Genomic DNA, 57671 nt, shown 5'->3' with positions numbered 1-57671 from the left:
GAAGAACACGCAAATCCATTATAATTAGCATAAAACGGTTCTGGAATGATAACCTCTTCACCTGGATTTATACAAGCCTGCATGGCAATGGTAATAGCTTCTGATCCACCATTTGTCACTAAAATATCGGATGCTTCAATTTGGTAATTTAGTTTATTGTAATATTCCACTAATTTATTTCGATAAGAAGCAGTACCCTCCGAAGGCGTATATGCCCATACTTTAAAATCGATGTTTTTAAGGGCGTTTAACATCACTTCCGGCGTTTCAATATCTGGCTGCCCAATATTAAGATGATAGATTTTCTTACCTTCTTTTTTAGCAGCATCAGCAAATGGCGTTAATTTTCTGATCGGTGAAGCAGGCATCGCAGTGCCCTTATTTGAAATCGTTGGCATTATAAATAATTTACATTTTTAGTACAGCAAAATTACGGATAATATATAGCAAAGCAAAAAACGATCAGCATAAGAAAAGGCTATTCTTCATCAGAATAGCCTTTTTTATACTTCATATCATCTATTTAAAATATAGATGAGCATCTTTTCGTAGTAATTACTCCACTATACCTTTGATTGTTAAGGTTTTAACCGGAGTTTTTGTGTTAGATTTTACGATAAATGATTTCGTAAAAGGACCAGCGGTAGCTGCATTAAAAGTCACTTTAATAGAACCTGTATCGCCTGGTTTTACTGGCGTTTTAGTGAACTCAGCCACTGAACATCCGCAAGTAGGTTGAACCTCTGAAATGATAATAGGCTCATCACCAGCGTTGGTAAATTTATACTCATAGGTAGCTGGTTTATTCAAAGGAATTTTACCAAAATCATGTGTTTCCTTTTCAAACTTAAACTCAGCAGTCAATACAGTCATTGCTGTCAAACTAATAAAAGCAATAAGTACCGCACATATACTTGTAATTTTTTTCATTGTTTCGTTGTTTATGTAAAACATCTAATCAAATCTAAGACCATTTTTCCAACTTCTTATCAAATTAGCCTTAGAAAAATCTTAATCACACAAGATTTTTACAATAAATTTTAAATGATGCCTTCCTTGAGGATATCCTGAATATGAATAATTCCAGCATAATTTCCTTCATTAATCACCACCAATTGAGAAATACTATTTTGCCTCATCACATGTAATGCATTGACAGCTAGTTCCGAACGCTCAATTAATTTAGGATGAGCAGACATGATATCCTTCGCCTGAAGTTTACTTACATCCTCATACTTCTCCAACATCCGCCGAATATCTCCATCGGTAATAATTCCTAAAATATGTTGCTCATCAATGACCACCGTGGCGCCTAATCTAAACGTAGTAATACTAATTAGGACATCCCGAATACCTGTATGCGGCGTAACCAATGGTAAACCATGGTTATCGGATAAATCCCCAACACGCAGGTAAAGCTGTTTACCCAAAGCACCGCCGGGATGATATTTCGCAAAATCTTGATCCGAAAATTGTCGTACCGATTGAAGACATACAGCCAAGGCATCGCCCATCGCCAATTGTACGGTAGTACTTGTGGTAGGAGCCAAATTATTCGGACATGCTTCCCGCGTAATGGTTGTATCCAAAATATAATCGGCCTGTTCCGCTAAGTAAGAATTTGTATTTCCAACAATAGCCACCAAGGTGTTATTGGTCTGTTTTAAAAAGGGTACAAGAACTTTTATTTCAGGTGTATTTCCGCTTTTTGAGATCGCAATAATGAGATCATTTTTCTGAATTACCCCTAAATCACCATGAATTGCATCAGCAGCATGCATAAAAATAGCCGGTGTTCCTGTAGAATTTAAAGTTGCAACAATTTTTTGAGCGATGATTGCGCTCTTCCCAATTCCCGTAATAATAACTCTACCATTCAGATTTACAATGGCTTGCACCACCATAACAAAATCATCACTTAATCTTTCGGATAGGGCAAGTACATTTTCAGCTTCTAATTCGAATGTTTCCTTTGCGAGCTTTTTAATATCGATGTTGTTTTTCACGTTATCTTTGTGTAATTTTATTTATAATTATTTAAAAACATACAGTACAAAAATACATTTTTTAACACGTAATCTTTCTACGGTTAACATATCTATTTATTTGCATAGTCAATGGAAATAGAAAAATCACTATTCGATAATCTACAAGATTTCTTTGGATTTGATAATTTTAAGGGAGACCAAGAAGCTATCATCACCAACATTTTAAACAAAAAAGACACTTTCGTGATCATGCCGACAGGCGGAGGTAAGTCGATATGTTACCAACTTCCAGCAATGATGAGTGAAGGTACAGCTATCGTCATATCTCCATTAATCGCTTTGATGAAAAATCAGGTCGATCAATTACGAGCATTCGGTGGAAGAGATAGCATTGCACATTTCTTAAATTCATCCCTCACTAAAAGCGATATTATTCGCGTTAAAGAGGATGTATCCAAAGGAAAAACAAAACTGCTCTATGTCGCTCCCGAGTCCTTAGCAAAGGAAGAAAATGTCAATTTCTTACGCAGTATCACAGTCTCCTTTGTGGCTGTAGATGAGGCACATTGTATCTCTGAATGGGGCCATGATTTTCGTCCTGAATACAGGAAAATCAGGCAAGTCATCAACGATATTGGCGATAATATTCCAATCATAGCACTTACAGCTACCGCTACACCAAAAGTACAATCAGATATCCGCAAGAATTTGCAGATGACAAATGCGACCTTATTTAAATCTTCGTTTAACAGAACGAATTTATATTATGAGGTTCGTCCAAAGCAAGATGTCATTAAAGAAATTGTTCGCTTCATCAAAAGTAATTCGGGTAAAGCAGGTATAGTATACTGCTTAAGCCGTAAAAAGGTAGAAGAAATCGCGGAAGTATTGAGCATCAATGGCATCAAATCGTTGCCCTATCATGCAGGCTTAGATGCAAAAACTCGTGCCGATACTCAAGACAAGTTCTTGATGGAGGAAATTGAGGTCATTGTCGCTACCATTGCCTTTGGTATGGGTATCGATAAACCCGATGTACGCTATGTGATTCACCATGATATCCCGAAATCTATGGAAGGATATTATCAAGAAACTGGACGTGCTGGTCGAGACGGAGGGGAAGGCTATTGCCTAGCATTCTATTCGGAAAAAGATGTTGAAAAACTAACCAAATTCATGAAGGATAAACCTGTTTCTGAAAAAGAAATAGGAACCCAAATATTAAAGGAGGTTATAGACTATTCTGAATCCGCTGTTTGTAGAAGAAAACAAATCCTTCATTATTTCGGTGAAAAATTTGACGATACAGGCTGTAACAGTATGTGCGACAATTGTCGTTCCAGCAAAACATTTTTCGAAGCAGAAGCTCATTTACTGAAAGTGCTTAATTTCATCAAGGAGGAAGGAAATAATTTTGATGACCAACACATCATCAATGTTATGATCGGTCAGAATAACCAACCTATTTCATCTTATAAGCATGATGTTCATCCATTGTTTGGCTCCGGAAAAGATTTAGGAATTAATTATTGGAATTCCCTAATTAGGCAAGCAGAATTAGCCGATTTCATTAAAAAAGATATCGATCACTATGGTTTGTTGCAACTCACCGAATCGGGTAAAAAATACATCAACAATCCTTACGGCTTACGATTTATCTTAAATAAACCCATGGAAATGGGTAAAGGAGATCAATCCGATGGAGCAGGAGCAATTGCCGGTGCATTGGATACCGAATTGTTGAAGATGCTTAAGGAACTTCGAAAAAAGATTGCTAAGCAAAAATCATTGCCACCATTTGTCATCTTTCAAGACCCTTCTTTAGATGAGATGTGTACCCATTACCCAATAACGGTAGAAGAACTCAAACAGATACAAGGAGTTGGTACAGGAAAAGCCATGAAATTTGGCTCTCCGTTTATCGAATTGATTAAAAAGTATGTAGAAGATAATGAAATAGACAGGCCTCAAGATTTAGTGGTGAAGAGTACCGCCAATAAATCTGCTTTGAAAGTTTCTATCATTCAAAATATTGATCGAAAAATAAGTCTTGAAGATATAGCTTCATCCAAAGGGATTAGCTATGAAGATATGCTTAAAGAAGTGGAATCCATTGTCAATTCAGGTACAAAATTAAACATTGGATATTTTGTGGATGAAATGATTGATCCTGATCGTCAAGATGAGGTCTATGATTATTTTAAAAGTGCCGAAAATGACAGCATTGATAATGCCTTAGCAGAATTGGGTGAAGAAGATTATTCTTTTGAAGACATTCAGTTAATGCGTATAAAATTTATGTCAGAGCTCGGAAATTAATAAGAATTTTATGATTAATACATTTTTGCCGGACATCAAAAACGGCAACTCTAAGGCCTTCTTTTTGATGGCAGGGCCATGTGCAATTGAAGGAGAAGAAATCGCATTACGTATTGCAGAACGAATTGTCCAAATTACGGATAAATATCAAATTCCCTATATATTTAAAGGTTCATACCGCAAGGCAAACCGTTCTCGTGTAGACTCCTTTACAGGCATAGGAGATGAAAAGGCATTAAAAATATTAGAAAAAGTAGGAAAGACTTTCGGTATACCTACTGTTACAGACATCCACGAAAGTCATGAAGCCGCATTAGCTGCTGCCTATGTCGATGTATTGCAAATTCCGGCCTTCTTATGCAGACAAACCGAATTATTAGTTGCAGCTGCGCATACGGGCAAAGTCGTAAACATTAAAAAAGGTCAATTTCTATCTGCAGAATCCATGAAGTTTGCCGTAGATAAAGTAAAAGACTCTGGTAATGAAAAAGTTTTTCTAACCGATAGAGGCAATACCTTTGGTTATCAAGACTTAATTGTTGACTTCCGAGGATTACCGGTAATGAAGTCCTTTCAAGTTCCAACGATCATGGATTGTACCCATTCATTACAACAGCCCAATCAAGTTTCAGGAGTAACAGGAGGGAAGCCTGAACTTATTGAGACTATTGCCAAAGCGGCAATCGCTGTTGGTGCTGACGGCTTGTTTATTGAGACACATCCAGATCCAGCAAATGCGAAATCCGATGGCGCAAATATGCTTCAGCTCGATTTATTAGAAGGCTTACTGGAAAAATTAGTTCGTATTCGGGAAGCTGTTTTATAAGAGCTTTAGGCGATTTAAAAACAAAATATAACAGAAAAAGCGAGTAAATTACTCGCTTTTCTGCTTTATACCGAAGTATAAATGATAAAATAAACAAAATGTTATTCGAAATATTCTTTGATACGTTCAAAGAATGATTTTTCGCTTTTTCCTGGTTGAGGTTTAAAATTTGCAGAAGTTTTTAATTTTTCTAACAATTCTTTTTCCTCTTTAGAAACTGTTTTTGGAGTCCAAACATTGACATAGACCAATTGATCTCCTTTATGATATGAATTTACCTCAGGTAAACCTTTTCCTTTTAATCGTAATATTTTACCACCTTGTGTTCCAGGATCTATTTTTATTTTTGCTTTACCATCTATGGTAGGAATTTCTACACTCGTTCCCAATGCAGCATCAGCAAAATTAACATAGAGGTCATAGATCACATTTACACCATCACGTTTTAATGTTTCGTGAGCAACTTCTTCAACGAGAATGATTAAGTCTCCAGGAATACCACCACGTGGGGCCGCATTTCCTTTTCCACTCATAGACAATTGCATACCTTCACTTACGCCTGCAGGAATATTGATGGAAATAGTTTCTTCACCGCGTTCTAAACCTTCTCCTTTACAGGTGGTACATTTCGCCGTAATTTCTACACCTTCACCATTACAAGTAGGGCAGGTGCTCGTCGTTTGCATTTGACCTAATATGGTATTCGTTACTCTTCTTACAGAACCCGAACCGCCACAGGTATTACAAGTATGTGTAGAACCTTTATCTTTAGCACCAGAACCAGAACACGTATTACAAACGATTTGCTTATTAACTTTAACCTTCTTCTCGACACCATTTGCGATCTCCTCTAAGGTAAGTTTTACTTTAATTCTTAAATTCGTACCCCGTGTAACTCTTCTTCCCGAACGACCACCTCCAGAACCTCCGAAGAAACTTTCAAACGGATTTCCTCCGCCAAAAATATCTCCAAATTGACTGAAAATGTCATCCATATTCATTCCACCACCACCACCATATCCAGAAGCCGAATTGCCAGCATGACCAAACTGATCATACTTTCTACGCTTATCAGGATTACTTAAGATTTCATAAGCCTCAGCAGCTTCTTTAAAGTTATCTTCAGCGGCTTTATCTCCAGGGTTCTTATCAGGATGGTATTTTATAGCAAGCTTACGGTATGCTGATTTTATTTCAGCAGCATCAGCAGATTTCGATACCCCAAGGACATCATAATAATCTCTCTTTGACATGATTTATATTTTATTGTCCTACGACTACTTTAGCAAATCGAATGACGGTATCGTTTAATAGATAACCTTTTTCGATAACATCAATCACTTTATTTTTCAAATCGTCGGATGGCGCAGGAATAGAAGTAATCGCTTCTTGATATTCCGCATCAAATGGTTGACCCAAAATCTGCATTTCTTTAATTCCTAACTGTTCCATCGTTTTCTTGAATTTGTTATTCACCAATTCGATCCCTTGCTTGATCGGATTTTCTTCTTCAAGATCTTTCATATGCGCCAAAGCACGATCAAAATCATCTAATACAGGAAGTAATTTCACAATTACGTCTTTCCCAGCATTTTGAATAAGATCTAATTTCTCTTTGGATGTTCTCTTTTTATAATTGTCGAATTCTGCAAATAAACGCGCATACTTATCGGTTGCTTCCGTTAATTTTTGATTCAGGATATCCACTTCACTTGCTGAATTTTCTACATTTTCCTCAGCTTGATTAAATTCTTGGTCTTGAATATTTTCGTTTTCGTTCATCATCAGCAATAAAAATTTTTACTATTAGTCGTTGAAACAATATTTTTGCCAACATAAAAAAATCCGACATGCTGTCAGTTTATAAATAAAACATAGGCAAAACTGTCGGATTCTAATTTCTTGTCAGGTATTAGATGCTTACATTGTCATGCAGACCTCCATCAGCAGTACGCAAGATACGGGCTGGCATATTTTTAATGATTTGGTAATCGTGGGTAGCCATTAATACGGCAGTACCTGAAGAAGCAATATCACGTAATAATAGTACGATTTCTTCTGAAGTAGCAGGGTCTAAGTTACCTGTAGGCTCATCAGCTAAGATGATTTCAGGATTATTCAATAAGGCCCTCGCGATCACGACACGTTGCTGCTCTCCACCAGATAATTCATGAGGCATTTTTTTAAGTTTGGAACGCAATCCTACCTTTTCCAATACATCCAGAATACGGTTTTCGATTAAGCCTTTCTCTTTCCAGCCTGTGGCACGTAAAGCAAATTCTAAATTCTTTTCTACGGTACGATCATTCAGTAAATGAAAATCCTGAAATACAATTCCCAATTTACGGCGTAAATAAGGAACATCGTTTTCATGAAGTTTCTTCAAATCAAATCCAGCAACCATACCTTCCCCATTGGCAATATATAAGTCGCCGTAAATTATTTTCAACAAACTACTTTTCCCAGAACCCGATTGTCCAATCAAATAGAGAAATTCACCTTGTGCGATATCTAAATTTACGTTTGAAAGTACCAGGTGTTTTTGTTGGTAGATCTCTACGTTTTTTAACTTAATTACAGTACTTGCTTCTTTAATACTCATTATACATCAATTTTCTTTATTTGCCCAAAAGGCAGTTCTCGAACAATTTCCATGATATATGCAGCTTTGTCAGCCAATCCGATTTTATCTAAAGATTTCTCCGGTCTATCTACTCGAAAATATGCCAAAAGCGTAAATGCATCATCTCTCAATTGTACATAATCTGGAATTTTGGCAACACCTTTAACTTTTATCACATACATAGTGGAACAAAATTATCATTTTTTATGAATTCATAGTCATACAACGCTTTTATTTCCAAATTATTGGTTCTTCCGTAAAAATGCTAATGTATCTACTTGATCCGCATAATCCGCTAACTTGGGGTATTGACTAGCCCCAAATGGAAAAACTGCAGCCTCGCAATTCAAATCCATCGAACTGGTCACACATTGAATTTCCTGTTGCTGTTGATCAATTTGCTGCAGTAATACCGCTAAATCTTCATAGTATTCATAGTGTAAGACTGCCAGGGGAGACGTTAAGGTGACATCTTCCTTCAAGAGCAAGAAACCATTATCAAAATGTTTATCCTTATTGATCAAATAAATAGATTTATTAAAATCATAATTGTTATGGTATTTAAAATGGTCTTTAACCCCAGCAAATTGTTCCATGGCCTCATAAAAACGGGATATTTCATATCCTTGCGGAAAGTATATTTTTGAAACGGAACGACAGCCTAATCCAAAGAAATCAAAAATATCATGTCCCAATTGGCGTAATTCTTCCGCGGATTCTTCACCAGAAAGAATCGCAATTGAGTTTCTGTTTTTGCGAATGATATGTGGCTTTTTACTAAAATAATGCGCAAAGTAACGGGATGAATTATTACTTCCAGTGGCAATGATCAAATCATAATCCTGCAAGCGGTCCACCAAATGAAAGTAATTTGAAAATTGAGGTTCAATCGATACTAAAATCCCCAAAACAGCCTGAGTTAATCCAGCATCATCTGAGGAAACTTTAATTTCTGCATGAAACCCACAGATCAATACGGATAAGATATCATGAAAACCAACCAAAGGAATATTTCCAGCCAAAACTAATCCCACACGTTTATTCGATTGCATGTCGGGAAAATTCAACAACCACTGAGTTAACGCCTCCTGATTTAAATTATAAGCGATGGCGTTTGCTTGCTGCAAAACGTTTTCTTTGCTATACCATGCATTTCTATTTGCTACAGAATTTAAAAATGGCGATTGAGCAAAGTCTTCACTCTTAAGGTAATCCCCTAATTTTACGAAAGCTGAAATACGATCTTGTAATGTCAAAATGTTTCTATTTAGAATTAATCTGTATGAATTTTACTGTATATTTGCCATATCAAAGTAAATAACTACTAAACTTATATACTTTTATTTTATTGTATGTATGTTATGTACTAACTTTGGAAGCACAAAATTAGTTTAATATTTTATTGTAAGGACATAAATGGCAATTAAAATTACGGATGAATGTATAAATTGTGGGGCATGTGAACCGGAATGCCCAAACAATGCAATTTATGATGCAGGTGTTACTTGGAAATTTTCTGAAGGTACTTCTTTAGATGGAATTATAGATTTCGGAGATGGTGTAACCTTGGATGCAAATGAATCGCAAGATGCAGTATCAAATGAAGTTTATTACATTGTTTCTGATAAATGTACAGAATGTGTAGGATTTCATGATGAACCTCAATGTGCAGCGGTATGTCCGGTAGATTGTTGTGTAGATGATGAAGATGTTCGTGAAAGTCAAGAAGAATTATTAGCTAAAAAAGCATGGTTACATGCTGAATAATTAATTTTAGCTTAATTATAGTATACTAAATGGCTGATGCGTATAGAACGTATCAGCCATTTATTTTTAGCAATAAGCGATGCCTGTAGGCAAAGTAACCTATTGCAGCACCTTCTGTAGCAACTTATTTTTAAATCCAAATAAGCGAATGTTCATCCTGTCATAGGAATCCTCTTATTCCGTATAATCCCCATATCCTTTTCCTCCGCTCTATAAAAATAGGTTCAACCATCCTTTAAGGATAGGCAATAGCAAAAACTTAGACTTTATTCCAGACGAAACCGCAAAAACCTAAGGATAACAAGCGAGTAAACCGTCTGACATTCGGTATTGATTTGCTTTACTAAGGGAGCACATTCGGATCTCCGTCGAAAATACCCAAACCATATCCTTCTTAGTTCCAAAGAAGATTCGAAGAAGATCCGAAGGAGAACAAAATCTTGGTATAGAAATAGGCCTTCTAAACAATGCAATAGGATCATTGATTAGCTCAGGTTTTTACACCGATAATTGTTAAAACCCGATAAAAAAGAAAGCTAATATTCTATTAACAATAATTTAACAACAACACAGGCTTATAAATAGTGGTATTTCGATACAGACAAGCGTTATTTTCAACAGATAAACAACATAATACCTAAAAATATAAAATAAAAAAGCGCTATTCTGTTCATTTTTATCGTTATTCAATGAAAAACAATTTAAAATAGTCCAAAATCATATAATTTTTATTAAAAAAACGATAGGTTAATAGAAAATATAGAATAAAAAATCGAAATGAATAAAAATATTACAAAACTTCCGCTATAACATTTAAAAAATCATAACCTTTTGATTTTAGGCAAGTAATCTAGAAATATTGTATTAAATTTAAGTGATTAGACGTTTGCAAAACTTTCCATAAATAAGGATTAAATAGTATAATATTTGCTAAACTACTTTTAATTTCTATTTTTGTTCATCAAAAAAAGTTTAATCAGAATTAAATAACCCATATTAAACCGCATGTCAAAAAAAACAACGGGATACCTTATGCTATTCACAATAACAATAGCATTACTCATTACACTCCTTTACGAATTTAATATTGTTGCAGTTCCTCCATCAGTGATGATCGTCGTGCGTTGGGCTACAGCTGCAGTACTTATATTAAATGCACTCGTACGGAAAGGCCTTACCACCTGGATTTTAACCTGTATGATTTTAGGCATCTTTGTAGGATTGGACTTTCCAAACGTTGCCAAAGCCTTACAACCCCTGAGCCAAGGCTTTATTAAACTCGTGAAAACAATCGTTGGCCCGATATTATTTGCCACCTTAGTCGTTGGTATTGCTGGACATTCTGATTTAAAACAAGTAGGTCGTATGGCTTGGAAATCCATGCTGTATTTCTTCCTAGCTACCACCTGTGCTATATTTATAGGCTTAGCGGCAATCAATATCACCAAAGCGGGCGTAGGTATCGACATCGAGCATATGCCTCATGAAGAACTACCAAAAACTTCGATGGTCAATGAAAGTGATCAAAACGCCTTAGCACACATTGATGAAAGTGCTCATGGTTTATATAAATTCACCACCTTTATCCGAGATACATTTCCTGAAAATATTGTGAAATCTGTGTATGAAAACAAGGTATTACAGATTGTCGTATTTGCCGTCATCTTCGGTATAGGACTAGCCATGGTGGAGGAGAAAAAACGGAAACCTTTTGTTGATTTTGCAGAAAGTTTATCAGAGGCCATGTTCAAATTCACCAATTTAGTGATGCTTTTTGCACCTATCGGCGTTGGAGCTGCTATGGCATACACCGTAGGGCATTTGGGGGTAGATATCCTTAAAAACTTATTTATGCTCTTAGCAACGCTGTATATGGCGCTGATTTGTTTCTTACTATTGATATTACTTCCTGTAGCCTTATACTTAAAAGTACCGATCAAACAATTCATTGCCGCGATTAAAGAACCTGTTTCTATCGCCTTTGCAACGACGAGCTCCGATGCTGCACTTCCGAAAGCGATGAGTGCCATGGAGAAATTTGGCGTTCCTCGTAAAATTGTTTCCTTCGTGATCCCAACAGGCTATAGTTTTAATTTGGATGGTACATCCTTATACCTTTCTTTGGCGTCCATTTTTGTTGCCCAAGCAGCTGGTATAGATTTATCCTTTGGTCAACAATTAATGATTGCTTTTACATTGATGATCACCTCAAAAGGCGTGGCCGCAGTACCAAGAGCATCCCTAATCATCTTAATAGCTACGGCAGATCAATTTGGCTTACCTGTATTCGTCATTGCTGCTATACTTGGAATCGATGAGCTAATGGATATGGCAAGAACCTCGGTCAATGTAATTGGTAACTGTCTAGCTACCGTTGTTGTTGCAAAATGGGAGGGTGAATTTGATGAAGCGGCACCGTTTCGTGTAGATCCGGATCCAGATTCCTTAGCTGAAATTAAAGAAACCATACAAGAAGGACCTGAAGGTGAGAATAGAACTTAATCTTCCGGGTATATAAAAAAGAAAGAGCGATGTGCACACATCGCTCTTTCTTTTTAGGTTAATAATTAAGATATAAATCCTTTTACATATTGCTTTGTTATATCGTGTTTAGGATTCAAAAGAATATCTTCTGATTTGCCAAATTCGACAATTTCCCCGTTGTATAGAAACAAGATATAATCAGATACCCTTCGCGCTTGTCTCAAAATATGAGTGACTAACACGATGGTATATTGTTGTTTTAAGTCGATAAGTAGATTTTCAATAATCTGTGTAGAAAGTGGATCGAGCGCAGAGGTAGACTCATCCCCAAGAATTATCTCAGGTTCTACCGCAAGACCACGCGCTAAACACAACCTTTGTTGCTGTCCGATCGAAAGCCGTGTAGCCGATGCTTCTAAGCGATCTTTTACTTCCTCCCACAATCCTACATTTTTCAATTGCTGCTCAACAATGGCATTCAGTTTTTTCTTATCCCGCTCCCCATGTATTTTCGGTCCATAAGCGATATTATCGTAGATGGACATAGGCAAAGGAAAAGGTTTCTGAGAAAGCAATCCCATTTTTTTCCGAATGTGCGTTACTTCAGCATGGTTAGCGTAAATATCTTCTCCATTGACCAATACAGACCCCTCTACGGTGACTTCTTTGGAATCGTCCAACAACCTATTCAACGTTTTTAATAAGGTGGTCTTACCACATCCTGAAGGCCCTATAATTGAAGTAATGCAATTATTAGGAATATCTAAATTGATATTTTTCAATACATGTCGACCTTCAATATGTACATTAAGGTCCTTAATTTGTATATGTGGGTATGAGTTGGACACTATATCTTGTGTTTCTTTTGTTTCGACGCTAGGAAATGTGTACATAAAACGATAATTAAAATAATCAATGTAAGAATTAATGCAGAAGCGTAGGCACGACCTTGAACTTCTGGAATAGGACTACTCAATTGGAAAAATATGGCCAAAGGTAAAGTAGCCGTAGGCTCGTCCAAGTATTTTGGAATGTTATCCGAAAATCCTGTGGTCAAAAGCACCCCAGCAACATCTCCAATAGCACGGCCAAAAGCTAATAAAATAGCGGTGAATAATCCGGGTTTAATATATTTAAGCATCACTAAAGATGACTCTAGTTTAGTCGCTCCAAGTGAGGAGGTTACATGCTTCAGATCTACAGGAACTGTACTGATCAATTCATCGATCGTACGAACCACGATAGGGATCGTCAGCAAGGTAATGGTGATAACGCCGCCCAACAAAGAAGCACGGATGCCGAACAACACCATAATACTGAACGCGATGGCACCATATACAATCGAAGGAATGCCATACAAAACATCAAAAATTAATTTTGAGGTTCTGGAAACAAAGGAACCACTCTTGATATAGACATTCAAGTAGATACTGATCGGGATTCCAATGACGGTCGCTAATAAGGTTGACAATCCCGCCAAATACAAGGAACCTAAAATAGCATTTAATATTCCACCTTCTTTACCAATATAAAAACCACCTTGTGGAGTTTGGGTTATCATTTCCCAAGATAAATAAGGTAAGCCCTTATATAAAATTGTTCCGACAATTAAGAATAGCGATCCCGTAATGGTAATACCAGCCATTTGCATCAGGATTTTTGCTATTTTCTCTTTCCGAAGTCTTGATCCAATACTTGCCATTTAATGTTTACCCTCCAATTTATTTAGTATTAATCTAGAAATTAAGTTAAAGCCGAAGATGAGTACAAACAATAATAAAGCTGCAAACATAAGCGCCGAATCGTATAAAGGTATGGACATCATCTCTCCAAAATTATTGGCTATTAAGGCTGGGATTGGATATCCTGCATCAAATATAGATTTAGGTATTTGTGGTATATTACCACACACCATCAATACAGCGACGGTTTCACCAAATGCACGAGATACCGCCAAGACAATCGCCGCAATGATCCCTGGTTTGGCTTTTCTAAGCACAACATGTTGAATGGTTTCCCATTTGGTCGCACCCAAGGATAAAGACACGGATCTTAATTCCAATGGAATGGTTTGGATTACCTCCACCATGATACTGACCATAATAGGAAATATCATCACCGCTAAGACTATTCCTCCAGCCAAGACCGAATATCCTGAAGAATTAATCCCAAAAACTAAGGAGGACAATTCTGAAATTAATGGCACTACAAAAAGCACCCCCCAAACACCATAAAGTACAGGTGGAATGGCGGCTAAAACATTCATCAAGGGAAGCACCATATTGCGCAATCGGTCAGTAGCGTATTCTACCAAATAAATAGATGCCCCAAGACATAAAGGAACAGCAATGATAAGCGATAAAATGGTTACCCAAAGCGTACCTAATATAAATGGTAAGAAACCAAACTTTCCTTTCATGGGCGACCAAACACTCTCGGTAAGTATTTCCCAAAGAGAGATCTTTTCTAATAATGGATAAGCTTTGGCACTTAATCCAAAGAATATGGATACAATGACAGCTAGAATGAGTAACAATAAGCCGGCAGATACATTCTTGCTTACTGAATCCTTAATTAACCTGTAATTCACTTGCATTTAATTTTTCTAATTCTTTAATGATTGTTTCTTTATCTAGTGGTACGTAGCCATTTTCAAGTAAATAACTTTGCTCGGTATCGTTGAGTATAAATCGAATAAAATCCTTGAGTAAATTTGATTGTTTATTGGATCTAATAACAAATGTTAAATCTCGAGCTGGAGGAGAGGGGTAGACATTCGTCGCAACCGCATGAGTTAATGAATCAAGATGTTGATAAAAATCTTCATTGGGATCGATTTGACCATTTTTATTTAAATCTATAGGGATAGCTACGATCTTGTCTGAGGTTTTCTTCGTTTTTAAGTCAAACACATAATTGAGGTTATTGAAACCGATAGCCTTCGGATTTTCTTTAATGGCTTGCGCAAGTCCAGGATCACCGAAAATACCTATTCCTTTCAAGTCCTCCTGGTTGGCACCAAAGAATTTTGCCCATGTTTCTGCTGCACCTGCAGCATCGGAACGAACATATACTTCAATGGCGGTATCTGAAAAACGGGAATCGATTTCGTTCCATTTTTTAAATTTACCTTCTAAAAAGATTTGTTTTAATTCTTCTTGGGTAAATCCTCTTGTTAATATGAGCTCGATATCTGGATGATCACTATTGATAGTCCCAATAACAGCATCTTTAGCTACATGAATAGGCAGTGCACCTTTTTCTAATTCTTGAGGGTGAAGATCTCGAGATACCAAGCCTATATCCACCATATCGGTGAGTACATCGGCTATTCCTTTGCCGGCACCACCAGCAGAAATATTAAATCGTAAATTAGGGTTAGTTTTTTTATAATCTTCTGCCCATAATACAGCCAATGGATACAAAGCAAATGCTCCTGAAATCGATATTGATCCTGTATATCCATTTTTCTCATCGTAAGACTCGGAGACCTTTGGAGCACAAGATTGCAGCAAAAAACTAGCTAAACAGCTGATATATAATATGTTATACTTCAAAATACAATACTAGGTGAAAAAATGATATTTGAATACGCTACAAATATATACTAAATCAGTAGATTTAATGTATTTAATAGAATTATAATTTATACATTTGTGGATATATTTTAGGAATTCCTAAAGTTTATTGGAGGGATATTGAAAAATTTATAATACTTAGAGTAGATATGCAAAGCTTTCGTACGGAATTAGAGAATCCAATCGTAGAAAAAGAGATTATAGAACTAGAAAAAAAGATTCGTAGTTTTCAATCTGGAGAAATTCCAGAGGAAAAGTTTCGATCTTTAAGATTAGCTAGGGGAGTATATGGCCAACGACAACCAGGTGTTCAGATGGTTCGTATAAAGTTACCTTTTGGAAAAGTAACATTCAAACAATTATTGAAAATAGCGGCAATATCGGATGAATATGCCAGTCACAACTTGCATTTAACGACGCGTCAAGATATCCAAATTCATTACGTGAGTTTAGATAAAACACCGGAATTATGGGCTAAACTTGCCGAGGATGATATTACTTTACGCGAGGCCTGTGGAAATACGGTTAGAAATGTTACGGCATCAGCAACATCAGGAATAGATCCTGAAGAACCATTTGATGTTTCCCCATATGCCCATGCTACGTTTACTTATTTTTTAAGAAATCCTGTTTGTGCAGAGATGGGAAGAAAAATAAAAATTTCTTTTTCATCGAATGATCGAGACAGCGCATTTTCTTACATTCATGATTTTGGGTTCATACCTAAAATTAAACAAGTGAATGGGCAGGAGCGGAGAGGATTTAAAGTCATGCTTGGTGGAGGATTAGGAGCTCAACCTATTTTGGCTAATGAAATTTTTGATTTCTTAGCAGAAGAAGAGATTATCCCTTATATGGAAGCCACATTACGGGTATTTGATCGCTATGGCGAACGAAATAACCGGAATAAAGCGCGATTTAAGTATTTGGTTCAAAAATTAGGTTTAGAGGAAGTTTTAAGCTTAATTGAGCAAGAAAAAACAGCTTTGAAGAACCACATTGTCAAAATAGATCGTTCCAAAATTGATCAACCAGCAGCACCTTCAGCCATTATCGAAGAGGTTAAAGCAGTGGATGAGGTAGGTTTTGAAATCTGGAAATTAACCAATACTTTCCAACAGAAGCAAGAAGGATATTTTGGCGTGTATGCCAATATACAAACTGGTGATATCTCTACCGATAAAGCACGTTTGTTAATTGATGGCATCAAAGATCATGTGGCTGATGATATTCGCATCACTCAGGACCAAAATTTGCTTTTTAAATATGTTCGTAATGAATCATTAGCACAAATATATAACACCCTACATAGCTTAGGTTTTGCAAAACCAGGCTATAACAGTACTGCTGATATCACGACTTGTCCTGGAACAGATACTTGTAATTTAGGTATTTCCAATTCAACAGAAATGGCAAGAGTGTTAGAAAATTATATCCATGAATTTCATGCTCCCTTTGTTACCGAAGAAGATCTGAAGATAAAAATTTCAGGATGTATGAATTCTTGTGGACAACACGGTCTTGCACATATCGGTTTTCATGGAAGCTCAGTTAAATCTGGAGGCCATGTTGTTCCTGCTGCGCAAGTCATGTTAGGCGGTGGTACCATAGGCGACGGAAAAGGTCGTGTGGCAGAACGCGTAATAAAAGTACCTACCAAAAGGGTATTGCAAGTGGTTGATTTAATTCTTCAAGACTTTAAAACGAACAATCCGAACGAATCTAATTTTCATGGATATTATGACGAAAAAGGAAAAGATTACTTTTATCGTCTTTTGAAACCATTAGCAGATTTATCCAACTTAAGCGCCGATGAATTGATCGATTGGGGACATGAAGAAAGTTTTTCTACAGCTATTGGTGTAGGCGAATGTGCAGGTGTAGTGATCGATTTAGTTGCAACACTCATTTACGAAGCTGAGGAAAAACTAGCTTGGTCTCAAGAAGCCTTAGACCAACAGTTGTATGCAGATGCCATCTACCATGCCTATAGCTCCTTTGTTTGGACTGCAAAAGCATTGCTTTTAGATAAAGGTGTAAATGCATCTACGCAATCGGCAGTAATTGCTGACTTTGATACACATTATGTAGCAGAAGGATTATTTCAATTTCCGAGCACATTTGCAGCGCGTGTATTGCAGATTAATAAATATGAACCAAGTAAAGAATTTGCTGAAACATTCTTATTACAGGCCAAAGCATTTTGCTTAGAAGCAAAAGCTCGACGCGAAGAATTAAAATCAATCAGCATATCATAAAGAGGGGGCGAGAAATGACAAGTATTAAACCATTAGTTACTTTAGTAGGCGCTGGACCTGGAGATCCAGATTTAATTACTTTAAAAGGAATAAAAGCCATTCAAATTGCGGATGTAATTTTATATGATGCTCTGGTAAATGATGAAATTTTAGATTTTGCTAAACCAGGCTGTACCAAAATTTATGTTGGTAAACGGGCAGAACGTTTATCCACATCTCAAGACCATATCAACCAATTATTGGTTGATTATGCCTTAACCCATGGGCATGTAGTACGATTGAAAGGAGGGGATCCTTTTGTTTTTGGCCGAGGCGGGGAAGAATTGGATTATGTTCGTCAGTTTGGTATTGAAACTGCGGTAGTTCCTGGTATATCTTCTTCAGTGGGATTAACTGGATTGCAACAAATACCATTAACCTATCGGGGGATTTCCGAATCTTTCTGGGTAATCACCGGATCAACTTCGGATGGTCGTATTTCTGACGACTTGAAACATGCCGTGCAGACTGACGCTACTGTGGTGGTTTTAATGGGTTTTTCAAAATTAAAGGAAATTGCGGCTTTATACCAAGCAAATGGCAAAGGAGATTTGCCTATAGCATTAATTCAAAATGGCTCATTACCTAATGAAAAAATTGTACTTGGACGAATCGATTCCATTATCCAAAAAGCGGAAGAAAGTTTAATTGGTGTTCCAGCTATCATTGTTCTGGGTGAGGTTGTCGCAAAACATCAAGCATTTGAATTATTAAAACCAGCATTACATTCATTAGCCGTTTAGTATGAATACCTTGTTCCCAATATATTTGAAACTGGATCAGCTTCATACTTTATTAGTTGGAGCCGGGGAAGTAGGCCTTGAAAAAATCCAAGCGCTATTAGGAAATTCTCCACAGGCAAGAATATCAGTTATTGCCTTGGAAGTATCCGATGCATTTCGTCAATTTATTTCCGATAAACCTTTGGTTGACTTAGAGCAACGTGCTTTTTTAGAAGCTGATATTGCTGGAAAACAATTGATCATCATGGCGACCAATAATCCGGAGTTTAACGAAGAAGTTCGTGGATTAGCCAATAAACATCATGTTTTATTGAATATTGCAGATAAACCTTCGCTCTGTGACTTTTATTTAGGTTCCGTTGTACAAAAAGGAAATCTTAAAATCGGTATTTCCACCAATGGTAAATCGCCAACCATGGCGAAGCGCATCAAAGAATTATTAAATGATTTGCTGCCGGAAGAAATCGATGAAACCTTAAATCTGATGTCTACTTATAGGGATCAACTTCAAGGAGATTTAAAAGCAAAGATTAAAGCATTGAATGCACATACCGAAAATTTATTACACTATGAATCAGATCGAGCACATTAAAAATAACCTTCAGGGTTTGGATGCGCTAGCTATTTTAGCGTATATAAATAACCATTTTGGTGATAAGGCTATATTTTCAACCTCTTTTGGTATTGAAGATCAGGTCATCACACAAATGTTAGGTGAACTTCAAGGAAATATTAAGCTATTTACCTTAGACACAGGTAGATTATTTCCGGAAACGTACTATGTTTGGAATAGAACCTTGGATAAATATAAATTGCCTATTCAAGCTTACTACCCACAAGCAGCTGCTGTGGAAGAAATGGTATCTTTGAAAGGTCCTTCTAGCTTCTACGAATCGGTAGAAAACCGCAAAGAATGTTGCTTTATCCGAAAAATAGAACCCTTAAAACGTGCTATAAAAGGATATCAAGTTTGGATTACGGGTATTCGATCGGAGCAGTCGGACAATAGGGATCAAATGGATTTTATCGAATGGGATGAGGTGAATCAAATTATTAAAATACACCCCATTTTTTATTGGACACTGGAAGAGGTAGAGAACTATTTAAAAACTAACTTTATACCGTATAATCCTTTACACGATAAAGGATTTCCAAGTATAGGATGCCAACCATGCACACGAGCCATACAACCCGGGGATGATTTTAGAGCCGGCCGATGGTGGTGGGAAGATAAAAGTAAAAAAGAATGTGGATTGCATGTAACAACAAATTAAGATTGAAATTATAATGGATTATTTAGATCATTTAGAAGCAGAAGCTATATATATATTAAGGGAAGTAGCAGGCCAATTTGAAAAGCCAGCCTTGTTATTTTCTGGAGGTAAAGATTCAATAACGCTAGTGCATTTAGCGATTAAAGCATTTAGACCTGGAAAATTCCCTTTTCCATTGGTCCATATTGATACGGGACATAACTTCCAAGAGACCATCGATTATCGCGATTGGTTGATCGAACAAACGGGCGAGAAATTAATCGTTGGTCATGTTCAAGACAGTATTGATGCGGGTAAAGTAGTCGAACAAAAGGGTAAAAATGCGAGTAGAAATGCATTGCAAACAGTTACCTTATTAGATACTATTGAAAAAAATGGTTTTGATGCTTGTATCGGTGGTGCGCGTAGAGATGAAGAAAAAGCGAGAGCTAAGGAACGTATTTTTTCCGTAAGGGATGAATTCGGACAGTGGGATCCGAAACGCCAAAGACCTGAACTTTGGAATATATTTAATGGTAAAATTCAAAAAGGCGAAAATGTTCGTGTTTTCCCAATCTCCAATTGGACTGAATTGGATGTGTGGAATTACATCAAACGTGAAAATATTGCTTTACCATCGATCTATTTCTCCCACGAACGCGATGTGGTTTTCAGAAATGGCCAATGGATGGCAGCACACCCCGTATTGCAAATTGATGATCAAGATATCGTGGAGCATAAATCTGTACGCTTTAGAACGGTAGGCGATATGACTTGTACTGCAGCGGTTGATTCGAAAGCTGTTGAATTGGATGATATTATTGAAGAAATTAAAGCATCTACTGTAAGTGAAAGAGGGGCTAGAATGGATGATAAAGTATCTGAAGCAGCCATGGAAGAACGGAAAAAACAAGGTTATTTCTAAGCTTAGAGAGGATTAGTTTAAAAATTTCTTAAAATTCAATTTAGCACACACACATGAATATCATAAAATTTATAACAGCAGGTTCCGTTGACGATGGTAAATCAACTTTAATTGGGCGCTTGCTTTACGATACAAATTCCATATTAGACGATCAATTAGAAGCCATTCAAAAAGCCAATCGTAAAAATGATGATGGTACGGTAGACTTAGCCATCTTAACTGATGGTCTAAAAGCTGAACGGGAACAAGGCATCACCATTGATGTGGCCTATAAATATTTTCAAACAGAAAAACGAAAGTTCATTATCGCTGATGCGCCTGGTCATATTCAATATACACGTAATATGGTGACAGGTGCTTCTAATTCTGATTTAATCATCATTCTAGTTGATGCTAGAAAAGGGGTTATTGAACAAACTAAAAGACACTCATTTCTTGCCCAATTATTGGGTTTAAAGAAAGTGCTGGTTTGTATCAATAAAATGGATATGATGGATTATGAATTAGCTGTGTATGAAAACATTAAGGAAGATTATTTAAAGCTGGCTAAAAATTTAAATCTATCTGAGGTCGACTTTATCCCTGTATCGGCGTTAAAAGGTGATAATATCGTGAATAAGTCTGAACGTATGGATTGGTATCAAGGACCATCTTTATTAGCTTATTTAGAAGAAGTTGAAATTCCTGAAACCAAGAATAATGGTTGGAGATTCCCTGTTCAGTGGGTTGTAAGACCTCAAAGCGCTGATTTACATGACTATAGAGGTTATGCGGGAAGAGTGTTAGGAGAGGGGCTTCATGTAGGAGCAGAGGTGATCGTATTGCCTGCTGGGTACCGTTCTTCAGTAAAAGCGATAGAATTTAATCAAGAACAATTGCAGGAAGCTGAGAATGGCAAATCGGTAATAGTTCATTTAAATGATGAAATTGATATTTCTAGAGGAGACTTTATTGTATCAGCGAATCATTCAGCACAAACAGCAAAAAATTTAGAAGCGAACTTAGCATGGTTTGAAAATAAAGAATTGGATACCAATCAAATTTATTTATTGCAAACACATAGTAAAGTATCTAAAATAAAAATTCCGGAAGTTTTGTATAAATACGATGTGCATAATCAAGAACACGTATACAATGAATCTGTTAAACTAAATGATATCGCTCGAGTAAGTTTAAAATCAGCTGATGAAATAGTATTTGATCCGCAGAATGAATTCCCTGAGAATTCTAGAGCAATTATCATTGATCCAAGAACAAATATAACAGTAGCCGCTGTTATATTCCAACCTGCATAATATATAAAGATTACCTGATAAGGGTAGTCTTTACTAAACTCTATTTAACATAATATAAATTATTAAACATATTTATTTTATCATTAGGTGAAGTAAATAATTAGTGTTTTCAATATTGTTCAATTATAAGTAACTTAATAGAATAATATTGCTAATCAATATTACTAAACCATTAATAATTATGCCTAATTATAAACCAATCCTTTGTATAATCTGTTGGATTTTTAATATTCAAATTGGTTTCAGTCAACAAATTGATTCGTCATCCTTAAAAATACTTAAGGATGCTATATCCAATCTGCATAATGCAAATTACTCCAATTACTTTATAAACTATAAAATATTAGCGGATACCGCTATTCATAAAGATGAAATATTATTCAATAACACCGTAAATATTAGATATTTAGCTAACGATACTATATTGTTATTAAATTCAAATTCTAATGCTAATTTAATTACGAAAGATACGGTATTTAAATATACGCATGTACCTAGCCCTCAGGTAGAAATCGTTAAAAATTGGAGTAAATTTGAATTATCTGATTATGAATTAAATTCAATTTTTGACTACAATTACCTTACGAGTAACCTTGATTCTACTCACATCCAGACCAGCAATAAAGAATATGTAATTACATTCAAATAAATTAGAAAAACTAGCTGATTTTAAAGGGAAAGTTGTCGTAATCGATTCTTGGTTTCTTAGTTGTATACCTTGCCGTACCATCATGCCTGTGTTGAACAGTTTGCATATGAAATATAAACATCAAGGTCTGGTTGTAATTGGTATCAATGATATAGATGATAAATTACCAGAAATAAGAAGTTATATAAAAGAAAAAGATTATCAATACCACCAACTCATCAATACTGGAGTGAATAAACGTTATGCTATAAATACTTTTCCTACCACCATATTAATCGATAAAAAAGGAATAATAAAAAATATAGATATAAGCTATATAGGTTTTGAAGATTCAATGACTAAATTGATCGAAGCAGAATTAAATAAATAGCGATAACTACTAATTTAGCCTAGACCTTATCCAGAGATATGCGATGATTTTCTTCGTTAGCTTTATATTGACTTGGAGTCATTCCTGTAATCTTTTTAAACTGTGCACTTAGGTGTGCAACACTCGAATAATGCAGGTTCTGCGCAATTTCATTTAAGGTTAATTCATTATACCTAAGCAGTTCTTTCGCCTTTTCAACACGTTGCTGAATAACATATTTTTCAATAGTCTGGCCTTCCTGTTCAGAAAATAATTGAGAAATATACCCATAATCTAATCCTATTATTTCCTGTAAAATTTGAGAAATATTTGTTTTCAATTCCTGTTGATCGTGATGAATTAAGTTTACGAGGATGTTTTTAATCTTTTCGACAATTTTCTCTTTCTTATCCTTCAACAGTTCAAATCCTAATTCCTCAAACTTTTGATTGATTTGATGCAGTTGAACCTCATCAAGCAGGCCTGCTATGTTCACCTCCCCTAGCTTCACTTCCAACACCTTTATTCCTAGACTATTTAATTCTTGCTGTACAACCCGAATACAACGATCACAGACCATATTTTTAACCAAGAGTTTTGAGGATAAAAGCATAAGTTAAATTTGATTATAAACTAAAACAAATTTAAGAAATATAAATATTCCTTATCAAACTATTAAAATAATCAATATATTCAGTACATATTACGATTCGATTATTTAATTTTTAAACCACAATATATTAAAATGAAATTACTAGGAAGATTATTTGGGATATTCGCGATAATTGGTATGCTACTGGGAATGATACCCTTATTGGGTTGGTTAAATTGGTTAAATATACCTTTTGCTATATTAGGATTAGTATTCTCCATATTGGGCAAGTCAAAAGGCGGCATTATTATATGTATAGTAGCCATCTTCTTAGGCTTATTAAGGCTTATTATCGGCGGTGGAATCATTTAATAGCAAGCTATAAATTAAATAATCCAACGGTGCTTCAAACCTAAAATCAATATTTCTAAAAGAAGCACCCTTGGATTAAATAGTTCCATTAATATTTTGGAGGAGTAAACGTTGATGGAACTTTAGTAGGCTTCGCTTTACCCGCATGAATAATCCTTAGATCTATCATATCCGCGATAGTTTCATCCTTAGGGATATACATTAGCCCATCGAGGTCACTCCCATTGTCTGATCCCCAGGGGTTACGCATCACAAACATAGGTTGATACCCATTAATCGAATTATTAGGCGCATAAATAAAAGTCCAGGCATGCGCTGTCACCGTTTTCGATTGACCAATTTTGATATCCGCTTTATTAAAACCACCGATAACAATTTTTCCCTCTGCCAATGACACTTCCACAGCCCTTTTCAATTCTGCGGCAGTTAAGCGTTCCGGCCAAAAAGCAAAGCTTTCCCCCTCTCCTGTAAACGCTGGACTAGTTGTCTCACTTCCTATACCTTCGATCGTTTCTACCACTTTATACACATCATTGTATTTCATAAAAGCTTTCTCCAATAAGGTTGCCCAAGTCGCTTGTCCCTTTTTCCCGCTCACTGCAGCTAAATCAGATCCATGGATAGGACTTAAAAACTGATTACTTACAGTCACAAAGACCTCTTTACCTGCCGGATCAAACATGCGTACTTGAAAACTTCCATCTGTATTTGCCTTGATAATTGACTTTACATAATCCGGATTAATATAAGCCAAAGCAGCAAACACAGAAATTGCAGAACAATCGCCAATATTACGTTGATTACAATCCGATGGACTTGGCGATCCAAAAGGATACAGTGTCACTGGAAATGGTTTTAAGTCCAAATGCCCTACTAAACCTTTGGGTATTGAAGGCTCATTATTTGGATTTAACAACCAACTTTTATCCTCTGCAGTGGTAATTTTTAAGTATTCATAATGAATACCCATGGAAGTATTAAAAGATTTAGAATTTCCACCTGCATGATGCATCAAATCGTTAATATTTCCATAATCAAGCTCCTCATTGGGCTTTTCAGTTTGATCTGGAACGACATCATCCTTACTACAGGAAGTCTGTATCAGTAAGATAAAAAATGCTAATGCAAGTCCTTTAATTGAACAATTGATTCTTTTCATTAATTTAGTTATAAGTTTTTTTTGGTAGATGATTAATAATTTTCGAAACTAATAAATTATTTAATCTATTTAACAGCTACAATTCACTTTTGTTAAATAATTAATTCAATTACACTATATTTATAAAAATTTAAATAGACTTCGGATTAATAATCCATAAAATTCGTTTTTCTCAAATTATAGTATTGATCCTATGCGAAATATCTTAGTTGCGCTGATTTTCCCCATTTTATTTTTTGTAAGTCCAAACCATAGTGCTGGGCAATCACTTGAAGCATTAAAGCATGCTATTAAAGAAATAACTAAAAAATACCAGGCTAAGGTGGGCGTTGCTATTCACAACGATCAATTTACAGATAGTTTAGTCAACTTTCCTGAAACCCCTTTCCCATTACAAAGCGTTTATAAATTTCATTTGGGAATAGTCGTGTTAAATCAAGTAGATTTAGGGAAGCTTAAATTGGATGAAGTAATAGTCATTCCGAAAGAAAAATTAAATAGCGATTTATATAGCCCCATAAAAGACCAATTTCCCAATGGAACCTCTTTAACGATTGCCCAACTCATCCAATACAGCATAGCCGAGAGTGACAATATTGCTTGCGATCTATTATTTGATTTAGTCGGTGGCCCATTGGTTGCACAGCAATATTTTGAACAATTGGGCTATCGTGATTTAAATATAAAATATACAGAGGAAGTTCAGCAAGCACAATGGGATTTACAGTTTGAAAATTGGACTACGGTAGGCTCTTGCAACCGCATTCTTCACGACTATTATCTTAATAAAAACCAATTATTAAGTCCCGCATCACATCAATTTTTGTGGGAGGTCATGAAATCTACGATCACTGGAAAGAATAGACTCAAAGGGATGCTTCCAAAAAATACCACAGTAGCACATAAAACGGGTTATTCTGGAAAAAATAAGGCTACAGGAATTATTGCAGCTGTTAATGATGTAGGAATCGTCATGTTACCCAACAATCGACATTTCTACATTTCAGTATTCGTCACAGATTCAAAGGAAGATGAGCCAACAAATGCGAAAATTATTGCCGAAATAGCTAAAACAGCTTATGCGTATTTCCAGAAGTTTCCAAAAAAATAAAGCTGTCTCTTTAAAAAGGACAGCTTATCATATGTATTTCATAGGTAGTTATCAGAAACTTTATTCAATAATTTAAGCCGCAGTATTAATATTTCCACCAGCTCTATTTATTCATTAAGTAGTTTAAAAACGGACAAAATTTTAAAATCAATTTATTACAAGATGATTTCTTACCTCCAAAGTTCATATAATTAATTTAATCAACATATAAATATTGTTTCAGTTTTTGTTATTATTGTTTCATACTTCTTATTTATCTTAAATTATAATGACTCACTTAATTGATTTATTGTCTATACAGACACCGGAGCATTTACAACACGGCTATGAAAATCGGCATCGTATCGATTGCGGTAGCTTTGAAATCTATATTTTTGAGACTTTCCAATCTTCCACGAAAGTGCAGATTAGGTATGATGGCTTAAGCATTTCCAGCATGATAAGAGGAAAAAAAATAATACATACCAAAGAAGGAACCCATTTTGAATTTCTGCCAGGTACCACTTTAATTTTACCAGAGGGTAAAACCATTTATGCAGATTTTCCCCAAGCTGATGCTAAAAACCCCGTGCAGTGTGCAACCTTACTGATTCCACAGCATACGATCAATAATATATTAGCCTATTTTAATCATCAATATGGCAATCCAAGCACGCTGTGGGAAATTGACTTTACAAATTTTCATTTTAATAATAACTCTGCTTTGGTACGAACAATTAATGAGCTACTATTATTAAATAGAGATCAGGCACCAAGCCAAATTTTAAATGATTTATTATTAAAATCCCTATTGGTTCGTTTAATGGAAGCCCAACAAGAACACCAAGAAGGTTTAAGAAAGCTAAACATTAGCAATCAATTATTGATTATTAAGAAATACATTCATGAAAATTTATCGAAGAACATTCAGATTAAAGATTTATTAGAATTAGCAAATTGTAGTAAAAGCACCTTATATCGACTTTTCGAAAGTTGTTATAATAAAAGTCCCGGAGAGTATATTTTAGAAGAACGCATGGCATTAGCCAAAAACTTGCTACTAAGTCCTAACTCCAATATATCGCAAGTAGCCTTTTTAAGTGGTTTCTCTTCCGTAAGTTATTTTAGCCGCATGTTTAAGCAAATCCATCAAACCACTCCAGGAGATTTTATTAAAAAATTTAGGTATACGGATTAAAAAAAATGTCTTGATAAAACCGCGTTTACCAAGACATTCCTATCTTATCAAATACAATTGATTGTTAATCTGTCAATTGGCTGATTTCAACCGTTGGTTTAGCCAAATTAAGGTTTTTAATATACGATTTACATTCATCGACCATTTCCTGAGTCATATCATACCGATAGCGACCATAGTCATCATAGGTTAAGGTTGCTACTTTGAAAAAACCATACTGATTAAAAAATTCAGTTAAATCTGTTTTAGAAACTTCGCAAGCCGTTTTAATAAAGTTCAATTGATGTACTGCAGGATTTCGATCATAATCCCCCTGGTAATTTGATAATCGTTGTATATTTTGCTTCCTAAATGCTTCAAACAAATCAGGATAAAAATCAGGATTTTTCCCTGCTCCTTCAAAATACAATTGCAATTGCCAAAACGGAACTAATCTATTGAATACATCGGGATCTTCCAGAAACGATATATGCTTGTCTATAATTTGTTCCCGCGATTTCGCATAATTACCTTGTTCTGATATTCGGATTTTATTTCCAAAAGATCGAGTGACATAGAGTGAAAATAAGTTATTGCTAACCTCTCCTAGCCCACCCCAATTAAACATAGGTCTAGTTTGATGCACATGGCCCACTTCATGACTAAATCCCCAACATGGATCTCCTTTGATCACTACTGCTGGATTTGTAACCATACCCATAGCATACCCTACCTTATCCCCCATATAGGCTACTCCATCTCCATCACGAAACATATAGTAATTATAATTTACACGCGCCAAAATCCGATTTTCAGGAACCTTATTATACTTTACTAAGCCCATGATGCGATGCTGGCGGTATACCAAAGAGTCGTAATTGTTAATTAATTCTAACCCCTTTCCAGAAGCATATTTTTTCAATGCTTCCACTGGATAAGCTATTTGGATATGTTTTCCTTTCGCATCCATTATTGGGTATACGGCATCGTTCAATAATTTATCCCAGTCTTGATCGCTTTGCTTACTATTATCAAAATAACCATTTTCCTTTCCCGTCAAAAAATGTACTGTAATGGGTTTTTCTTCCTTTGGAAGATTTGAAAAATAACTGATATACGCTAGACTACCAAAAGAAGTCAAGTCTATTATATTAACACCATTTTTCAAAATGAACTCCTCACTTTCTATACCCCAACCTTTTGGATCTTCCGTTGGTTTCTCCGGATTTGGTGCTTTTCTCAACCAATTTGGTATAATAAGCTTAATTTCTTTACCTCCTTCTATACCATCAACCATCACAATATGTTTCCCCAATGGTAAATAGACACCAGTCATATTTTCATATTTACTATATCCACTCCCAATGGCTAGCTCCATGCCCAATTGCCATGTAGATTGAATTGCTTTATAAGTTGCGTGGGCGTATTTAGGATGGTATTGTTTAGCCAATATCTTTAAGGCTAATGCACGAAGGGTAGTATCAGTCATCTTATTGATTTCCTTCTTCCCTATTCCTTTTTTCAAGCTCAGTGCAAGAGGATCATCAAATACACTTAATTCCTCATAAACTTGCTTATAATCTTTTGCTGTCTGACCGTACAACCAACTGGTTGTAAATAAACTGAAAATTAATGCGATATATCTTAAATTCATAGATTTTGGTTATGTATTTCTCTAAAATACAATTTAAATGGAAGAAATAAATTTTGAGCTAAATTCTAAACATTAAAAATTCAGTACAAATGCAAATGCAATCGGTTGAGTAAAATTTTTTACCCAACCGAATGTATTCATGTACTGGCAGAGCTTCTTCAGCTATGGTTTAGCTTTTTTTCCAAACTGCCTAGGCATATACGTTAAGGAAACCATGTAATATTGGGTCAATATATTACGATAACCATTTGTAAACTCAACATTTGAATTATAAAAGTAAAAACCCTTATTCTGTCTCAATAGATCATAAGCTGCAACTTTAACCTCCAAATTATTTCCTTTAGTTATTCGATAAGTAGCATTGGCATTCCAAATAAAGAAATGGTTGTCTACCCGATTTGAAAAGTTAGAGCGATTATTGAAATTCGAATTTAATGTTAATTTTTTAGTTATCGAATAAGCCCCACTGATACCGGTATTCCAGCTTGTCGAATTAAAATTATTTGTTAGGTTGTCAGAGTTCTTATCTTTTCTTTGATTTAAATGCAATTCATTTTTCAAACCCAGTTGAAACTTGTTCAATACCGTATAATATAAATTTAAATTGGCATGAAGGGATTTCACTCGCCATTCTTGCTTCGCATTATTGGTATATTGTATAGTGTTTCCAGCACTACCTTGGGCATTAATGTCAAAAGTTAAGGTTTGTTCTTTTGCGACTAAATACGGTTTTGATATGGTAAAATTAAAATTAAACCTTTGCAAAGGTTCATGTTGTTGAATAACATAAAATTGTTGTTGATTTTCAACATAAGCAATACTATCTACAAATCTATTTTGTACAATTGCATAACTCGCGGAAAAATTTGAACGTAATGCATATTGTTTCTCCTGACTGTAATTGCCATTAAAATTAAAGTTATGATTACCTGTTTTTTTCAATGGACCAACGGCGCCAAAATTTCTATAACCAGGGTTAATATCATCATATATAGGTGCAATAGAATTTAAATCTGGATAATTTTCAGTGTAACTATACGATAAGTTATAATATGAATAATATAATCCTATTTTACTGTAATTATAATCAAGGCTTACTTGAGGTTTAAACGTTTGGTAATTTTGAGTTAAATTTCTTTTTTCCAAGGAGGAGACGTTTCGATAATTATAAAATTGAACAGCAGTTTGTAATCTTAAGTTGAGACCGTAGTAATACCGACCATTTAAATAGATAAATTTTAATCGCTTATTGTACTCTAACCTAGGTTCATAGTTCAATACTTTACTATTCGATTTTTCAGATAAATTGATGTTTTCTATTATGTCATCGCCATTCAAATCTTTCACATAATTAATCTTATCTGAATTATCAAAAGATATATAATTGGCAAGTGCAAAATCTTTATTTCTAATATTAAGATGGGCAGAAAACATTTGATTATTTTCTAATTTATCATAATCACGATTATGTATTTTGTTTAATGATTCATCCAATACATTTATGAAATTTCCTGTTTTCTCAGATTCCTCATTCCTTTTAGACATATTTCCAGATAAATTCAAATCAAAAGAAGTACGATCCCAAAAGTTCATATTACTTTTTCCATCAATAGAATACTCACCACTTTTATTTGATAAATTTAAGTTTATGTTATAATGTAAATTTTGATTTTCTGAAAAATCATTGTTTAACACATTATTGGTAGATTGGTTATTTAAATAATCAAATTGAGTAAATTGGTTAGATTGTCTGTCATTTTCAGCCCTTTCCATAATTAGGTTCACATTACTAGATAATGCCCTTTTACCTTTGTCTTGATTATTTTGATTTTTACCATTTCGAAATACAAAATTACCATTCTGTATTTTCCATACCCCTTCCGTAAGAGACTTCACCATTCGATTATTATCATAATTATTATCCAAATTAACCAACTGCGTATACGATTCATCTGTTTCTAAATCATTATTCCATCTTGCGGTAATATTTCCCTGTATAATGTTACGATTGTAGGTGTTATTTGTACCCTCTAAATCATATTGATACCGAGCACCAATAACATGTTGTTGCAATAGTCCTTGTCTTAAAAAATCAGAATCAAAGGACGCATTAATACCAATTCCTTTAAAGGTTGTATTCGTCAATAATTGGTCAATATTATATAAATCTTTATTCACATTATTGACGGAATAGGCCGCGGTTATTTGCGATTTCTTATTACTGGCATTCATATTCATATGACCGGCATAACGATCCTTATTACCTATTCCAGCAGCTAAGCTTCCAAAATACATATACTCCTTCCCTTCCTTCAAGACCACATTCATCTCCATTTTTTTTGCTTCAGGATCTTTGTCCTTCTCCTCTTGAGATCTTCGGTCATACACTTGTAACTTATCAACGGCCTTCTTATCAATATTTTGAATTACAATCGCCTTATCACTTCCAAAAAATGGTTTTCCATTGACCAATATCGTAGGAATTGGTCTACCATTATACGTGACTTCCCCATCGCCCCAGACCACCATTCCAGGCAATTTATTGAGTAAATCCTCCACAACCGCATTCGAATCCAATTCAAAGGCGTCTGCATTAAATTCAATCGTATCTCCGTTCATTCGTACAGGTGGCTTTAGGTCAATTGCTTCAATTTCATTGGACACTTGTTTCATGTTTATATTTCCAAAATCCTTCTCTTCATTCGCTTTCAATTGAAACTCACGCCTCACTTTTTCGAATCCCTGCAAGGATAATTCTAGAATATAGGGTTTACCTACACCCAAATTTTCAATGATAAACTTTCCATAACGGTCTGTTAACGTAACTTTATCCACTGATGTTTTCCCTACTTCAAAAATGGATATTGTACCAGATTCTAACGTATTATTATAAGCAGAATCAATTAAAACACCCTGAATTTTGGTTTGAGAAAATCCATTATAGGCCCAGCCTAATAACATGATTAGGATAATAATTGGTTTGGTTGATTTCATTATTTCAGTTTGAAACGTACAAGAATGGGGTTATTAAATTTTTCTAAATCCGCATATTCTTTCCGCATGCTATGTCTTTCCACTTCACATTTACTTTTGGCTCGTCGTATCGCATCCGGCAAAATAAAGGAATACAGGAATTCATCCTTCACAAACATTTGGTTGTTATCGTAGAAATTTAAGTAATCATTGGACTTATCTGGCATAATCCGATGTAAGCCTAAAATTTCCTTGGTATTGAAATTATAAGCTAAACAAAACCTTGAAAATCCACCACTTAATCGTAAAATTAAATTATCCTTATAGGGAAAGGCATTTCCTATACCTAATATTTTATCCCTATTAGTATTCATATAATTCCTAAATCGATCATCCCATTTCCTAAAAGCAATATATTCTGAAGTATCAACTGTATTTTTAAAAGGGAATAAGAATTGATGAATTCTTGTAATCCCTGTCGAGTCCAATTCAAACACTTTATAAGGTAGAGAGTATGAAATAAACCCAAGATTATCGTTAATTTTAGTGATAGGACTTCCACTAGAAAACATCATGGAAATAGTATCCCTATTATCGTAGGTCACCAGGATACTATCATTCTTTTTTAAGGCAAAGTTTCGTGTCGAATCATTTCTATTGGTTGGATTAAGAAAGAAAAAGTCATTCTTTCCCAAAGTTAGAACTTGGTCAATATTTTTAAGTTCTCTTTTAGAGGTGGTATCAAGCAAATTCCCATCTTTATCCAATGTTGCTCGAAAATTATTCATGTTTAACACATATTGATTATTTTTTGTTTCGACCGAAAAAACCAAACGTTCTTTATTTGGAGGTTTATACCCTTCTATTTTATCAATTTTTTTGATTTGATTTCCTTTATTATCAAAGATGTAAAAGAATCCCCCGGTATTATTTAATATCCCGATCCGGTCTTCAATAATCACCGTTTGAATGATGTAGTCAATCACATCACCCTTTTGGGTTTTTAGTGGTATATATTCCAAATCGGTTAAATTTTCGGAAACAGTACCACCTCGGGTCTGTTCCAAAATAATTCTATTTTTTATAACAGGAATACTTGGATCGTGTATTAATCGTTGTCCATGACTATTGCTGTATAAGAAAAAAAGAAAAAAAATGCTTAAGTAAACTTTTCTCATAATTTCAGATTAGGTAAGTGTTGGCTCTTAATAAGTTATACTTATATTTTAAAAAAAGGTTTAATCAGTCTTAAAATATTTTAATAATATAAGAATTAATACAATAATAATATTTTAATCAGATTTAAATTATTAAAAAAAAGTTAAATGTTTTATTCGTACCGATTGATATTTTCAAGGAATCTAACTTGGAAATACACGATTCTATCCGCAAGAAAAAAACTCAAACAGGATTAAACCGTTTTACCTTATCATAAAAAGCAAGGAATTAAGTTTGGAATTTGTTCGGATTTTCATCGAACTTTTGCGTCTAATATCCATTGAAGATCCGAAGGAGATCCGATGGAGATCCGTTTCTATGCAAACAATAGTTTTATAAGGTTCCTAAAAAGTAGAAATTTAGGTATACTTCTCAAGTAAACTAAAATCATTATCATCTGAAAGCTTAACTTAGTTAGGTCTATACATAGCATCCATTAAATCACTTCACAGGTAAAGGAAAAGGAACAAAATTTTACTACTTATCAGAAATCTAAGACATAAATAAAGCTGAAAACAAGGACACTATAAAAACAAAAGAAGCTACCAAGGCAGCTTCTTTAAATTTATTTCAATAAAAAATATTTTTGCTAAGAAAAACTATTGAAGTCCTTAAGACAGCAATATCTTATCCAATTGGCCGGACAATTTTTGAAGCTCCGTTCGGTCCCCTCCTCCTACTTCTAGCGTCATCCATTCGCCTTTATAATTGATTTTACGAACCGTCTCCATCACTAATTTCCAGTCAATATCTCCTTCTGTCAGTTCTACATTAAAGCCTTTCCAAAGACCTTCGTCATTCATTTTTTTACGGCTAAATTCTTTAACGTGCAATTTTACAATTTTGCTATTCAGGGTTTCCAGCCAATGTTCGGGCCATCCATAACGTAGGATATTTCCTATATCAAAATACCAACCTACTAGTGGATGATTGATTTCCGCTAAGAATTTCTTAGCTTCTATGGGACTAAGGATAAAATTATTCCATACGTTTTCTAATCCTATCTTTACACCTGTTTTTTCTACTTGAGGAATAATTTGGCGAATAGATGCTATGGAGTTTTTCCATGCTGTTTCATAAGATACCTTTTCATTCACCACACCTGGAACCACAAGAACAGTATCACCACCTAATTCCTTTGTTTCTTGAACGGTTTTTACAATCGAATCAATGCAAAATTTTCTGATACTTGGATCAGGGTCCGATAAAGGTTTTCCCCAATGGTCTTTATTCACAAGACTAGGAATTTCAATTCCAGATTTTGCTTTAGCCTCTAGTATCTCTTTTACCGTAAATTCTACAGGACCATTCATTTCGACACCATCAAAACCTAAATCCTTTACCAATTTAAATTTATCAACCAATGAAAGCTCCTCTTTAATCATATAATAGCTTAATGCTTTTTTGATCTTAGGTGCAAATAAATTGGACGGTCTTATATGCGAAAAAGCTGGTGATGCGATACCTGCACCAGTTAAAACCGTGATCGCTTTTAAAAAATCTTTTCTTAACATGTATTAAAATGGTATATGTTTATGATAAAAGTTATCTGTTATTCAGTTATTGTTTTTAATTCGGTAAGGGAAAATACAATAAATTTTTAAAAATCCATGAGTATAACGATTTTGATACATGTATTTATTGACCAAGATCCAATTATACAGCTGCATTACTGTGCTTAAGCCAATCCTCGTAAGCAAAAAAGCCGCTGGTTCCGCCGGTATGGATAAATAAAGAAGGTCCCTTTTGATATTTGCCCATTTTTATATCTTCAATAAATCCAGTAAAAGCTTTTCCTGTATAAACAGGGTCTAATAAAATGCCTTCTGTTTTTGCTAAGAGTTGAAGCGTAGCAAATGTTTCTGCATTCGGAATGCCGTAAGCTTCTCCAGCATAGGCATTGGATAAATGAATATGCTCCTCCGCTAAATATGCAGAACAATCAATAAGTTTGGACACCTCATTCGCAATCAACCTTGTTTGCCCAAATAATGGTTCTTGTTCTATCTGCACATTATAGGCATGTATGTTCATCGGTTTATTCAAGTAATTATATCCAGCCAAGAGTCCAGCATGGGTACCTCCTGAACCACTAGCCAACCCAATATTGGAAATTGAAACGTCCATTCGAGTCAGTTGCTCTTCGATTTCTACTGCTGCTCGTGCATAACCTAAACTACCTAAGGCAGATGATCCCCCAACCGGAATAAAGTAAGGATTCTCGCCTTTTTTGCTATATTCAATCTGTAAATTTTGAATATAGTGAGAAACCTTTTCATCATTTGGAATACAATGTATTTGAGCATCTAGCAACCTATTCAATAACATATTTCCGTTGGATTGGTAAGCCGAAGTATCGTTGTTGACACTTTTCTTAAGAACCAGATCAATTTCTAAATTCGCCATGCTAGCTGCAAATGCGGTTAAACGAGCATGATTGGATTGTAAGGCTCCAAGAGTAATTACACGGTTTGCAGATTGAGCGATAGCATCTGCGATAAAAAATTCTAATTTTCGAACTTTATTACCACCCATACCTATACCGTTCAAGTCATCCCTTTTCATATAAATCGGATGATTCAATAATTTACTCAATTTTTTCAGGTGCTGTATGGGCGTTGGTTTTTCCAAAAAGCTGTATCGAACAAAGCCTTTAGAAGTGAGAAAAGAGTCAAAAATTTTCAATAATTCCATTTACTAAATTAAAAAAATGATTTATAAAGGTAAAAACACATATTATTGGCATTTTAAACATATTTTTGTTAATATTGCTTTAGATAATATAAACTATTGTTAATAAATGTCCATAAATTTTAAGAATTTCGTTAAGCAGGTTAGCGTTAATAACCCCAATGAACCAGAATTTCTACAAGCTGTCACTGAAGTTGTAGAAGATTTAATTCCTTTCATCAATGAACATAGACCAGATTTAATAGATCAAAAAATCTTGGAACGAATGGTGGAGCCAGAACGCGTAGTATCCTTTCGTGTAGCCTGGTTGGATGATAAAAACGAAATTCAAGTAAATAGAGGATTCCGAGTTCAAATGAATTCGGCCATCGGACCCTATAAAGGTGGATTGCGCTTTGCACCCGATGTAAATTTAAGTATTTTAAAGTTTTTGGCTTTTGAACAGGTGTTTAAAAATAGCCTAACCAGTTTACCTATTGGTGGCGGTAAAGGTGGTTCAAACTTTGATCCTAAAGGAAAATCCGATCAAGAAATCATGCGTTTCTGTCAAAGCTTCATGACCGAATTACAAAGACATATAGGTTCTGAAACAGATGTGCCTGCCGGAGATATTGGAGTTGGATCGCGAGAAATAGGCTATTTATTTGGACAATATAAACGATTACAAAATAATTTTTCTGGTGTATTAACTGGAAAAGGGGTTCAGTGGGGTGGCTCATACATTAGACCAGAAGCTACGGGCTACGGATTATTGTATTTTGTACAATGTGTCTTAGATTACCATAACGATACTATGGAGGGAAAGACGGTCAGCATTTCTGGTGCTGGTAATGTCGCTTATTATGCCGCAGAAAAAGCAATTCAGTTAGGTGCCAAAGTAATCACCTTATCCAATAGTCAAGGTACAATTTATGATAAAGAAGGATTTACTTTAGAAAAATTACATTTTATTGCGGGCTTAGGTAGAGATTTAGGAAAATATGCCAAGAAATACAGTTCTGCAACCTATCATGCTAAAGAAAACCCTTGGCAGTTCAAATGTGATATTGCCCTGCCTTGTGCTACCCAAAATGAAATTTCTGAAGCAGATGCAAAATTGTTAATTAAAAATGGTTGTAAAATCGTAGCTGAAGGAGCAAATATGCCATCTACAGCCGAAGCAATTAAAGTATATATACAACATAAAATACTTTTTGGCCCAGGAAAAGCGGCTAACGCAGGTGGAGTTGCGGTTTCAGGATTAGAAATGTCTCAAAATGCAATTGGTCAACAATGGTCATCTGAAAAGGTGGATCATCGATTGAAATTGATCATGGAAAATATTCATAAAACTTGTGTACGCTATGGTAAAGATAATAATGGCTTTGTCAATTATCTTCGCGGAGCAAACATCGGTGGTTTTATCAAAGTTGCTGAAGCAATGAAAGCCCAAGGTGTGGTTTAATCAAGAGATTATTGTTATTTTTGAAATTCCAAACCATACAGGTTTGGAATTTTTATTTATACAAAAATGCGGGTATTAGCAGAACTTCCTCACCCAGATTGCAAGATTACCTTGTTTGGGATGAACCAAAAATACATCATAAAAATCGAACAAGGGACGCTGGAGCAATCTTATAAATTAGCCGAAGCAGATGTGATAGGTGGTGTCAATGGCGTCTTTGAAATGTTGGATGAAGAATTCATAAATGAAGTATTACAGTTATTTGAAAGCATGCGTAAATCCATTATTAAAACTTATGATAAATATCAATAATTAATTGATATAACAATCGTAATCATCTAATATACAACTCTATATCAAACAAAAAAGCCTAAAACAAAATAATATTTTGTTTTAGGCTTTTTTGTTTGATTAATAGGCTACTCTTAAATAAAGTATATATTTAAATAAAATACGTAAATCATTGATATAAAATTTTTTATATAGGCGTACAAAATATTATTTGGCTAACAAATTTGCCAAATAATTAACACCTTGCGACGCATTTTCTGCAATTCTAATTACTCTTGTAGCAAGGGAATATTGATGCGCATTGGGATCAATCAAAATTATTTTGGCATCATGCCTGACATCATGAAGCAGATTTGCTGCAGGATAAACTTGCAAGGAAGTTCCGATCACCACAAGGGCGTCTGCCTGTTTTACCAGTGCAGATGCTTCGCGCATAGCCGGCACTGCTTCACCAAACCAAACGACATGAGGGCGTAACGGCGAGCCTAACTCACAAAGGTCGTTCATGCTTAAGGTATCCGCATCCATATCATAAATTAAATTAGGATTTATAGAAGATTGAGACTTTCTAATTTGACCATGTAAATGGAGCACTTGGCTACTACCAGCACGCTCATGTAAATCGTCTATATTTTGGGTTATGATCTGAATATCGTAATCGTCTTCCAGTTCCTTCAATTTATAATGTGCTTCATTTGGAACGGCAGCCATACAATCTTTTCTACGTTGGTTATAAAACTGCTGCACTAATTCAGGATTTTTTTTCCAAGCATCTGGCGTTGCCACATCTTCTATTGCATAACCTTCCCAAAGCCCATCGGAACCACGAAAAGTAGGCAAACCACTCTCAGCAGAGATGCCTGCCCCCGTAAATACCACTATTTTTTTCATTCTTCTAAATTACAAATAGCTCCTAAAAAGCAATATAAGCAACATAAAAAAACCGACTTCAAGAATGAAGTCGGCTTTTTTTATGCCCAAGCCATCGATTATTTGACAAAATAACGATGTTCTACAATGGTAGTTTCGGGCTTTTTACCTTCGATAGCATCTTTAACAGCGCAATGGCCGGTAACACCTCTATAAATTAGGGCTCCACCTAGTGTTAAGCCTGAAAATGCAGTTAATGGGTTTTTTACGACTGATTTAACGCCCATTGCGAAAATGAATCCACCAGCCACGACCGACAGAATTCTTTCAGACGAACCAACATTTCCATCTTGACAAGCTTCAGCCATTCGAGATTTCAATTTATCCAATGCAAAGTTTAATATTCCGCTCATAATACAAATTGTTTTCCTTTTTTATAAAACAATTGACCTCGTAAAAAGTTTTTAAGACCGATATTAATCTATCATTCGTGTTTAAATGTGTAAATTCACTAGATTTAATTTTATACTATGCTTGTAAAAAAATACTCAGGAGAACTTGTTCCTTTTGATGAGACTGCCTTACGACGGTCCTTACTGCGGTCTGGAGCTTCAGAAGAAACTGTAAACCAAGTCTATACAGCTATTCAAAATCGTTTGTATGATGGGATTAGCACCAAAGAACTTTATGAATTAGCGTTCGATTCCTTAAAAAGTAAACGCAGCTCTTATGCGGCAAGATATAGTCTAAAAAGAGCATTACGAGAATTAGGGCCTGAAGGTTTCTATTTTGAAAAATGGGTGGCGCGATTATTTCAAGAAGATGGGTATAATTCCATGACTGGCCAAACGATTCAAGGACATGCTGTAACGCATGAAATCGATGTTATTGCCCAAAAAAATGAAGAGTTGTTGGCGGTAGAATGTAAGTTCAGAAATGATGCGGATGCCAAAATATCCGTTACAACCCCCATGTATTTTAAATCTAGAGTGACCGACATTATGGACTTAACTTTTCGTTTTTTCAATAAAGAATTGAAATTTACCGATGGTTGGCTAGTCACAAATGCGTATTTCACGAGCGATTCTGTGAAATTTGGTACGCATTACCACATGAATTTATTAAGTTGGGACTATCCCGCAGGAAATAGCTTGAAAAATAAAGTAGACAATAATGGTGAATATCCGATAACCTGTTTAACAACTATTAGTGATCAGGACAAAGCTATGTTATTGAAAAATCAATGTATTTTAGTTAAAGATTTGCTTCGAGACGATGCATTATGTGAACGAATACAAATCACTAAGGAGAAGAAAGTAGCGGTCATTCAAGAAGCGAAGGAATTAATAAACAGCCCATTAGAACATGAGTAATAAATTTGTCAAAGAGGAAATAAGCTTCCTCAAAGGTGCGAGAAGTCGGATCATCGAGTTGAAATATATAATTGGTGTATTTTTCCAATTTCTCAAAGGCTTCAGAACCTTACATTTCGTAGGGCCTTGCGTGACTGTTTTTGGCTCAGCCCGGTTTAATGAGGATCATCCCTATTACATACAAACAAGAAGCTTGTCGGCAGGCCTAGCCGACTTTGGATACACAATTATGACAGGTGGTGGTCCGGGAATCATGGAAGCGGCCAATCGAGGTGCTAAAGATGTGGATGGGTTTTCTGTGGGATGCAATATCGTACTTCCACATGAACAACATCATAATCCGTATATGGATAAGTTTGTCAATATTGAGTATTTCTTTGTCAGAAAAGAGCTCCTAAGAAAGTATTCTTTTGCTTTTGTAATCATGCCTGGTGGATTTGGAACGTTAGATGAGTTTTACGAAACGCTGACTTTAATTCAAACTAAAAAGATTTCTCAATTCCCGATCGTAGTCATGGGATTGGATTATCATCAAAATTTGATTGAACATATTGAAATCATGATTCAAGAGAAAACTATAAGCCCTGAAGATCAGCATTTATTACTTTTCACTGATAATATTCAAGAAGCGATTGAACACATTAATAAATATGCGGATAGCAATAAGATTATTAAGCTTAAAAAGCAAAAACCTAACTGGATATTAGGTGAACGTAAAGCGATCTAGCTATAAGATGTTCAAGGTGAGTGATAAATTTTATGAAAATTATTGATCATCTACCCTGTCAAGTTTAAAATCTATGATCTAATGCTTAGGTAAATCTATTGGCAGGGAATAAATCTTATTTTATGAGCTCATAGCTCAACATCTATTGGCGGTGTTCTATTAGCTATTAGGCAATAAATACTTTACCATATTTATTTAGTTCTTCTAGGCCTTTTGTTTCATCAAAAATACCATATACTGCAGAACCTGAGCCACTCATGGAAGCATAATGAGCACCGAGCTCATAAAGCTTGTTTTTGATATCGGCAATGAGCGGATATTTTTCAAACAAGCTGAATTCAAAGTCATTACGTATATTTAGCTTCCACTCTTGTATAGGTAGTTTTATGGCTAATCGTAGGTCAATATCAGAGGCTGTGGGCATCACTTGACTATAAGCTTCGGCAGTTGAAATATGCACTGGAGGTTTTACGATGACCATCTGATAGCGGTTTAGTGAAAGTGCTATAGGTGATAAATCTGTGCCAGTTCCATGAGCATAACAAGGTTTATTATCGATAAAAAAAGGACAATCTGCCCCTAAACGAGATGCATACCTTAACATTTGTTCTTGCGGAATATTCAATTCAAAAAAATTATTCAACAAGTTTAACGTGGCACTTGCGTCGGAAGAACCTCCACCTAATCCAGCGCCAATAGGAATATTTTTTAGTAGGTGGATTGTTACCGCTGGAATATCATAATCCGCTTTAATCAATTGATACGCTTGAACACATAAATTAGTCATGGAAGGTTCTAAGTCTGTATTCCAGATATTAAATGCTAATTTATCAGAAGGTAAAACTTCGATTGCATCCGATATTTGAACAGGATAGAATATGGTTTCCAAATTATGATAGCCATCGGCACGTTTGGAGGTAATCTGTAGTCCTATATTGATTTTGGCGTTTGCGAATGTGAGCATGATCTGATAATTTCTAATTTCAGCAAGGTAAAAGCTCTACAAATGTTGGAATAACATCATAATATTCCAAATTATTTACACACAATACGCAAGGTTAATGTGCGTGAATTTTTCGTTGTTTTATTATATTTGAATGGAAAGACATCTATGCTGCAAAAATTTTTACTCGTATTTACGATACTACTCTTAAATCTACACAGTGGATATACCCAGGAAATACCACGTGTAGGTACGCCATATGTACAACAATACACGAAGTTTCAATACCAAGGGGGCAACCAAAATTGGAATATTGCAATCAGTCAAGAAGGTTTCATCTACGCCGCAAATACCGAAGGATTACTTTGTTTTGATGGGCATGAATGGAAGTTATATAGCGTAAAGAATGGCACCAGTCTACGGAGTGCCTATATTGACTCTAAGGGAAGAATTCTGGTTGGAGGTGAAGGAGAATTCGGTTATTGGACTCGTGGTTCTTTGGGTGAAATGAAGTACAGCAGCTTATCTGATCTAGTAAAAGACAAACAAAGTTTAAAACAAGATGAAATTTGGCGAATTATAGAACATGAAGACAAACTGTATTTTCATAGTTTCTCCAAAAATTACTGCTACGATGGAAAAAGCATTACAGAAATAAAAGCTGATGGTGAACCATTTTTATTTAGCTTCAAAGTAAGAAATAAACTCTATTTCGAACAGATACCTTCTGGATTACACGAGTTCCGGAACAATCAATTAATTCCTTTACATGAAGCTAATAAACTCAAGGATATGAACATCTTATCCATGTTAGCTTTCGATAAAGAAGAGACCCTTATCGCCACTGCGAATCATGGATTATTTATCCTGAATAAAGCTGGAGAAATTCGGGCCTGGGAAAATGAGGCACAAGATCTACTGAAAAAGCATCAAATCAACAATGGTATTTCTTTATTTTCCGATCAGTATGCTTTTGGAACAATACAAAACGGGGTTTATATCTTAAATAAAGCCGGTGAAATTGTTCAACACATCAACAAAAGTAATGGCCTACAAAACAATACGGTCCTTAGTTTAGCATTGGATAAACAATCGAACCTTTGGGTTGGCTTGGATAATGGGATTGATCGTATCGATATCAATAGTTCTTTGTTTTACTATACCGATTTGGGTGGTGGCCTAGGCACGGTATATACTTCTGTTTTGTTCAATAATCAAATTTATTTGGGTACCAATCAAGGCTTATTCGTGAGCGACTGGAAAGGAACCAATCAATACGAATCTCTTCAATTTCGCATTATTCCACAATCTCAAGGGCAGGTTTGGCAATTGACTGTGATGAACAAGCAATTGGTTTGTGGTCATAATAATGGCACATTTCTGGTTCAAAACAACCAATTAAAACGCATATCATCTTTTACTGGGGCTTGGAAATTTCAGCCCATCAATCAAAGTCCTTTTTGGCTACAAGGGAATTATACAGGTGTTGGTTTGATGCGAGAAAGCCCTGAAATCACCTTTGTGAAACAATTTAGCCAAAAACAAGCCACACCCATCCGCGATATTATTCAGCGCTCCCCACATGAATTTTGGCTGAGTAATAAACAGCATATCTATAATTTAAAATTAAGCAATGATTTTCAGGAGAGTAGCGAATTTTCGATTTATCAAAAAGGATTACCAGAACATATTCGAATCAATGGCTTGTTTAATTTAGCCAATAATATTGTGTTTGCCTCAGATTCTGGCTTTTATGTATATGATAATATTTTATGGGAATTTAAGCCTTATAAAGAACTCAATAAGCAATTAGGTAGCTTTTACAATGCTCATAAAGTTATTCCTATTCAGGACAATGAATATTGGTTCATCAAACCTTCTCACCTCGCTCATGTAAAATTCTCGCCTACTGGAACTATACAGATTGACTCCACTTCCTGGAATTCATTGAAGGGGCGCATGATGAATGAATATGAATATCTATTTCCTATCAATGATCAATTAACCTTAATAGGTCTTGATAATGGCTTCGCGTTATACTTTAAACAAAATGCAATAAAAGACAGTATACCTGCACCTTATGTTACTCAAGTATGGAATATTACGGATGGTATAAAGCCCATATATGAAAATTTGAATGTACCCTATTCCAAAAATAACATTCGTATATCCTTTGCCAGTCCATGGTACGAGTCTACAGCGATCAAGTACCAGTATAAACTGCTTGGTTATAAAGATACTTGGTCTGATTGGGATCAGGTTGGTTATCAAGATTTCACCAATTTGCCACATGGGGATTATGTATTTCAAGTTAAATCCATGAGTGCAAATGGCATTCAATCGGAAATTAGAGCGCTTAAAATTCATATTAATGCGCCTTGGTACTGGAGCTGGTGGTCTATATTGCTTTATATGCTGCTTATTGGAATTCTATTTTACCAATTCAACAAAAACTATCAAAGCCGATTATTACGTCATCAGAGTAAGCTAGAAGCTCAATTGCTTATCGATCAAGAAAAGAGATTAGCAAGGGAAGCTGAAGAGACTGAGCGTAAGCTGATGGCTATTAGAAACCAACAACTAGAACAAGAGTTGCAAAATAAAAATAGAGAGCTGTCAAATTCTGCGATGAATATTGTTTATAAAAACGAAATGTTAAACAATTTACACCAAGAACTATTGAATTTGAAAGACGCCCAAGGCAATCAACTTAACTTAGAACAATTAAGGAAAGTCAATAAATTAATTGATGAGGCTCATAATGATGATCGGGATTGGGATATCTTTGAAAAAAGCTTTAATGAATCGCATGAAAATTTCTTTAAGAAGCTTAAGCAGGCCTATCCAGAACTTGTACCAAACGATCTTAAACTTTGTGCCTATTTGAGATTGAATATGTCTAGCAAAGAAATAGCGAGTTTATTAAACATCAGTACACGCGGCGTCGAAATAAGAAGGTATAGACTTCGTAAAAAACTGAATCTTCCTACTCAAAAAAACCTAACAGAATTCCTGTTAGAACTGTAAGTGATTACTCATTATCGATAGTTTAGCGCCTATGCTTACGCTATTTTATGGGCAACTATTCACTTATATCGCCAACACAGCTCCCATATTTGTGTAAAATAACTACATCATTACCTATACAAAGACTATGTGTATTTTATACACAATCATAGGGAAATGATGAGGTAAATTTAATAGATAACATCCTATTTTTCAAGACAATAATCAAAACTAAATAGCTAAATGAGCAATTATTTACTGCTTGTAGTAGTAATGTGAACCTTTATTATTTTAAAACAATTTTAATACATCACATATTTGTTAATATAAACGTATTGAAGTAATTACTTACTAATAATCTAGCAATTAACCATAGTTACATGAGGAAATTATTTACACTGACCTTAGTTTTCCTAATAAGCCTAACCTGGCTATATGGACAAACCAAAACCGTTACAGGAGTTGTTATGGATCAGCAGGCCATGAAGCCTTTGTCTGGAGTAACCATTACAATCCAAGGTAAAACTGGAGGATCGCAAACGGATGAGGCAGGCCGTTTTAGCATTGATGCTACTCCTTCGGATCAATTAATATTTACCTATATAGGGTACAAAAGATTAAATCTGGTTGTTGGGCAACAAACTGATTTAACCGTAAACCTAGAGAGCGATGATATGTCTTTAGAAGAGGTTGTGGTGGTAGGTTATGGTACATCCAAAAAAGCCGATTTGACAGGGGCTATTGGAAGTGTTAAAGCCGCCGATATTGCGCAGCAACCTGCAATGTCTGCAATTCAATCTATACAAGGTAAATTATCGGGTGTTAATATTACAGCATCTGAAGCACCGGGTTCTACACCGCAAATTGTGATTCGTGGATTGGGTACTGCCTTAGGAGGCCGTGACCCTTTGTACATAGTGGATGGGTTCCCAGTTGATAATTTAAATAACATAAACCCTGCCGATATCGAATCTATGGACGTCTTAAAAGATGCTTCTTCTGCATCCATTTATGGTATTCGCGCGGCTAATGGGGTAATTATGGTGACCACGAAGAAAGGGCGTGCAGGAACTGTAAACATCAGCTACCAAGGATATGCAGGTATGAAAAACATCTTGAATAAGGTGAAAATGGCAGATGCCAGTCAATACATTACTTATTACAATGAAAATCAAGCAGGATTAGGATCAGCGTTTCGATTAAATGCTACGCAAGCAAACAACACCGATTGGTTTGATGAATTGCTTCAAAATGGAGCGGTATATAATAACAATATTCAAATATCTGGAGGATCTGAACACGTAGATTATTTGCTATCTGCGAATAACTTTACCGAAAACGGTATTTTAGATGGCTCTAAGTTTGTAAGAAATACCATTCGCAATAACAATACCTACAAATTTTTAGAAGGCCGTTTGAAATTCAGTCAAAATCTTAACCTGAATTTCAACAATTCAACCCCAAAGCCATTTGATGCTTTCAATTCGGCGTATAGGCAATCTCCTTTGGTTCCTACATTTTATGATAATGGAAGATATGGAGCACCTTTATATAACCAAAACACTGGAGAAGTCACGTATTTATTTGGTGCTGGCGAACGGTTAGGATCACTTAACAATACAGGAAACCCATTATTCCAAGTAAATAGACACAATGAATTATTAAGAAATATCGCCATTCAGGGAGGAATTGAAGGTGAATTTAAGATCACCGATTACTTAAAAATAAATTCTCGTATTGGTGGAAATAAACGCTATGGTAAAACACGTATTTATGCCGACGTATTGAATGAATACCTACAAGGTAATCCTAATCGCACTGAAGCAGAATTTGAAGGATTGAAAAGCACCAACCCTACTTCTTTAAATTACGTTTACAATCGTTTAAACTACCGTAATACAGAGTCATTTAGCTGGATATGGGAAAACTTCATCACTTTCCAAAAAACGTTTGATAAGCATAATCTAGAAGCATTGGCTGGTTTTTCTAGACAAAAGGATAATATTGGTAACTTCTTTGAAGCAACGGGTTATGATTTGCCAAATCAGGAACAATATTGGAATTTGAATTTTGCATCTTCTGACTATCAGAAAATTGTATTGCAATCTTTAACACAAGAGCGTGCGCTTGCCTCCTATTTTGGTCGTGTTCAGTACAATTACGATAGTAAATACTATGCTACCGCCACTTACCGCTACGATGGAACCTCTGTGTTCAGAAGTACTGGCAAGTATTACGCAGGTCTTCCTTCTTTTGGTTTAGGATGGACCATCAGCAATGAAGATTTCTTACAAGATCACAGCAGCATCAATTTCCTTAAGCTACGTGCAAATTGGGGAAAATTAGGAAACCAAGAGATTCCATTAAATGTTTCTCAAATATTAACCAGTGCGGGAAGTTCCAATTATAATTATGTTTTTGGACCTGGTCAGGATTTGGTATTTGGAGCAGCATTTGGATCTCGTGCAAGAAATGTTTTTTGGGAAATTACCCGTGAAGCAGGTGTAGGATTGGATTTCGAATTGTGGAAAAGCTTATCGGGATCGATAGATTACTATAATAAATTGAACACGAATGTCATTCTAAATGTTAGACCAACGTTGAGTTCTCCATTCTCTACTGATTTTTACGATCATGGAGGAAAGGTTAGCAATTCGGGGGTAGAACTAGCATTAAATTGGAGTAAAACTGTTTCAGAAGATCTAAATTATAAATTTGGCGTTACCTATGGTTATAATAAGAATGAAGTAATTGATGTAGTTCCATCATACGATCGCAGTCAAGGGGGAAGTTTATCCAACGGAGAAGTGACTAAGGAATTGCGCGAAGGTCAATCCATCTATTCTTGGTGGTTATTTGAAACCGATGGCGTATGGCAATCCGCAGATGAAATCGCTAATAATCCAAAGTATGGTAACCCTCGTGTAGGTCATTTACGTTATAAAGATCAAAATGGAGATGGATTAATTGATTCTAGAGATAAGAAACATTTTGGCAGCTACTTACCTACCTCTACCTATGGTATTAATTTAGCGATAAATTATAAAGCTTTAGACTTCTTATTGCAAGGATATGGAGTTGCTGGAAATAAAATCTACAATGGTTTAAAAGGAACACGTATTAACGGTGGTGAGAATATCTCTGAAGATATCTTCTTAGACCGATGGACTCCAGAAAATAAAAGTAATGTTCACCCAGGTGCAGACCGTGACGCGATAGCTTCCAGCTATTATTTAGAATCAGGAAACTATTTCAGGATCAATAACATCACACTGGGTTATACGTTCAAAAATCTATATTCCAGCAAATCTAACTTAAGACTTTATCTAATGGCACAGAATCCATTCATTTTCACAAAATACAGTGGATTTTCACCAGAGATTGCAAGTGATGGAAGACCAGATTTAACACCGGGTATTGAACTTTCTGCCTACCCTACAACTAGGAATTTCTTATTTGGTCTAAATGTTCAATTCTAACGGTAAAAGAAAATGATTATGAAATTAAAACACTTAAATATAGCCTTATTAGCAGCTGCAGGATTTATGTTCCAGGGCTGTTCAAATGATTTCTTAGATGTACCTTCTACGGAAATCATTGAAGCTGGAGATAGTGATGTGAAGGTAACACCGGAGGAATTTGTAAATGGGATATACGGTATGTTTACCGAATGGGACTATGCTTTTTCTTTCTTAGCAATTACCGATATGATCTCAGATAATTCCGACAAAGGTTCTGAAATCTCTGATCCTGGTGGTGATAAAATGCTGTTTGATGAGTTGACGTTTACAACCACTGCAGGATCTTTAGAATCCATGTGGCAACGTTGGTACAAATCCATTGGACGTGCTACGGAATCCATCAAATACACCGAAGAATTTGGATTAACCGATGCTGCATATAAAAATAGACTGATTGGTGAAGCTCAGTACCTAAGAGCATTAAATTACTTTTATTTAGTACGTGGTTGGGGCGATATACCTATTCAAGAAATTAGTGTATCAGAACGCAAACCTGCAAATGAAGTGTACGATTATATTGTAGCAGACCTGTTAGCAGCTATAGGAAACCTACCGGAAAAATCTGCTTATCCAGCAAAAGATTTAGGCCGTGCTACCAAAGGTGCTGCTCAAGCTCTATTGGCGAAGGTATACCTATATCGTCAAGATTGGCAAAATGCCTTTACGATGGCTAAGACAGTAATCGGTTCTGGACAATATAGCTTAGAAACGGATTATGCTAAAATATGGAGAGCTGAAACGGAAAATGGGAAAGAATCAATTTTTGAATTCCAAGGAAGAGGCCAATCCATTGCTCACGGTATTCAACAATATTCCGAAACTCAAGGACCTCGTGGTGGTACTACCCCAATTGGATGGGGTTTTAATACGCCTTCGCAAAATTTAGTAGATGCCTTTGACGCCGAAGGAGATGCTATCCGAAAAGATGCAACCATAATCTTTGATGGGGAAACATTATGGGATGGAACATTGATTTCATCTACAATCAACCCTCGGTATAATGAAAAAGCATTTTCATCTGCCAATAGAGGCTCTGGTGATGGTGATAAAAACATTCGTTACATGCGATTGGGCGAAGTATACTTAATCCTTGCTGAGGCAGCAAATGAATTAAATAATAATTCGGAAGCATTAGCCGCATTGAATATGGTTCGAGATCGCGTAGATCTAGAAATTGTAAACGACAACAATCAGGCAAGCTTACGTCAAAAGATTTGGAAGGAAAGACGATTAGAATTGGCGATGGAACATGATCGTTGGTTTGACTTGGTTCGTACCAAACAAGCAGAAACGGCCATGAAAGCCAATGGTAAAGCATTTTTACCAAAACACTATTTATTCCCAATCCCTGAGGCACAACGGGTACAAACCCCAGAAATGTCTCAAAATCAAGATTGGTAACCTACAGGGAAGGTGTACACCTTCCCTATTTTTAATTAACTATGAGACCTATACTAGCCTTATTTCTTTTTCTATTGATGAGTTGTTCCAAGTCTGAACAAGGTCCAATAGCATCAAACCCCAGCTTTCAAGTATTGGATGTGCAGCATGCCGACCAATCTTTAGGGGGCATTTCGAAAGGAATACCGCTAAACGCATCATTCAGGTTAACGTTTGAACAGGCCTTGGACGTAAGCCAGTTGGAAAAATACATTTATGTAGAAGAATCTGATAAAACCAGCCTTCCAGTTCAATTGCAGGTATCTGCGGATAAAAAAACTGTGCAGGTTCAACCAAAAACAAGCTATAAAGGCCTAACAAGCTATCAATTACATATAAGCAATTCGTTAAAAAGTATAGATGGGGCAGCTTTAAAGCAAGCCAGTAGTTATACCTTTCATACTGCAGTAGATGATCGAGATAAATTCCCGAGGATATCCGAAGAGGAATTACTCCAAAAAGTACAAAAGCAAACATTTGCTTTTTTCTGGGACTATGCGCATCCCCATTCGGGCATGATTAGGGAGCGTCATAGTTCAGGAGAAACCGTAACGATTGGCGGAACAGGATTCGGCGTTATGGCTATTTTAGTTGCTGTAGAGCGGCAGTTTATCACGAGGACGCAAGGACTTGAACGCCTTAATAAAATTGTACATTTCTTACAAAATGCAGACACCTACCATGGTGCATTTTCGCATTGGTATCATGGAGCAACGGGCAAAACGATTCCTTTCAGTCCCAAAGATGATGGTGCGGATTTAGTCGAAACAGCCTTATTATTTCAAGGATTATTAGCTGCACGTGAGTATTTTCAAGACGCCACGTTAACACAGGACATCAATACACTTTATCAAGCCGTGGAATGGAATTTCTTTCAGCAAGGGCAAGACGTATTGTATTGGCATTGGAGTCCAACACAAGCTTGGGCAATGAATCTCAAAATTTCAGGATGGAATGAATCACTCCTCGTATATGTGTTGGCGGCAGGTTCAACAAATTATAGCATTAGCAAAAATGTATATGATGCAGGTTGGGCAAGAAATGGCGCAATGAAGAACGGAAAAAGCTTTTACAATTATGATTTGCCCCTAGGAGCAGATTTGGGGGGACCACTATTTGTATCACAATACAGCTTTTTAGGAATTAATCCGACCGGTCTAAAAGATGCTTATGCGGACTATGAATTGCAGACTAAAAACCATACCCTGATTAATAGAGCGTATAGCATAGAAAATCCTAAACAATATTACGGCTATTCTTCCAGCTGTTGGGGATTGACCGCAGGTGATATTCCTACTGGTTATGGAGCTCAATCACCTAGCAATGATATAGGTGTTATTGCGCCTACTGCTGCTCTATCCTCCATGGCATTCACTCCTAATGAATCCAAAGAAGCATTAAGCTATTTTTATTATAAATTAGGAGATAAAATATGGGGGGAATATGGGTTTAAAGATGGATTTTCCTTAGATCAATTGTGGTTTGCAGACAGCTATATCGCGATAGACCAAGGACCAATCATTATAGGCATAGAAAATTACCGCAGTCAACTCATTTGGAAACAAGTAATGAAAGCTGCAGAAATAAAAAATGGACTCAAGAAACTTGGGTTTACATCACCTAACTTATAATTAACTATGAAAATTTTCAACCTCGTAGGTTGTGGCATTCTTGCTTGCGGATTTTTACTCAGTTGTAATACATCCACTAAAAAAGAACAGCAGCAATCTTCAACAGTAGCGTCAAAAGATTCAGATGAAGCATTATTAGATCAGATTCAAAAGCAAACCTTCCGTTATTTTTGGGAAGGAGCAGAACCTACTTCTGGCTTAGCAAGGGAACGAATACATATCGATGGTAACTATCCGGAGAATGATCAACAAGTCATTACCATTGGTGGAAGTGGCTTTGGAATCATGGGGATGGTGGTCGCGATGGAAAGAGGCTATATCAGCAAGGATCAAGGCGCTCAACGATTAGATTCCATTATGAATTACCTCGCGGAGATCCCAAGGTTCAAAGGCGCTTGGTCACATTGGTACCATGGGGATAGCAAAAAAGTAAAAGCATTCTCCGAAAAGGATAATGGAGGTGACATTGTGGAAACAGCCTTTCTTACACAAGCCTTAATCGTCGTACGAGAATATTTTAAAAATGGCGATGAATTACAAAAAACGGTAGCACAGAAGGCCGATGATTTATGGAAGGGAATCGATTGGAAGCATTATACCAATGGTAAAAACGTACTCTATTGGCATTGGAGCCCATCCCATCAATTTGGAATGAATCATGCAATTCAAGGATATGATGAATGTTTAATAACCTATGTTTTGGCAGCCTCTTCGCCTACGCATCCGATAGATACTGCTGTATATCGGGAAGGCTGGGCACGCTCAGGTAAGATCGTTTCAGACCTGCAAAAATTACATATTCCTATAGGCATAAAACACAATGCCAAAGAGGCTGAAGTTGGCCCCTTATTTTGGGCACATTATTCCTTCACAGGCTTGAATCCAATTGGCTTATCCGATTCCTACGTGAACTATGAAGAGGTGGTCAAGAATCATACACAAATCAATATTGCCTATGCGGAAGCTAATCCCAAACAGTTTAAAGGCTATGGTAAAGATAAAGGATGGGGATTGACCGCAAGTTATTCCATTGCAGGATACGACGCTCATCATCCCGATAATGACAAATCGGTGATTAGTCCTACAGCAGCTTTATCCTCTATGCCGTATGCTCCGAAAGAGAGTATTGCATTTGCACGATACCTATTAGATTCCTTGGACACAAAAGTTTGGGGCAAATATGGTTTTTATGATGCATATAGCGAAACAGAGAACTGGTATCCCCAACGCTATTTGGCAATAGACCAAGGTCCTATTGTTGTAATGATTGAAAATTATCGCAGTGGATTAATATGGGAGCTATTTATGAGTGCTCCAGAAATTCAAGCAGGATTAAAAAAATTAGGATTTAATCATCCTTAATTACGCAATGGTTGACATAAAAAAAGCAGTGAATTACAAAGACAATTCACTGCTTTTTTTATAGATTATGCTATACCTTAATTTTCAAAATAATAGGTTACTTCAATAAATCGTTCAATTTCACTTTCCTCATCTTGAGAGATTTGGAATTGTTTGATAAGCCCTGCTACACTGATTTCTTTCTCTGGAAGTGGTTCAGCTTCCTTATCATGTGCGATTAAAAAGCTTTCATTGTTTTCCTCATCAAACAATTGATAAACGGTGTAAGCATCCGTAATCGGAATCAAACTGAACACATCGATTACCGGTACCATGATAAAGCCGGTAACATATCCCACTTCTTCAATTTTTTTGGGAATTCCACGAACAAATACTGCACTCGCCAATTTAAGGTCATCAAAGCCGTCCATTCTTATCAGTTCCTTTCCCCTGAATTTATCATACTGTGCACTTAGATGATCATCAAATCTACCTTCTACTTCCAATCGCTCGCGAGCAGATAGTTTACTTAGCGCCAATTGAAGGAAAAGCACCGCTTTTTGCTTCTGAAAAGCAGCTCCTGCAACTTTTCCGATTTCAGAAGAGGAAATGATATCATCATCCGCTTGGGTAAAAAAATCATAGAATTGACCGCCATTATCCAAAGAATCTATTGCCTGGCTTACACTTGTATAGGGTTTAATTAGTTTCATAAGTTCGAGTTATATGAGCTTAAAATTAGTTTAATCAAATGATTATAGCAACAGTAAAGATTTAATTCACAGGATTTGAGGAGCCTTCTGCCTTATGTTTACCCCAATTATCATCAAAGAGTTTGATGTATTCTAAAAATATAACTCCGGGTTCTGCATATTGAATTAATAAACTCTTCCACTCCTCATACTTCACTTTGTCCATTTTATGAAAATAACCCTGAAGCATATTAACGGCCATTTCCGCTTGTTGATATTTATTTTTAGTTAGTGATATGCCTTTTTTATACATTTTTTCAGCTTCGTTGATATTATCCAAATACTTATACGCGTATCCAAGTTCACGGTAATACCAGAAATTAGAAGGATCGTGCTTAATTGCTTCATTTAATATCACCACTGCCTTATAAAAGCTATTTGTTGCATTATATGCAAAAGCTAATTCAAACTCTAAGCCATCAGCATGCGGATTTTTTTGATAGATTGCTTGAAGGATGGGAATTGCTTTATGACTTGCTCCAACCGCATTAAACCACCTCCCTCTACTAATTTCATAACCATCTGTCCCCTTTTTAGTTTGGTATAATGCCAACCATTCCGGTAAGGGTGCTAATCCTAAATTTTTAATTTGAGCATCCGATAAGACCGCCACATCTGAAGTATTGGTTTCCAATCGTTTTCTTATACTGGCTTCTTCCAGCAACTTTGTTAAAGGTAGTGTAGGTTTATCTAAGTCCATATATCCTTCAAAATAGAAGGTTGGGCCAGATTCTTCATCTAAATAAATAAACCCTACTGAAGCTTTATTTGTGTTTTCATCTACTGAAAATACCACCCAACGGTCGAACGCATCATAAAATTTGGTATTGAATTGAAGGTCCTGACTTTGACTGATTCCATACGGAATATTACATATGCTGAGCATTATGGATAAGAAGAGAATTCTATACTGTATCATCCAATTATTTCTTTTTCCCAAAATACAAGAATTCTCCCAAAGAAGTGGATGACCAAATGTTAAAAAATATAGGTTTAAATTCAATGTGAATAACAATAGGCTTAATCGGAATGATTTGTTGTATGCTTTTAATCGGTTCAATCCTAGTCACTCCAAAATAATGCTCCTTCGATTGCCCAATCACTCGACCTTGCTTATCATACAGGACTCCTTCTTCATACCAACCTAAAAAACGACCATTAAAACCGATCACTTGATTATCTTCCCCATCGGTTTTTAGAAATGCCATCGGCGTTCCATTCCAATTAAATAGAGTTCCATCCCGATCGAAGTCAATATAGGCCGTTGGTTCACCATTTTTATTATATAGTGAAAGTTGTTGAGCTTGGCAGATAAACAAGCTACTCATAACAAAAACAAATAAACAGATATTGGATTTAAATAGATTCATCACATTAGGCATTTAGTTTTGATTTGGACAAAAACCAACCCAATTGGTTTAAGATAAAGGAAAATTATTTTCAGTTAGTAACAAAACAAATGAATTATTCAGCTCCAAATAAACAAATAAAAATTAATTCTCCTCATTTTCAGAGCACTAATAATTTTGTTTTGGAGAGCGATTGAAATTTTCTACTTTTGTCGCGGAGAGTTGGCAGAGTGGTCGAATGCGGCAGTCTTGAAAACTGTTGACTGTTACAGGTCCGGGGGTTCGAATCCCTCACTCTCCGCCAATATAAGTTTCAAAGCTTTTAAAAAAGCTCATAAAAACACTAAAAGCCTGCAAAATAACGTTTTGCAGGCTTTTTTAATTTTAGACTTATCCCAAAATTTTTAAAAACACTCCTAAAAGTTATGGCATGATCGTGGCAATAATTCTCTTCGTCAAAACGGAAACTATTTATGTTCGGAAATTTGGTATTTATATCTGTATTCAAAGTAAAGTCTGAAATATGAATTAATCATTCTATAATTTGAATAAAACCTTACCCCTGTTTTTAAACTTTCCATATTAATATATGTTTTTTTTAGAAAACTATTAACTGAAAAAATATAGAAAGATCAAGAAAAAATAGTTCATAAAACTTTATCAGGGAAATTCATCATACGACTAAGAGTATCTTCTCTTTAAATTAAAAACATTTATGTAATGTAAGCTTTGTATGTAAAGATATCCTTTACATTAATGTTTTAAGTCTAATAATGAAATAAAGAATTTTTTGAAACTAAGGAATAAGTAATTTGAAAGTGATGAAACTCTAGAAGCGAATCTATTTTTGCTCTATGCAAATTTCCTATAAAACAATATTAGAAGGAAATTGGATGTAGTATAGATAAGTTTTATAAAACTTATCTTCAAAAAAAACCTCTTTAATTGAGTGAGATAATTTTTTTTTAAAAGAATCAGTTTACGAATTCTATAATATATGATTTATAGACAATTCAAGTTGTGCCATTAATACTTAAAAATTTAGTTTTGATTATTTTCTAAATTTTCATAGGTGTAATTTCTTCTAAAGAAAAAGTATGAAATAAAAAAAATTAAAATTAAGGCAATAAAATAACCTCCATAAAGGATTAAAATCAATATTAGAAAGTAGTATATACTTATACATTTTATTACTGATAAAGGACGATTTCCAATCGATAATATAAAACTTCTAATAGCCAGCATAAATATTATTATTGAACAAAAGGCTAATATTGAAGATTGGAATTTTAATAATATGGCTATATAAATGATTTCAGGTATAATCAAAACTAGATAATAAGGTATGGGTAGTATAAAGCGTTTTACACTATTTATAGGAAAATTAAGTAAAAATGCCATTGAACTACCCTCAAATATAAAATCTTTGTATAACAAAAATGAATTAAAGCAACTTAAAGTAAGAGCTACAAAAATAACATATCGATAATCATTTACTGTGGTTTCGATATTAAACAATATAATCAATATGTAGATTGTGAGGATAGATAATACCTTCGATGCAATCAAAGGCCCTAGATTATGATTTATATGATTAAAAAGATTAAGCAAATACTGTTGTCCTTTGCCTAATTTGAAACTGCTTATTCTAAATAATTTTTCTTTTTCTGAAATATTAAATAGACGAAAATGATTAATATAAATTACAGAAATAACCATTAAAACGAATACATAGATCAAATTAACGAGACCTAAAAGATTATTTTCTAAATAACACCCTATGAATACAGAGTATATTGAGAATAATAGCAGAGGTAAAAATACCACCAATAGAACTAGAAACCAAAGCGATCGTCGATTAGTAGACTTCATACCATTCAATGTATATTGAATAAAAGAATTCCTCTCTTGGGTAAGCTCAAATCTTAAATATTTTAGAAATATTACGGTATAAATCAGTGAAAAAATCCAGAAAATAAGAATAAATATAGGGTCAGTAGCAATTTTTAAAGAAATCAACATTGTCCAAAAATCACGTGTTTCTAATAAAAATTCTCCCGCAGTTTGGATATAAATACAGTAACTAAAAGACATACAAAACCCAAACAAAAAAGCCTTTGCGTATTTTTTATAAAAACCTTTTGCAAAAATATTGACAAGTATTGATTTCATCACACTTTTGATTTTACTATAATACCTTTATTTAATTGTATTTCTTTAGCAGGAAAGGGCAAAGAATCTAGATGTGATGTCATAATTATTATTCCATTGTTTTTTTTAAATTGACAAATCCAATCGCTCAGGAATGCAGAGGCTTCGAGATCCAATGTAATATATGGTTCATCCAACAAAACTAATTTAACATTGCCCGCAAAAGCCAATAATATAGATAGCTTTTTAAGCATCCCACTTGAATACTGAGAAATAGGTTGATCATATATATATTCTTCCATATCAAAACATTTTATCATAGGAATTACATAATCAATTTTTGTATTCTTACTTTTGACAAAAAAATCAAGAAGGTGATATCCAATTAAGAAATCAGGATAAATGGGTTCTGTTGGCGAATAATTTACGAGCTGTAAATAATTTTCTGGTTTTTTCTTCAATGAAGTATTATCAAATAAAACATCTCCGTTAAAAGATAATAAGCCGGCCAAACACTTAAGAAGAGTACTTTTACCAGAGCCATTCTGTCCTTTAATCCAATATATATTTTCTTGAAATTCTAAATGTGGAATATTTAAAGCTAATAATGTTCCATAATGCTTCTTTAAATTATTGATTTTTAGCATTTTTATTTCGAATTATATCTAACATTTTTCAATCTCTATTAAATTACTAATTAATAATTAATAAATTGTAAATCGTCAGCAAAAAGTGGACACGTTTGAATCTTAACTAAGAGAGTGTTTTATTCAAAAACACTTAACTTTAGTAATATGGGAAGACCAATAA

General features: G+C 35.2%; 50 protein-coding genes, 1 tRNA gene and 1 pseudogene (1 of these 52 running past the window's edge). 25 read left to right on the top strand and 27 right to left on the bottom strand.

Going from position 1 to position 57671, the window contains the following annotated elements; genetic code table 11:
* From ACFRAE_RS14690 to ACFRAE_RS14680, 3 genes are all read right to left on the bottom strand, one after another.
* Nucleotides 1-398 carry the beginning of a pyridoxal phosphate-dependent aminotransferase gene (locus tag ACFRAE_RS14690; protein ID WP_422797923.1) on the bottom strand. It extends 805 nt beyond the left edge of the window, so 398 of the gene's 1203 nt are visible here — the first part of the coding sequence; the start codon lies at nt 396-398; its stop codon lies beyond the left edge, outside the window.
* A 157-nt stretch (nt 399-555) separates the two neighbouring features.
* Nucleotides 556-930, bottom strand: a complete 375-nt coding sequence (locus tag ACFRAE_RS14685) for a DUF1573 domain-containing protein (protein ID WP_422797922.1) — start codon at nt 928-930, stop codon at nt 556-558.
* Nucleotides 931-1040: 110 nt separating this feature from the next.
* Nucleotides 1041-2006, bottom strand: coding sequence for a KpsF/GutQ family sugar-phosphate isomerase (locus tag ACFRAE_RS14680; protein ID WP_422797921.1), 966 nt, complete (start codon nt 2004-2006; stop codon nt 1041-1043).
* A 111-nt stretch (nt 2007-2117) separates the two neighbouring features.
* Here ACFRAE_RS14680 and recQ point away from each other — a divergent pair, with 111 nt between their 5' ends.
* Together recQ and kdsA are read left to right on the top strand one after the other, a co-directional pair.
* Nucleotides 2118-4307, top strand: coding sequence for a DNA helicase RecQ (gene recQ, locus ACFRAE_RS14675; RefSeq protein ID WP_422797920.1), 2190 nt, complete (start codon nt 2118-2120; stop codon nt 4305-4307).
* 10 nt (nt 4308-4317) lie between these two features.
* Nucleotides 4318-5133, top strand: coding sequence for a 3-deoxy-8-phosphooctulonate synthase (gene kdsA, locus ACFRAE_RS14670; protein ID WP_422797919.1), 816 nt, complete (start codon nt 4318-4320; stop codon nt 5131-5133).
* A gap of 101 nt (nt 5134-5234) precedes the next feature.
* On the opposite strand, the gene dnaJ is transcribed toward kdsA, so the two are convergent.
* The 5 genes from dnaJ to ACFRAE_RS14645 form a co-directional block, all read right to left on the bottom strand.
* Nucleotides 5235-6386 (bottom strand): molecular chaperone DnaJ, encoded by a 1152-nt coding sequence (gene dnaJ / locus ACFRAE_RS14665; protein ID WP_422797918.1) that lies wholly within the window; start codon nt 6384-6386, stop codon nt 5235-5237.
* Nucleotides 6387-6396: 10 nt separating this feature from the next.
* Nucleotides 6397-6918 (bottom strand): nucleotide exchange factor GrpE, encoded by a 522-nt coding sequence (locus ACFRAE_RS14660; RefSeq protein ID WP_422797917.1) that lies wholly within the window; start codon nt 6916-6918, stop codon nt 6397-6399.
* 127 nt (nt 6919-7045) lie between these two features.
* Nucleotides 7046-7735 (bottom strand): cell division ATP-binding protein FtsE, encoded by a 690-nt coding sequence (locus ACFRAE_RS14655; RefSeq protein WP_422797916.1) that lies wholly within the window; start codon nt 7733-7735, stop codon nt 7046-7048.
* On the bottom strand, nt 7735-7938 hold the full coding sequence (locus ACFRAE_RS14650; RefSeq protein ID WP_422797915.1) for a fructose-6-phosphate aldolase: 204 nt from the start codon (nt 7936-7938) through the stop codon (nt 7735-7737). The genes ACFRAE_RS14655 and ACFRAE_RS14650 overlap by 1 nt, the downstream gene beginning before the upstream one ends.
* A 60-nt stretch (nt 7939-7998) precedes the next feature.
* Nucleotides 7999-9012, bottom strand: a complete 1014-nt coding sequence (locus ACFRAE_RS14645; RefSeq protein ID WP_422797914.1) for an acyl-CoA reductase — start codon at nt 9010-9012, stop codon at nt 7999-8001.
* A 160-nt stretch (nt 9013-9172) separates the two neighbouring features.
* On the opposite strand from ACFRAE_RS14645, the gene ACFRAE_RS14640 reads away from it, so the two are divergent.
* Both ACFRAE_RS14640 and ACFRAE_RS14635 read left to right on the top strand, forming a co-directional pair.
* Nucleotides 9173-9523, top strand: a complete 351-nt coding sequence (locus ACFRAE_RS14640) for a 4Fe-4S dicluster domain-containing protein (RefSeq protein WP_422797913.1) — start codon at nt 9173-9175, stop codon at nt 9521-9523.
* Nucleotides 9524-10528: 1005 nt separating this feature from the next.
* The gene (locus ACFRAE_RS14635; protein WP_422797912.1) at nt 10529-12025 is read left to right on the top strand and encodes a dicarboxylate/amino acid:cation symporter; all 1497 of its coding nucleotides are present in this window, start codon (nt 10529-10531) and stop codon (nt 12023-12025) included.
* A gap of 65 nt (nt 12026-12090) precedes the next feature.
* Here ACFRAE_RS14635 and ACFRAE_RS14630 read toward each other — a convergent pair whose 3' ends face one another.
* The 4 genes from ACFRAE_RS14630 to ACFRAE_RS14615 are packed head-to-tail and all read right to left on the bottom strand — an operon-like array spanning nt 12091 to nt 15522.
* Nucleotides 12091-12900 (bottom strand): phosphate ABC transporter ATP-binding protein, encoded by an 810-nt coding sequence (locus ACFRAE_RS14630; protein ID WP_422797911.1) that lies wholly within the window; start codon nt 12898-12900, stop codon nt 12091-12093.
* On the bottom strand, nt 12855-13709 hold the full coding sequence (locus tag ACFRAE_RS14625; RefSeq protein ID WP_422797910.1) for a PstA family ABC transporter permease: 855 nt from the start codon (nt 13707-13709) through the stop codon (nt 12855-12857). Before ACFRAE_RS14625 ends, ACFRAE_RS14630 begins: the two co-directional genes overlap by 46 nt.
* Nucleotides 13710-14603, bottom strand: a complete 894-nt coding sequence (gene pstC / locus ACFRAE_RS14620) for a phosphate ABC transporter permease subunit PstC (protein WP_422797909.1) — start codon at nt 14601-14603, stop codon at nt 13710-13712. It abuts the gene before it with no gap.
* Entirely contained in the window at nt 14578-15522 is a 945-nt protein-coding gene (locus ACFRAE_RS14615) for a PstS family phosphate ABC transporter substrate-binding protein (protein WP_422797908.1), read from the bottom strand. Before ACFRAE_RS14615 ends, pstC begins: the two co-directional genes overlap by 26 nt.
* 212 nt (nt 15523-15734) lie before the next feature.
* On the opposite strand from ACFRAE_RS14615, the gene ACFRAE_RS14610 reads away from it, so the two are divergent.
* The 8 genes and pseudogenes from ACFRAE_RS14610 to ACFRAE_RS14575 all read left to right on the top strand — a co-directional run.
* Nucleotides 15735-17843: a nitrite reductase gene (locus ACFRAE_RS14610; protein WP_422797907.1), complete on the top strand. Its 2109-nt coding sequence runs from the start codon at nt 15735-15737 to the stop codon at nt 17841-17843.
* A gap of 14 nt (nt 17844-17857) precedes the next feature.
* Nucleotides 17858-18625, top strand: coding sequence for a uroporphyrinogen-III C-methyltransferase (cobA, locus tag ACFRAE_RS14605; RefSeq protein ID WP_422797906.1), 768 nt, complete (start codon nt 17858-17860; stop codon nt 18623-18625).
* A gap of 1 nt (nt 18626) precedes the next feature.
* Nucleotides 18627-19217 (top strand): precorrin-2 dehydrogenase/sirohydrochlorin ferrochelatase family protein, encoded by a 591-nt coding sequence (locus ACFRAE_RS14600; RefSeq protein ID WP_422797905.1) that lies wholly within the window; start codon nt 18627-18629, stop codon nt 19215-19217.
* A complete protein-coding gene (locus ACFRAE_RS14595; protein ID WP_422797904.1) occupies nt 19195-19899 on the top strand; it encodes a phosphoadenylyl-sulfate reductase in 705 nt (234 codons plus the stop codon). Before ACFRAE_RS14600 ends, ACFRAE_RS14595 begins: the two co-directional genes overlap by 23 nt.
* Nucleotides 19900-19912: 13 nt before the next feature.
* Nucleotides 19913-20803 (top strand): sulfate adenylyltransferase subunit CysD, encoded by an 891-nt coding sequence (gene cysD, locus ACFRAE_RS14590; RefSeq protein WP_422797903.1) that lies wholly within the window; start codon nt 19913-19915, stop codon nt 20801-20803.
* 53 nt (nt 20804-20856) lie between these two features.
* Nucleotides 20857-22098: a sulfate adenylyltransferase subunit 1 gene (locus tag ACFRAE_RS14585; protein ID WP_422797902.1), complete on the top strand. Its 1242-nt coding sequence runs from the start codon at nt 20857-20859 to the stop codon at nt 22096-22098.
* A gap of 181 nt (nt 22099-22279) precedes the next feature.
* On the top strand, nt 22280-22747 hold the full coding sequence (locus tag ACFRAE_RS14580; RefSeq protein ID WP_422797901.1) for a hypothetical protein: 468 nt from the start codon (nt 22280-22282) through the stop codon (nt 22745-22747).
* 19 nt (nt 22748-22766) lie between these two features.
* A pseudogene (locus tag ACFRAE_RS14575) lies at nt 22767-23117 on the top strand (TlpA family protein disulfide reductase); the annotation flags it as partial.
* A gap of 19 nt (nt 23118-23136) precedes the next feature.
* Here ACFRAE_RS14575 and ACFRAE_RS14570 read toward each other — a convergent pair.
* Nucleotides 23137-23709, bottom strand: a complete 573-nt coding sequence (locus tag ACFRAE_RS14570) for a helix-turn-helix domain-containing protein (RefSeq protein ID WP_422797900.1) — start codon at nt 23707-23709, stop codon at nt 23137-23139.
* A 132-nt stretch (nt 23710-23841) separates the two neighbouring features.
* Between ACFRAE_RS14570 and ACFRAE_RS14565 the strand changes: the two genes are divergently transcribed.
* Nucleotides 23842-24060: a hypothetical protein gene (locus ACFRAE_RS14565; RefSeq protein WP_422797899.1), complete on the top strand. Its 219-nt coding sequence runs from the start codon at nt 23842-23844 to the stop codon at nt 24058-24060.
* A gap of 88 nt (nt 24061-24148) precedes the next feature.
* Here ACFRAE_RS14565 and ACFRAE_RS14560 read toward each other — a convergent pair whose 3' ends face one another.
* Nucleotides 24149-25219, bottom strand: a complete 1071-nt coding sequence (locus ACFRAE_RS14560) for a C2 family cysteine protease (RefSeq protein ID WP_422797898.1) — start codon at nt 25217-25219, stop codon at nt 24149-24151.
* A gap of 193 nt (nt 25220-25412) precedes the next feature.
* Between ACFRAE_RS14560 and bla the strand changes: the two genes are divergently transcribed.
* On the top strand, nt 25413-26330 hold the full coding sequence (gene bla / locus ACFRAE_RS14555; protein WP_422797897.1) for a class A beta-lactamase: 918 nt from the start codon (nt 25413-25415) through the stop codon (nt 26328-26330).
* A gap of 268 nt (nt 26331-26598) precedes the next feature.
* On the top strand, nt 26599-27507 hold the full coding sequence (locus ACFRAE_RS14550) for a helix-turn-helix domain-containing protein (protein WP_422797896.1): 909 nt from the start codon (nt 26599-26601) through the stop codon (nt 27505-27507).
* 64 nt (nt 27508-27571) lie between these two features.
* Here the strand turns inward: ACFRAE_RS14550 and ACFRAE_RS14545 are convergent, their stop codons facing one another.
* The 5 genes from ACFRAE_RS14545 to ACFRAE_RS14525 all read right to left on the bottom strand — a co-directional run bounded on the left by ACFRAE_RS14545 (nt 27572) and on the right by ACFRAE_RS14525 (nt 36025).
* Nucleotides 27572-29140 carry a M60 family metallopeptidase gene (locus tag ACFRAE_RS14545; RefSeq protein WP_422797895.1) on the bottom strand — a complete coding sequence of 523 codons (1569 nt, stop codon included), beginning with the start codon at nt 29138-29140 and terminating at the stop codon, nt 27572-27574.
* Between the two features lie 162 nt (nt 29141-29302).
* Nucleotides 29303-32134 (bottom strand): hypothetical protein, encoded by a 2832-nt coding sequence (locus tag ACFRAE_RS14540; protein WP_422797894.1) that lies wholly within the window; start codon nt 32132-32134, stop codon nt 29303-29305.
* Nucleotides 32134-33291, bottom strand: a complete 1158-nt coding sequence (locus ACFRAE_RS14535; protein ID WP_422797893.1) for a 6-bladed beta-propeller — start codon at nt 33289-33291, stop codon at nt 32134-32136. The genes ACFRAE_RS14540 and ACFRAE_RS14535 overlap by 1 nt, the downstream gene beginning before the upstream one ends.
* 651 nt (nt 33292-33942) lie before the next feature.
* Nucleotides 33943-34845, bottom strand: coding sequence for a sugar phosphate isomerase/epimerase family protein (locus tag ACFRAE_RS14530; protein ID WP_422797892.1), 903 nt, complete (start codon nt 34843-34845; stop codon nt 33943-33945).
* 142 nt (nt 34846-34987) lie between these two features.
* Entirely contained in the window at nt 34988-36025 is a 1038-nt protein-coding gene (locus ACFRAE_RS14525; RefSeq protein WP_422797891.1) for a D-cysteine desulfhydrase family protein, read from the bottom strand.
* 106 nt (nt 36026-36131) lie between these two features.
* Between ACFRAE_RS14525 and gdhA the strand changes: the two genes are divergently transcribed.
* Together gdhA and ACFRAE_RS14515 are read left to right on the top strand one after the other, a co-directional pair.
* Nucleotides 36132-37466, top strand: coding sequence for an NADP-specific glutamate dehydrogenase (gene gdhA / locus ACFRAE_RS14520; protein ID WP_422797890.1), 1335 nt, complete (start codon nt 36132-36134; stop codon nt 37464-37466).
* A 66-nt stretch (nt 37467-37532) separates the two neighbouring features.
* Nucleotides 37533-37778, top strand: coding sequence for a hypothetical protein (locus ACFRAE_RS14515; protein ID WP_422797889.1), 246 nt, complete (start codon nt 37533-37535; stop codon nt 37776-37778).
* Nucleotides 37779-37964: 186 nt separating this feature from the next.
* On the opposite strand, the gene ACFRAE_RS14510 is transcribed toward ACFRAE_RS14515, so the two are convergent.
* Both ACFRAE_RS14510 and ACFRAE_RS14505 read right to left on the bottom strand, forming a co-directional pair.
* On the bottom strand, nt 37965-38648 hold the full coding sequence (locus ACFRAE_RS14510; protein ID WP_422797888.1) for an SIR2 family NAD-dependent protein deacylase: 684 nt from the start codon (nt 38646-38648) through the stop codon (nt 37965-37967).
* Nucleotides 38649-38746: 98 nt separating this feature from the next.
* On the bottom strand, nt 38747-39040 hold the full coding sequence (locus tag ACFRAE_RS14505; protein ID WP_422797887.1) for a YgaP family membrane protein: 294 nt from the start codon (nt 39038-39040) through the stop codon (nt 38747-38749).
* Nucleotides 39041-39157: 117 nt separating this feature from the next.
* On the opposite strand from ACFRAE_RS14505, the gene ACFRAE_RS14500 reads away from it, so the two are divergent.
* Both ACFRAE_RS14500 and ACFRAE_RS14495 read left to right on the top strand, forming a co-directional pair.
* Nucleotides 39158-40000 (top strand): ATP cone domain-containing protein, encoded by an 843-nt coding sequence (locus ACFRAE_RS14500; protein WP_422797886.1) that lies wholly within the window; start codon nt 39158-39160, stop codon nt 39998-40000.
* Nucleotides 39993-40727, top strand: coding sequence for a TIGR00730 family Rossman fold protein (locus ACFRAE_RS14495; protein WP_422797885.1), 735 nt, complete (start codon nt 39993-39995; stop codon nt 40725-40727). Before ACFRAE_RS14500 ends, ACFRAE_RS14495 begins: the two co-directional genes overlap by 8 nt.
* Before the next feature lie 166 nt (nt 40728-40893).
* Here the strand turns inward: ACFRAE_RS14495 and ispE are convergent, their stop codons facing one another.
* Complete coding sequence (gene ispE / locus ACFRAE_RS14490) at nt 40894-41691, bottom strand: 4-(cytidine 5'-diphospho)-2-C-methyl-D-erythritol kinase (RefSeq protein ID WP_422797884.1); 798 nt, start codon at nt 41689-41691, stop codon at nt 40894-40896.
* A 147-nt stretch (nt 41692-41838) separates the two neighbouring features.
* Between ispE and ACFRAE_RS14485 the strand changes: the two genes are divergently transcribed.
* The 5 genes from ACFRAE_RS14485 to ACFRAE_RS14465 all read left to right on the top strand — a co-directional run bounded on the left by ACFRAE_RS14485 (nt 41839) and on the right by ACFRAE_RS14465 (nt 52630).
* Entirely contained in the window at nt 41839-44697 is a 2859-nt protein-coding gene (locus ACFRAE_RS14485) for a triple tyrosine motif-containing protein (RefSeq protein WP_422797883.1), read from the top strand.
* A 359-nt stretch (nt 44698-45056) separates the two neighbouring features.
* A complete protein-coding gene (locus tag ACFRAE_RS14480) occupies nt 45057-48155 on the top strand; it encodes a SusC/RagA family TonB-linked outer membrane protein (protein ID WP_422797882.1) in 3099 nt (1032 codons plus the stop codon).
* Between the two features lie 18 nt (nt 48156-48173).
* On the top strand, nt 48174-49598 hold the full coding sequence (locus ACFRAE_RS14475) for a RagB/SusD family nutrient uptake outer membrane protein (protein WP_422797881.1): 1425 nt from the start codon (nt 48174-48176) through the stop codon (nt 49596-49598).
* Nucleotides 49599-49639: 41 nt separating this feature from the next.
* Nucleotides 49640-51268, top strand: a complete 1629-nt coding sequence (locus ACFRAE_RS14470; RefSeq protein ID WP_422797880.1) for a glucoamylase family protein — start codon at nt 49640-49642, stop codon at nt 51266-51268.
* 6 nt (nt 51269-51274) lie between these two features.
* Nucleotides 51275-52630, top strand: a complete 1356-nt coding sequence (locus tag ACFRAE_RS14465; protein WP_422797879.1) for a glucoamylase family protein — start codon at nt 51275-51277, stop codon at nt 52628-52630.
* A gap of 77 nt (nt 52631-52707) precedes the next feature.
* On the opposite strand, the gene ACFRAE_RS14460 is transcribed toward ACFRAE_RS14465, so the two are convergent.
* The 3 genes from ACFRAE_RS14460 to ACFRAE_RS14450 form a co-directional block, all read right to left on the bottom strand.
* Nucleotides 52708-53322 carry a hypothetical protein gene (locus tag ACFRAE_RS14460; RefSeq protein ID WP_422797878.1) on the bottom strand — a complete coding sequence of 205 codons (615 nt, stop codon included), beginning with the start codon at nt 53320-53322 and terminating at the stop codon, nt 52708-52710.
* A gap of 61 nt (nt 53323-53383) precedes the next feature.
* Nucleotides 53384-54280 (bottom strand): tetratricopeptide repeat protein, encoded by an 897-nt coding sequence (locus ACFRAE_RS14455; protein ID WP_422797877.1) that lies wholly within the window; start codon nt 54278-54280, stop codon nt 53384-53386.
* Between the two features lie 4 nt (nt 54281-54284).
* Nucleotides 54285-54689 (bottom strand): 4-fold beta flower protein, encoded by a 405-nt coding sequence (locus ACFRAE_RS14450; protein WP_422797876.1) that lies wholly within the window; start codon nt 54687-54689, stop codon nt 54285-54287.
* A 237-nt stretch (nt 54690-54926) separates the two neighbouring features.
* Between ACFRAE_RS14450 and ACFRAE_RS14445 the strand changes: the two genes are divergently transcribed.
* Nucleotides 54927-55014 (top strand) — tRNA-Ser (locus tag ACFRAE_RS14445).
* A 737-nt stretch (nt 55015-55751) separates the two neighbouring features.
* Here the strand turns inward: ACFRAE_RS14445 and ACFRAE_RS14440 are convergent.
* Nucleotides 55752-56882 carry a hypothetical protein gene (locus ACFRAE_RS14440; RefSeq protein WP_422797875.1) on the bottom strand — a complete coding sequence of 377 codons (1131 nt, stop codon included), beginning with the start codon at nt 56880-56882 and terminating at the stop codon, nt 55752-55754.
* On the bottom strand, nt 56882-57508 hold the full coding sequence (locus ACFRAE_RS14435) for an ABC transporter ATP-binding protein (RefSeq protein ID WP_422797874.1): 627 nt from the start codon (nt 57506-57508) through the stop codon (nt 56882-56884). Before ACFRAE_RS14435 ends, ACFRAE_RS14440 begins: the two co-directional genes overlap by 1 nt.
* Nucleotides 57509-57671: the final 163 nt, after the last annotated feature.

Origin of the sequence: Sphingobacterium sp. HJSM2_6, from assembly GCF_049316305.1 — a bacterium.
Classification (GTDB): Bacteria; Bacteroidota; Bacteroidia; order Sphingobacteriales; family Sphingobacteriaceae; genus Sphingobacterium.
This window is presented reverse-complemented; position numbering and strand designations above follow the sequence as displayed.

Coding starts and splice junctions, on each gene's coding strand:
- ACFRAE_RS14580 (WP_422797901.1), top strand. CDS start 22,280: ATGCCTAATTATAAACCAATCCTTTGTATAATCTGTTGGATTTTTAAT.
- ACFRAE_RS14505 (WP_422797887.1), bottom strand. CDS start 39,040: ATGAGCGGAATATTAAACTTTGCATTGGATAAATTGAAATCTCGAATG.
- gdhA (WP_422797890.1), top strand. CDS start 36,132: ATGTCCATAAATTTTAAGAATTTCGTTAAGCAGGTTAGCGTTAATAAC.
- ACFRAE_RS14455 (WP_422797877.1), bottom strand. CDS start 54,280: ATGATACAGTATAGAATTCTCTTCTTATCCATAATGCTCAGCATATGT.
- ACFRAE_RS14485 (WP_422797883.1), top strand. CDS start 41,839: ATGCTGCAAAAATTTTTACTCGTATTTACGATACTACTCTTAAATCTA.
- ACFRAE_RS14435 (WP_422797874.1), bottom strand. CDS start 57,508: ATGCTAAAAATCAATAATTTAAAGAAGCATTATGGAACATTATTAGCT.
- ACFRAE_RS14540 (WP_422797894.1), bottom strand. CDS start 32,134: ATGAAATCAACCAAACCAATTATTATCCTAATCATGTTATTAGGCTGG.
- ACFRAE_RS14595 (WP_422797904.1), top strand. CDS start 19,195: ATGAATCAGATCGAGCACATTAAAAATAACCTTCAGGGTTTGGATGCG.
- ACFRAE_RS14515 (WP_422797889.1), top strand. CDS start 37,533: ATGCGGGTATTAGCAGAACTTCCTCACCCAGATTGCAAGATTACCTTG.
- cobA (WP_422797906.1), top strand. CDS start 17,858: ATGACAAGTATTAAACCATTAGTTACTTTAGTAGGCGCTGGACCTGGA.
- ACFRAE_RS14565 (WP_422797899.1), top strand. CDS start 23,842: ATGAAATTACTAGGAAGATTATTTGGGATATTCGCGATAATTGGTATG.
- ACFRAE_RS14495 (WP_422797885.1), top strand. CDS start 39,993: ATGAGTAATAAATTTGTCAAAGAGGAAATAAGCTTCCTCAAAGGTGCG.
- ACFRAE_RS14600 (WP_422797905.1), top strand. CDS start 18,627: ATGAATACCTTGTTCCCAATATATTTGAAACTGGATCAGCTTCATACT.
- ACFRAE_RS14660 (WP_422797917.1), bottom strand. CDS start 6,918: ATGATGAACGAAAACGAAAATATTCAAGACCAAGAATTTAATCAAGCT.
- ACFRAE_RS14480 (WP_422797882.1), top strand. CDS start 45,057: ATGAGGAAATTATTTACACTGACCTTAGTTTTCCTAATAAGCCTAACC.
- ACFRAE_RS14560 (WP_422797898.1), bottom strand. CDS start 25,219: ATGAAAAGAATCAATTGTTCAATTAAAGGACTTGCATTAGCATTTTTT.
- bla (WP_422797897.1), top strand. CDS start 25,413: ATGCGAAATATCTTAGTTGCGCTGATTTTCCCCATTTTATTTTTTGTA.
- ACFRAE_RS14585 (WP_422797902.1), top strand. CDS start 20,857: ATGAATATCATAAAATTTATAACAGCAGGTTCCGTTGACGATGGTAAA.
- ACFRAE_RS14450 (WP_422797876.1), bottom strand. CDS start 54,689: ATGAGTAGCTTGTTTATCTGCCAAGCTCAACAACTTTCACTATATAAT.
- dnaJ (WP_422797918.1), bottom strand. CDS start 6,386: ATGTCAAAGAGAGATTATTATGATGTCCTTGGGGTATCGAAATCTGCT.
- ACFRAE_RS14525 (WP_422797891.1), bottom strand. CDS start 36,025: ATGGAATTATTGAAAATTTTTGACTCTTTTCTCACTTCTAAAGGCTTT.
- ACFRAE_RS14470 (WP_422797880.1), top strand. CDS start 49,640: ATGAGACCTATACTAGCCTTATTTCTTTTTCTATTGATGAGTTGTTCC.
- ACFRAE_RS14640 (WP_422797913.1), top strand. CDS start 9,173: ATGGCAATTAAAATTACGGATGAATGTATAAATTGTGGGGCATGTGAA.
- pstC (WP_422797909.1), bottom strand. CDS start 14,603: ATGCAAGTGAATTACAGGTTAATTAAGGATTCAGTAAGCAAGAATGTA.
- ACFRAE_RS14570 (WP_422797900.1), bottom strand. CDS start 23,709: ATGCTTTTATCCTCAAAACTCTTGGTTAAAAATATGGTCTGTGATCGT.
- ACFRAE_RS14500 (WP_422797886.1), top strand. CDS start 39,158: ATGCTTGTAAAAAAATACTCAGGAGAACTTGTTCCTTTTGATGAGACT.
- ACFRAE_RS14635 (WP_422797912.1), top strand. CDS start 10,529: ATGTCAAAAAAAACAACGGGATACCTTATGCTATTCACAATAACAATA.
- ACFRAE_RS14535 (WP_422797893.1), bottom strand. CDS start 33,291: ATGAGAAAAGTTTACTTAAGCATTTTTTTTCTTTTTTTCTTATACAGC.
- ACFRAE_RS14610 (WP_422797907.1), top strand. CDS start 15,735: ATGCAAAGCTTTCGTACGGAATTAGAGAATCCAATCGTAGAAAAAGAG.
- ACFRAE_RS14650 (WP_422797915.1), bottom strand. CDS start 7,938: ATGTATGTGATAAAAGTTAAAGGTGTTGCCAAAATTCCAGATTATGTA.
- cysD (WP_422797903.1), top strand. CDS start 19,913: ATGGATTATTTAGATCATTTAGAAGCAGAAGCTATATATATATTAAGG.
- ACFRAE_RS14465 (WP_422797879.1), top strand. CDS start 51,275: ATGAAAATTTTCAACCTCGTAGGTTGTGGCATTCTTGCTTGCGGATTT.
- ACFRAE_RS14550 (WP_422797896.1), top strand. CDS start 26,599: ATGACTCACTTAATTGATTTATTGTCTATACAGACACCGGAGCATTTA.
- recQ (WP_422797920.1), top strand. CDS start 2,118: ATGGAAATAGAAAAATCACTATTCGATAATCTACAAGATTTCTTTGGA.
- ACFRAE_RS14685 (WP_422797922.1), bottom strand. CDS start 930: ATGAAAAAAATTACAAGTATATGTGCGGTACTTATTGCTTTTATTAGT.
- kdsA (WP_422797919.1), top strand. CDS start 4,318: ATGATTAATACATTTTTGCCGGACATCAAAAACGGCAACTCTAAGGCC.
- ACFRAE_RS14655 (WP_422797916.1), bottom strand. CDS start 7,735: ATGAGTATTAAAGAAGCAAGTACTGTAATTAAGTTAAAAAACGTAGAG.
- ACFRAE_RS14460 (WP_422797878.1), bottom strand. CDS start 53,322: ATGAAACTAATTAAACCCTATACAAGTGTAAGCCAGGCAATAGATTCT.
- ACFRAE_RS14510 (WP_422797888.1), bottom strand. CDS start 38,648: ATGAAAAAAATAGTGGTATTTACGGGGGCAGGCATCTCTGCTGAGAGT.
- ACFRAE_RS14530 (WP_422797892.1), bottom strand. CDS start 34,845: ATGTTAAGAAAAGATTTTTTAAAAGCGATCACGGTTTTAACTGGTGCA.
- ACFRAE_RS14440 (WP_422797875.1), bottom strand. CDS start 56,882: ATGAAATCAATACTTGTCAATATTTTTGCAAAAGGTTTTTATAAAAAA.
- ispE (WP_422797884.1), bottom strand. CDS start 41,691: ATGCTCACATTCGCAAACGCCAAAATCAATATAGGACTACAGATTACC.
- ACFRAE_RS14630 (WP_422797911.1), bottom strand. CDS start 12,900: ATGTACACATTTCCTAGCGTCGAAACAAAAGAAACACAAGATATAGTG.
- ACFRAE_RS14625 (WP_422797910.1), bottom strand. CDS start 13,709: ATGGCAAGTATTGGATCAAGACTTCGGAAAGAGAAAATAGCAAAAATC.
- ACFRAE_RS14545 (WP_422797895.1), bottom strand. CDS start 29,140: ATGAATTTAAGATATATCGCATTAATTTTCAGTTTATTTACAACCAGT.
- ACFRAE_RS14475 (WP_422797881.1), top strand. CDS start 48,174: ATGAAATTAAAACACTTAAATATAGCCTTATTAGCAGCTGCAGGATTT.